Source organism: Fodinicola feengrottensis (assembly GCF_010993775.1).
Classification (GTDB): Bacteria; Actinomycetota; Actinomycetes; order Mycobacteriales; family HKI-0501; genus Fodinicola; species Fodinicola feengrottensis.
The window spans coordinates 111,696-167,977 of sequence record NZ_WOTO01000007.1 but is presented as its reverse complement, the minus strand read 5'-3'; the positions used below and the strand labels follow the sequence as shown (position 1 = coordinate 167,977).

Sequence of the window (56,282 nt, the reverse complement as noted above, 5' to 3'; positions counted from 1 at the left end):
GCACGATCGCATTGCCGATCGGGAAAACACCGATCAGAGCCGCCGCGAACAGGCCGCGTACGAGCGTGCCGTGGGTCAGCGGCAACAGCGCGAACCGGCGCGGGTCCAGGGTCTCGTCCACGCCGAAAGCGAGCAGCGGACTCACTGCCCACCCCAGCAGTTGGAAGATCTGCAGGATGCTGAGGACATCGGTGGCCACCGCGGGCGAGCCGGCGAATCGGGCCGCGAACAGCACCAACACGATCATCGCGGCCAGGAAGGCGACCGTGATCGAACTCCCGATCAGCTGTCCGATCGCCGCCGGTCCTTGACGGAACCTGTTACGCAGCAACGAAAGTTTCAGTCGGACGAAGAGCGCAACCACGCCAGCTCCCCCTCGTCCGCGGCCGGCGCGCCGACCAGGTGCAGGAACGCGTCTTCCAGGTGGGCGTGCTCGCCGCGTACGTCCGCGACCGCCCCAGCCGCCGCGATCCGGCCGCCGGCCATCACGGCCACGGTGTCGCAGAGCTGCTCCACCAGCGCCATCACGTGACTGGACAGCACGACCGTGCCGCCGCCCGCCGTGTATCGGCGCAGCACGTCGGAAATCACCCGGGCAGACACCGGGTCAACGGCTTCCATGGGCTCGTCCAGCAGCAACACCCGCGGGCTGTGCAGCATCGCCGCCGCGAGGGTGATCTTCTTCCGCATGCCGGTCGAGTAGTCGGCGACCAGCTTGCCGGCCGCGCCAGCGAGGTCCAGCACCTTCAGCAGCTCGGTGGCCCGGGTGTCCACCTCGGCACCGGGCAGCCCCCGCAACCGTCCGGTGTAAGAGAGCATCTCCGCGCCGGTCAGCCGCTCGAACAGCCGCAGGCCTTCGGGAAGTACGCCGATCCGCCGCTTGGCCGCCACCGGGTCGGCCCACATGTCGGCACCGCCGATCCGTACGGTGCCGGCATCGGGCACCAGCAACCCGGTCGCCATCGACAGGGTGGTGGTCTTGCCGGCACCGTTGGGACCGACCAGGCCGAAGAAGCTGCCGGCCGGCACGTCCAGGTCGATGCCGGCGACCGCGTACGTCGACCCGAAACGCTTGGTCAGGCCGCGAATCTCGATCGCTAGTTCGCTTGTCACGTACGAGATCATGGCAGCAGGACACCGCTGCCCGCGCTTCGCCGGAACGGTCAGGTCTCCTCCGCAGGGAGGAGGCGTGCTCAGCCCAGCTCCGCGGCCGCCACCCAGACCGCCGCCATCGCGTCCCGCGCGTCCAGCATCGGTGGCCGGTCCCGGCCCAGCCCGGCCGCGAAGGCGTCCATGTCCGCGACTCGCGCTTTCCAGCCGTGACTGGCAAACCAGCCGACCGGGTCGTCTATCCGAGACAGCCAGCTGGCACCCACCCGGGTCAGCGCGGCGACCTCGGCGCGACCGCCGATCATCGCGTCGATGCCGGTCGTCATCTCTCGTCTGTGACCATCCGGCTGCCGGCGCGGCTGAGCCCGCCGACACGGGCCATCAGCAGGTCGATATCCGCCAGGCGCAAATACGGCAGCAGGCCTTCGACCAGCCACAACGTACGCTCCGCCGGCTCAAACCCAGCCGACAGCAAGGCCGGCCCGAAGTCCTCCCGCAGGTCCACTCCGATCACCGAGTGCGGGCCATTGGGCCGTACACCGGCGGCCTCGACCACCGGCGCCTTGAACGCCATCAGGTCAGGCGTGTCGAGCTCGAAAACGCTGACGTCCGGCGGCAAGTCCAGCCGGTATGCCCGGCCGTCCAGGCCGGCCGCGAGGATCACGATCTGACGGAGGTCCGCTCGTACGGCATCCCGTAGTTGATCATCGAAATACCTGGTTCTCAGCGGCACGAATCCGCACATCTCCGGCACCAGGTCTCCCACCCCCCCCCAGGTCGCCGCCAAGACCGGGCACACCGGAGTCGTCGCCCGTACCGGCCGCGGCGAGGACGAACGCCTCGGCCAGCGGATCCTCGAACAGCCGATCCGCCCGGCGGCTTTCGATCCGGCGTTCCTGGGCCATGGCAAGCGCGGTCAGACCAACTCCGACCGGGGCACTGCGAGTCATCAAAGCCTCCCAAGTTTTGGTTCAAAAGCACGGTATCAGACTTTCCGACCAGTGGTCGTTAAATCTTTGGCTACAGTGCTGGGATGGATCCAGTCGGACGCCCCCAGCCGCGGCCGCCCGCCGCGCCTTAGCCGCGAGCGGATCGTGGCGGCCGCACTGGAGTTCGACCTGGAGTCACTGACCATGCGCGGGCTGGCCGAACGGCTCGGAGTGACTCACTCGACGCTTTATGGCTGGGTGTCGAGCCGCGAGGAGCTGCTGGACCTGATCAGCGCCGTGACCGTCGACAAGACGCTGCCCGAGGGGGATCCCGTCGACGGCGACTGGCGCGGCTGGCTCACCACCGTCGCCGTACGCATGCATGCCGAGCTGATGAGCGCCCCCCGCCACGCCAGCCGACTGGCCGTCACCCAAGCCCACCGCGACGCCGCCCACGACCGCCTGCACAGCCGCGCCATCACCGCCCTCGCGGCGCGCCGGCCTGACCCCCGAGCAGGCCCACCAAACCTGGTATATCTTCGGCGTCACCGTCCTGGGCTGGATAGCTGCAGAACAAGGCCAGGCGCGATACGTACAACCAGCCAGCGCGACCCGACTGCCCGCCTTTGAGCTGCTCCTGGACGTACTTTTACGAGGCCTTCCACCGCAGCCCCCTGATTTTGTCCATGACACCGGGAACCCCACCGACGCTCATCTTTTGTGACATTTCCGTGGCCCGCTGCGCGGGTGGGTGCGGCGCGAAATTGTCGTAGGTGTCTGTTTTTCTTTCCCCCTCCCTTTGAACGGGCGGGGGGTGGGTCGAGAGGTAGACCTTAATTTTTAGTTGAACATTGGTCCTCGAACCCGCCCCCCACCCGTCACTGGGTGGGGGTGATTTTTGGGGGGGGTACGACAGTTTCGCGCCGCACCCTATGTAGAGCTGCACAATCGGATTCCGATTGTGCAGCTGGGCGTGCGATGGGGTGGTGTGGTGCCCTTCGGGCGGAGCCTCAAGGAAGAACGGGATCGACGGGTGGGGTACGGGGTGGCGAGGTTCGTTCTCCCCGTCAGCGGGGAGGACGAACCAGCGTCACGTTCGTGGGGGGGTGTCAAGGCCTGTGTGGGTGCGGCTTTTGACTGTGGGTGACCCGGTACTGGGTGGGGGTATGTCCGATTGGAACGCTGTTGCCGATTTTGGGGCTCTGGATGGGCAACATCGTTACAATCGGACATAGGTGGCGGCGGTATTTGCAGAATCCGGTTACTGGTGGTGAAAGTTGATCCCACCAGTCCCAATAAGAACAGCGGGATGTGCTGACCGGACTAATTCCCACATGTCGGGATTAGAGTCTCACACTCCGGGCTCAACCGTTGCCCCTGCGACTCGAGTAACTCCTGACCACTCGAGCATCGGCGAAGGTAAAGATACGGGACAAACCTCGCCGCACGTCTAGGAAGCGGACTTGACGACCGTGGCGATGCGTTCGGCGAGGGTTCTGGCTTGGCCGGCGGTGGCGGCTTCGACCATGACGCGGATGAGGCGTTCGGTGCCGGAGGGGCGTAGGAGGACGCGGCCGCGGCCGGAGAGTTCGTCTTCGGCGGCTTGTTGTACGGCGGCGGCTACGTCGGTGGACGCGGCGGCGGCGGCTTTGTCCTTGACAGCGACGTTGATGAGTTCCTGCGGCAGCCGGGTCATCACCTTCGCCAGCTCGCCGAGCGGGGTGCCGGTGGCGGCCACTCGGGCCATCAGCATGACGCCGGTGAGGAGGCCGTCGCCGGTGGTCGCGTACGCCGGCATGACGACGTGACCGCTCTGCTCGCCGCCCAGGGACAGGCCCTTGTCGCGGAGCGCCTCCAGCACGTACCGGTCGCCGACGGCTGTGGTGAGTACGTCGATGCCGTGCTCGCGCATCGCCAGGTGCAGGCCCAGGTTGCTCATCACCGTGACGACCAGGGTGTCGGCGGCGAGGGTGCCGGCTTCCTTCATGCCGAGCGCGAGGACCGCCATAATCGCGTCGCCGTCCACCGGGCTGCCGTCGGCGGCCACCGCGAGGCAGCGGTCGGCGTCGCCGTCGTGGGCGATGCCCAGGTCGGCGCCGTGCTCGACGACCGCGGCACACAGCGGCCCGAGGTGGGTCGCGCCCACCCCGTCGTTGATGTTCTCGCCGTCCGGGTCGTTGCCGATCGCGATGACCTCGGCGCCGGCTTTGGCGTAGAACTGCGGCGCGATGCCGGCCGCGGCGCCGTGCGCGCAGTCCACCACGACGCGCAGTCCGTCCAAGCGGTTCGGTACCGCCGCCCTCAACGCCGCCAGGTAACGGTCGCGGCCGTCCGGCAGGTCACGGATCCGGCCAATGGCACGGCCAACTGGCCGGGTCCATTCGCGAGAGGCGTTCTCGACGAGCGCCGACTCGATCTCGTCCTCGATGTCGTCCGGGAGCTTCGCGCCGCCACGGGCGAACACCTTGATGCCGTTGTCGGGCATCGGGTTGTGGCTCGCTGACACCACGATGCCGAAATCCGCACCGGTGTCGGCCACCAGGTGCGCGATCGCCGGGGTCGGCAGCACGCCGACCCGCACCACGTCCGTACCCGCCGCGCTGATCCCGCGCAGACCGCGGCTTCCAGCATCTCGCTGGAGGCCCGCGGATCGCGGCCCACCACCGCGACCGGCCGCGGGCCGGCGGCGCCGCCGGCCAGTACGTGTGCGGTCGCCACCGAAACAGCTGTCGCCAACTCGGGCGTCAGGTCACCGTTCGCCAGCCCACGCAAGCCGTCGGTGCCAAATAGTCGCGCCATCAGATCTCCCGCCTCGCCCAGCATCGTTGCAGGTCGTCTGGGGAGAGTGGACCGCTGTTGGCGGACGTCTACCGGATCCGGCGATGCCAGATCGGCCTGACGGCACCAGGCGGTGGGCCTAAAGCCCTACCTCCTGGTGCCTGAGCCGACCGCAAATGCCGGCTCCGTACCGCCACGGCCCACTTTCCTACCGCTTGGAGTACTGCGGCGCCTTACGTGCCTTCTTCAGACCGTACTTCTTCCGCTCCTTGACCCGCGGGTCACGAGTGAGGAAGCCGGCCTTCTTCAGCGCCGGGCGGTCGTCCGGGTCCAGCTCGATGAGCGCGCGGGCGATGCCCAGGCGCAGCGCGCCGGCCTGGCCGGAGACGCCGCCGCCGTGCAGCCTGGCGATCACGTCGAACTGCTCGACTCGCTCAAGGGTGACGAACGGCTCACTGATGAGCTGCTGGTGGACCTTGTTCGGGAAGTACTGCTCAAGCGTCTTGCCATTGAGCGTGAACTTTCCGGTGCCGGGCAACAGGCGGACGCGAACGATCGCTTCCTTGCGCCGGCCGACGGTCTGTACGGGCGCGCCGGAGGCGACGGCCGGTGTAACGGTGGGGCTAACAGATGGAGCAGTCACGCTGCCACTTTCCTTCTCGACGCTGGTGGACAGGTCTACTGCGCGACCTGGGTGAGCTGGAACTCGGTGGGCTGCTGTGCCTGGTGCGGGTGGTCGGGACCGCCGTAGACCTTGAGCTTGCGCAGCATCTGCCGGCCGAGGGTGTTCTTGGGCAGCATGCCCTTGACCGCCAGCTCGACGGCCCGCTCCGGGCGCTGCGCCAGCAGGTCGCTGTAGGCCACCTTGCGCAGGCCACCCGGGTAGCCGGAGTGCCGGTACGCGACCTTCTGCTCCCGCTTCTGGCCGGTCAGCGCGATCTTGCTGGCGTTCACCACGACGACGAAATCACCGCCGTCGACGTGCGGCGCGAACGTCGCCTTGTGCTTGCCGCGCAGCAACCGGGCAACCTGGGTGGCGAGCCGACCCAGAACCACGTCGTTGGCGTCGATTACGAGCCACTGACGCTGAACGTCACCCGGCTTCGGGCTGTACGTACGCACAGGCCTACCTTGCTCTCGTCTCGTGACAGGGAATCCGCCGGCGGCTGCCAGAGGAGTCTTTCTGCTAGTGGTCATCTTCCGCGCGATCGACCGGTGGCCCATCGGCTGCTGCCAGCCCGGGCACGCTAAAGCGGCTCATCACGCAACGACCATTAACAATACCTGGCCGTCTCCGCGAGGGTCAAAACAGGTAGGCCTAGAGCCGTCGGAGCCTGATTCTACGCACCGTGTGGTCGACGCCTTTCGTCAGCACCAGGCGGGCCCGGGAACGGGTCGGCGCGATGTTCTCCCGCAGGTTCGGCCCGTTGATCTGCTCCCACAACGACTCCGCGGTGGCCATCGCCTGATCGTGGCTGAGCTCGGCGTAGCGGCGGAAGTACGACGTCGGATCACGGAAAGCGGTCTCCCGCAGTTTCAGGAACCGGTGCATGTACCAGGACTTCACGTCCGCTTCGAGTGCGTCCACGTAGACCGAGAAATCGAAGAAATCGCTCAAAAAGACCTTGGGAAGCCGGCCCGTACCATCGGTGCCGTGCTGCAGCACGTTCAGGCCTTCCAGGATCAGGATGTCCGGCTGCCGGACGGTCTGCACCTGGCCCGGCACGATGTCGTACACCAGATGTGAGTAGACCGGCGCGTGCACCTCGGCCCGGCCGGCCTTCACCTCGGCCAGGAAGCGGACCAGGGCACGCCGGTCGTACGTACGCGCCTCCGGGAAGCCCTTCCGGTGCAGCAGGTTGCGCGCGATCAGGGTGGAGTTGGGGTGCAGGAAGCCGTCGGTGGTGACCAACTCCACTCGCGGATGGTCCGGCCAGCGGGACAGCAGCGCCTGCAGCAGCCGGGCGGTGGTCGACTTGCCGACCGCCACCGAGCCGGCCACCGCGATCACGAACGGCACCTTGGGCTCGGCCGAGCCCAAGAAGCGCCGCTGCGCGTCCCAGAGCCGCTGGGTGTTCGCCACGTACATGCTGAGCAACCTGGACAGCGGCAGGTAGACCGTGCCGACCTCGTCCAGGTCAAGATGGTCGCCGAGGCCGCGCAGCCGCTCGATCTCGGTCAGCGTGAGCGGCAGCGGCTCCGCCTCGGCCAGGGCCCGCCATTCGTCCCGGTCGTGCTCGACATAGAGCGAGGTGAACTCCCGGGTAACCGCAGCGGGCGGCACGGAAAGACCCATGACAACCATTGACTCACGCCAGCCGCCCCAGCACACCCGCTGCGCAGGTGGACATGGTCACAACCCGGACGGCCAGCGGACCTGGTACGCGGCCCGCAGGGTGCGGAATGGGGCGTTCCCGAGCTGCTAACGCACTTTCTTGATCATCGGTTCGGTTGGCGAAGGTTGCAGCGATGCGCTCGATGGAGACGACCGGATGAGCAGGAGGATGTTCTGCGTCAGGAGGGTGATGCCGAGCCAGAACAGCAGGCTGTTGCCGGTGATGATCGAGGTGGCGCCCAGCACACTGCCCGCCGCCGCCAGGACAATGCGCAGCACAATCGACAGCACCCACAGGACCACGGTTAGCGGCCCGTAGCGATACCAGGTCGTGTCCTGGTGGCGATAGAGCACGACGGTGTATCCGCGGATGCCGCCCAGAACGATCGACAGCAACACGTCACCGGCGATGACGGCGTAGTCGATTGTCTGCAGGTGCGAGTTCAGAGCTGGCGGGATGGTCGCGGCCAAGCCCAGAGCCATCAGTACGAGCGGCAGGATCAGCATCCGCTCCGGTCGCAGCTGTCGGCCGCGGATCCGCGTCACCACGACCAACACGAGGATGGCCAGCGTCAACGCTGCCGAAATCAGGGACGGGCTGGTGGCGTGTGTCGCCGCGGCGACCTCGTACGTGTTCATCGCGGCAAACTATATCGGAAAGTGTAATAGTCGCGGTCACCAGAGCAGCGGCACGAGCCGTTTGCGGGACGCGGCATAGTCGCGGTAGCGGTCGCCGAGCGCCGCCAGCATCGCGTTTTCTTCGACACGGGCGCACCACACGACGAAGGTGAGCGACAGCAGCACCTGCGTGACGATTGCGACCCAGTTGGCGGTGAGGGCACCGACGCCGGCGCAGGCCAGCAGCATGCCGGCGTGTCCGGGATGGCGCAGCAGCCGGTATGGGCCGGTCGACACGATCGGTTGATCGGCGGTGACCTTGACGGCAAAGCTGCAATACCGGCCACCCAATGCGCGGAACGCCCGTTCCCGCAGCGCGGTCCCGGCCAGGATCAGCGCGGCTCCGGCGACCTGTACGGGCATGCCGGGGCGGATCGCGGCGACCTGGATGGCGACCGGCGCCAGATTGATCACCGCCGTTCCAGCCAGTACGCAGGCGGACAACGCACACCAGTACGTGCTTCGGTTCGGACGCGGACCTTCGCGCCAATGCCGCGACCGCCGGCCGCGTCGGAACTCGGCGGCCTCGGTCACCAGCCACCCGACCTGGATGAGCAGCACGAGCAGTCCACCTGGATGGGCGCCCACGTACGTCCCGATCGGCCCCGCCGGAGCGAGCCAGGCCAGTAGCAGCGCGAGTCCGCCGCCGATCACCAACACCGCGCACAGCCGCAGAAGGACCGCTCGATCGGCGATGACCTGCCACCACGCCGCGGCCGCGGCAACGACGAGGTCCAGCCCGGCGCGTACCGGCGTCAGCTCGCCCGCCTCGATGAGATCGGTGACCAGCCAACCGACTTCGCGTCCGTACCGGTCCCGCCACCTGGGCGGATAGCACCGCAGCAGCCGCTCGATCACGACGCGCCGGCCGCCGCGATGCGCGCCAGCCCGACCTCGGCGATCCGCGCCGCCTCGGTCAGCCGCTCACGCAACTGCTCCTGACCGGCCGCCGTGATCCGGTATGGCCGCCGCCGGTCGCCGGCCGGCAACGACTCCACCAGCCCCGCTGCCTCCAGCTTCGCCAACGCGCCATACAGCGTCCCCGGCCCCAACCGGACGCCGGCGAAGTCCTCGATGTCCTTGATCAGCGCGTAACCATGCTTGGGTGCCTGCATCAAGCTGGTCAAGATGAGAATGCCGCGATCGGACGACCCGCGAATGGAATCCCTCGTCACCCGTACCCTCCTCGACCGGCCAGCTACTACGCAAAGTGTAAGAGCGCGCGGTCAGGATCCGGGAAATCGGGCCCCGATTCCCAGCAGGTGGACAGGCGCTGGATCCAGTCGCCGGTACGAACAACTACGTTCGCACCGCGCGATCACCGCACGCCAGCCGCCGCAGCACACCCGCTGCGCAGGTGGACATGGTCACACCCGCCCCGCCGCCGGACCTGCTACCTGGTTCTCGTCGCACGCTGACGCGGCCAGCCACCCCGCGCCACCGCAGCCACTGCGCCCAACACCTGAGCAGCCAACAACTGGGCCGCCCACCCACCCCGCCACCCCCCCGCGCGCCGGCCGAAGGCCGGCCCGGTTCACGGCGGTGGGGTGCCCGCCCTTTGGGCGCCCGGCGACGTGAACCGGATGCGCCGCCGCAGGCACTGCGGCCAACAGCTCAGCGGCCAACAGCTCAGCGGCCATAGACTCACCGGGCCCGGTCGACGCGGCCTTCGTCCCACACTGGGTCGTCGGACTCATAAACCCGGCCATCCGAGCCGAAAACCAGGTATCGGTCGAAAGTACGGGCGAACCAGCGGTCGTGGGTGACCGCTAAAACGGTGCCCTCAAACGATTCCAGGCCGTCCTGCAGGGCTTGCTTGCGCGGAATGCAGGTCGAGGTTGTCGGTCGGCTCGTCCAGCAACAACATGGTGGCACCTGCCAGCTCCAGCAACAAAATCTGGAAACGTGCCTGCTGGCCACCTGACAACGTACCGAAAAGCTGGTCGCCCTGATGGTCCAGCTCATAGCGGGACAGCGACCGCATCGCGCCATGCCGGTCCATTCCGTTGCGGTGGTCGTCGCCGCGCCACAGGATGTCCACCAACGTACGGTCGACGAGCTCCGGATGATCGTGTGTCTGCGCGAAAAGTCCGGGGAGTACGCGGGCGCCGAGCCGGGCCAGGCCGGTGTGTGGGACGGCCGCGATCTCCTCCAGCGCCCCCTCCCGGTGAGTGCCACCGCCGGCCAACAGCCGCAGGAAATGGGACTTGCCGGAGCCGTTCGAGCCGAGCACGGCGACCCGTTCGCCGAAGAAAACCTCCAGGTTGAACGGTTTCATCAACCCGGTCAGCTCGAGCTGCTCGCAGACCAACGCGCGTTTGCCGTACGCCCACCGCGCAGCCGCATCTGGACGTTCTGCGCACGCGGCTTGGCTTCTGGCGGGCCGGCCTCCTCGAACTTGTCCAGCCGGGTCTTGGCGGACTGCAGCCGGGACGCCATGTCGGAGTTGTATTTGGCTTTCTGCCGGTACATCAGCACCAACGCCTTCAGCTTGGCGTGGTCCTCGTCCCAGCGCCGGCGCTGCTCGTCCAGCGAGTCGTGCCGGGCCTGCCGGGCGTCGTGGTACGTGCCGAAACCACCCGGATGCGTCCACCCGGTGCCGCCCTCGACGGTGATCACCCGAGTGGCCGTACGGGCCAGCAACTCCCGGTCGTGGCTCACATAAAGAACGGTCTTGGGCGAGGCCACCAACTGCTCTTCGAGCCACCTTTTCCCTGGTACGTCCAGATAGTTGTCCGGCTCGTCCAGCAACAGCACCTCGTCCGGGCCGCGCAACAGCGCCTCGGCGGCCAGCCGCTTCTGCTCGCCGCCGGACAGCGTCGCCATCCTGCGATACCGGCACCGGTCGTACGGGATCCCCAGCGCGGCCACCGTGACGGTGTCCCACAGCACCTCCGCGTCGTACCCACCTGCGTCGCCCCACGCGGCCAAGGCGTTCGCGTACGCCACTTGAGACGGCTCGTCGTCCTGGGTGACCATCCGCACCTCGGCCGCCTCGACTCGTTCGGCGGCGCCCCGGATGCCCGGCGGGGCCAGTGAGGCGAGCAACTCGCCGACGGTCAGCTCGTCCCGGATCGACCCGATGAACTGCCGCATCACGCCCAGGCCGCCGCTGCTCACCACCGCGCCGCGGCGGCGGCCGGCAGGTCGCCGGCGATGATCCGCAGCAGCGTTGTCTTGCCCGTTCCGTTCGCGCCGACCAGCGCCACCTTCGCGCCGTCACCGACCCGGAACGAGACGCCGTCGAACAGCACCCGGCCGTCCGGCAGCGTCAGTCCAAGTCCGGAAACCTCAATATGTCCCACAGGATAGGGAGTGTGACCGACTTCGGCCGTTTGCACAGCTGAGTTTTCGCGGCCAGCTTCTGGGAGCGTCGTTCGCGGTCTGTGGACACAACCATCTGGTCACGATCTCGTGCACCGGGGCGCTACCCTCACTTGCGACGCGATGTCGCACGTGTCTCGGACCGAGGAGCACCAGAATGACGTATGACCCGAATGCCAGCGGGCAGGGTCAGCCGTACGGGAGCGATCCGTACAACAAGGACCCGTACGGTGGACAGCAGCCAACGCCGCCCACCACGAGCTGGAATTCCGGCCAACCCCAACCTGGCCAGGATCCGACGTCGGGCGCTCCCGGTTACGGCACCCCGGCCGCGGACCCTTATGGGCAGCCGCAGCAGCCGCCGCAGGCCGATCCGTACGGGCAGCCACAGCAGCCGCCGCAGTCCGATCCGTACGGGCAGTCGCAGCCACCGCAGGACCAGTACGGCCAGCAGCCGGCGGCGGAACCGTACGGGCAGCCGACCACCTACGGCCAGCAGGATCCCTATGGTCAGCAGTCTGCCCCTCCGTACGGGCAGCAGGATCCTTATGGGCAGCCGGCGGCGTCCGCATACGGACAGCCCTCCGGGGTGCCCTACGGACAGGCCTCGTCGCCTCCGTACGGGCAGGCATCCGCGCCTCCGTACGGGCAGCCCGGGTATGGCGCCCCGCCGCCACCGCCCAAGAGCCGCGGCGGCCTGATCATCACCCTCAGCGTCGTCGGCGTGGTCCTCTTGCTGCTGCTTTGCGGCGGCGGCGGATTCCTGATCTACAAGTCGACCACCGCGAGCCCGAAGCCGAACCCGACCGCCAGCGGCGGGCCTGGCCCGAGCCAGGGCAGCAGCCCGAGCCCGTCGGCGGCCGCCACCCACGGCATCTCCACCCGGGCCGAGGACCCACGGCCGGTGACGGTCAGCGAGCTCTTCGGCATGGACACTGTCGTCCAGGAAGGCCGCAGCTACACCAAGCTCGGCGCCGAAGCGTCTCCCACCTGCACCTTCGCGACCAGCGGCACCGCGACGATCGCCATGGCGAAGAGCAACTGCAGCCAGGTCCTGCGGGCCACCTACACCGACAGCACGCGCAAATACGTGGCGACCGTCGGCATCGCCAACATGCTCGACGAAGCCAGCGCCTCCTCGGTCGGCCAGGCGATTTTCGCCGACCCGAACAAGGGCTTCTGGACCCCGCTGAAGGTCGCCGGTGGCCCCGCCGCCAACTTCAACAACACCGCGGCCAGCGTGGTCATCTGTTCCAACCGCAACCGCGGTCACTACATCGGGTGGAGCATCGTCGCCCGCGCTGACGGCGCGACGACCAACACCACCGACCCGACCGCGAGCGCGATGGGACAGGCGCTGTTGGCCAACATCACGCTGATTTTGAACCTGCGGCAGTAGTTCGCGGTCAGACCTGAAAGGCCCTCGCGAGATTTCGCGGGGGGGCTTTTTTGGTACGAGGCAAGGATGTTCCGTTGGGCGGGGGGTCATTTGGTCTGGCCTGACTGAACAACGGCCACAGCGGTTGGGCTTGTCGACGGACAAAGACCTACCCAGTGATGGCGCGGTGCAGCAGGGCGTTGCCGACCAGCGACCGCAGATCGGCGGTGGCCTGGCGAAGGTCGGGGTCCGAGACGGTGGCGGGTTGGCCGCCGGCCAGCGCGGCGACCGAGAAGACCAGGTAGTGGCCCTGGGCCTGCCAACCGACGACGGTCGGGCTGTGGCCGTCGAAGCCGGCGGCCGACGTTCCGGCCACTGGGTACGGCAGGAAGGACCCTTTGGCGGGGTCGCGCAGGACCGCGATCACCTGCTGGGCGGCCGCGGTGGTCGGCAGGTTCGCGAGTCCGACGGTGATGACGTACCGGCCGGCGGAGTCCGCCCACGTGCCGCGTACGACCTGATTGCAGCCCAGCTGGCCCAGCATGGTCGCGGCGGTGCCGGCGGCCGCCTGCCGGCAGTCCTGGACGGGTTGGCTGGCCAGCAGGCGGTAGCCGCGGCCGCTGACCGTCTCGGTGGCGTTCGGGAACAGCTCAGCGGTGCTGAACGGCCGCGGATCACCGGCCCGGGTGGCGATGTCGATCCGGCCGGCCGGGCTCGCCGACGGCTTGGCCGACGCGGCTGTCGGGGGGCGCGGTGGGAGTCGGCCCGGGGCCCGTACGCGATCGAGCGAAGACGACCGCGCCGGTGGCACCGCCGATCAGCACGACGGCGACCGCGAGCCCGACCAGCCCTCGGACCACCGCGGGGCTCGGACCGGTCCGCGGCTTCTTCGGCGGCTTCGGCGCCGGCCGACGGTCCCATGGCGGCGGGGCCTGCTGAGCCGGCTGCGCTGGTGGCGGGGCCGGCCGTGGCGGCAGCTGGGCCGGCGGCTGCCACGGCGAACCGGCCGGCCGCAGCCATTCGGCGCCTGGCTCGGACGGCGGCCCGTACGCCGACGGCTGCGTTTGCTGGTGCGGTTGCTGAGCCGGCACCGGAGGCGGCAGCGCCCACGCCTTCGACCAGTCCACCGACCTGGTGACGTCCTCGCCGGACGGCTCCGCCGCACCGGGCTCCGGCGGCCGGGACTCGTCCGAGGAGGTCACCGATGCAGCGTAACCGGCTTCCCCCTGACATCAGGTCACGTTTGCGGGGCTTCCCGTACGCGCCGAGTGAGGATCGCGCGAGCGGCGAGTTCGGCGTCATCCGGGTAGTCGACGCACAGCAACGTCAGCCCGGCCGCCGGCGCCACCACGACCGCGCCAGCACGCTCCCGCCGGGTCAGCAGGCTGCCCGGCCAGGGCGCCTCGTGCCGGCCGTCACCGACCGCCAACAGGGCACCGACGAGGCTGCGCACCATCGAATGGCAGAAGGCGTCCGCGGACGCGGCGATCTCGATGGTCCCGTCTTGCGTTGTTCGTACGACCTCCAGTCGCTGCAGCTCGCGGACCGTGGTGGCACCTTCCCGGCGCCGGCAGTACGCGGCGAAGTCGTGCAATCCAAGCAGCCCGGCCGCTGCCTCGGCGGCCATCAACGGGACGTCCAACGCCCGCGGCCAGCGGGCGATCCCATGCCGGTGCAACGGGTCGGCGCCCCAGTCCGCATCCGTGATCCGGTAGCGATAGTGCCGGCGCAGCGCCGAAAACCGGGCATCGAAGTCCGCCGGCGCCACTCGCACGGCACGCACCCGTACGTCGGGCGGCAATACGCCCGCAAAGCGCCGGACCAGCTTCTGCGCCCGCGCCTCGTACGCGGGCACCGGCACGTCGACATGCGCCACCTGGCCGCTCGCGTGCACGCCGGCGTCCGTACGGCCAGCCACCACTGGCCGCTCAGCGCCGGGCAGCAGCTTGCCCAGCGCCTCGATCAGCTCACCGGCGACCGTCCGAAGGCCAGGCTGGACCGCCCAGCCGGAGAAGCCGGTGCCGTCGTACGAGATGTCCAGACGTAAACGGACGAGCCCGCCCTCCCCAACGGGGAGAACGGGGCTCGTCGCTGATGTTTCTCAGTCCTTCTCCGCCGCGGTGGCCTCGAAGCCAGCGGCTTCGGCGGCCTCAGCGGAGGCGAAGTAGACCTCGGCGACCGTACGGTCGTAATACGGGCTGTCCTCGGTGTGGAACTTCATCGAGTCCTTGTTGCCCTTGACCGGGAAGCCTTCCGGCGCGGAGCCGTCAGCCTTCGGCTCGGCCGAGCCGTCGCCGTACGGGCCGGCCGCGCGCGGGTCCTCGCTGACCTCGAGGTCGGACGCGGTGGCGTCAACCGCCGGCTGTTCCTCGGTGGTCTCGACGGCCTCGTCGGTGTCGCCGGCGAGCGCCTCGACCGCGTCGGCCTTGCCACGCCGGGCGAACCGGGTGCCACGGGCCCGCTCGGCCTCGCCGACCGCCGTCTGGGCGATGGTCTGGCCCTCGACCAGCTCGATGACCGCCATCGGGGCGTTGTCGCCCTTGCGGTTACCGACCTTGACGATGCGGGTGTAGCCGCCCGGGCGCTCAGCGAACTGCGGGCCGATGTCGGCGAACAGCTTGTGCACCACATCGCGGTCGCGTACCACCGTCAGCACCCGGCGCCGGGCGTGCAGGTCGCCGCGCTTGGCGAAGGTGATCAGCCGTTCCGCCAACGGCCGCAGCCGCTTGGCCTTGGCCTCGGTGGTGGTGATCCGCCCGTGGTCGAACAGCGAGGTGGCCAGGTTGGCCAGGATCAGCCGCTCGTGCGCCGGGCTGCCGCCGAAGCGGGGTCCCTTGGTGGGGGTGGGCATTTCTTGCTCCTCGTCAGAAACCCGGGCGGCACGCCCGGGCAGCTACAGCCTTACAGCTGCTCGGTTTCGGCATAGTCGGCGCCGTCGTCGTACCCCGCGTCGGAGAACGTGTCGACGACGTTGGCCGGGTCGAACCCGGGTGGCGAGTCCTTCAGCGCCAGGCCGAGGCCGGAGAGCTTGACCTTGACCTCGTCGATGGACTTGGCGCCGAAATTCCTTATATCCAGCAAATCGGCCTCGCTGCGAGTGACCAGCTCACCGACCGTGTGGATGCCTTCGCGCTTGAGGCAGTTGTACGAGCGGACCGTCAGGTCCAGCTCCTCGATCGGCAGCGCCAGGTCCGCGGCCAGTGCCGCGTCCGTCGGCGACGGGCCGATGTCGATGCCCTCAGCGGTCTCGTCCAGCTCGCGGGCGAGGCCGAACAGCTCCACCAGGGTGGAGCCGGCGGAGGCCAGCGCGGTCCGCGGGGTGATCGACTTCTTCGTCTCGACGTCGACGATCAGCTTGTCGAAGTCGGTCCGCTGCTCGACTCGGGTGGCCTCGACCTTGTACGTGACCTTGAGCACCGGCGAGTAGATCGAGTCGATCGGGATCCGGCCGATCTCCTGGCCGGGCTGCTTGTTCTGCACGGCCGAGACATACCCGCGGCCACGCTCGACGGTCAGCTCGATTTCGAGCCGGCCCTTGGCGTTGATGCTCGCGATGTGCAGCTCGGGGTTGTGCACGGTGACACCGGCCGGCGGCGCGATGTCCGCGGCGGTCACGTCACCGGGGCCCTGCTTGCGCAGATACATGGTGACCGGCTCGTCGACCTCGGAGCTGACGACCAGACCCTTCAGGTTCAGGATCAGCTCGGTCACGTCTTCCTTGACGCCCGGCACGGTGGTGAACTCGTGCAGCACGCCGTCGATCTTGATGCTGGTGACCGACGCACCCGGGATCGACGACAGCAGCGTACGCCGCATCGAGTTGCCCAGGGTGTAGCCGAAGCCCGGCTCCAGCGGCTCGATGATGAACCGGGAGCGGAACTCGTCGACCGATTCCTCGGTCAGGGTGGGGCGCTGAGTGATCAGCACTGTTTCCTCCTACGGTCTCGGGCGTCCGCCATATGACGCCTCGAGGGGTGCGGGGGCGAGTCTCGGTTCTCGCCCCCGGCGGGCCCAGTCTCGTACGACCGGGCGAAGTCGTGGGTCAGACCCGGCGGCGCTTGGGCGGCCGGCAGCCGTTGTGCGGCATCGGGGTGACGTCCTGGATGGTGCCCACCTCCAGGCCGGTGGCCTGCAGCGAACGGATCGCGGTCTCGCGGCCCGAACCCGGGCCCTTCACGAACACGTCGACCTTGCGCATGCCGTGCTCCTGCGCCTTGCGGGCGGCGGACTCGGCGGCCAGCTGGGCGGCGAACGGGGTCGACTTACGCGAACCCTTGAAGCCGACGTGGCCGGCGGAGGCCCACGCGATCACCGCACCGGTCGGGTCGGTGATCGACACGATCGTGTTGTTGAACGTGCTGCGGATGTGCGCGTGACCGTGCGCGATGTTCTTCTTCTCTTTGCGGCGAACCTTTTTGGCGCCGGCGGTACGTGCCTTCGGGGGCATTTGCTTGTAACTCCAAGAATCGAGGGAATCGGAAGAGCAGGGTTACTTCTTGCCGGTCTTCTTCTTGCCGGCCACGGTCTTCTTCGGTCCCTTGCGGGTGCGCGCGTTGGTGTGCGTGCGCTGCCCGTGGACCGGGAGTCCGCGGCGGTGCCGGATGCCCTGGTAGCAACCGATCTCGATCTTGCGGCGAATGTCCGCCGCCACCTCGCGGCGGAGGTCACCCTCGACCTTGAAGTTGCCCTCGATGTGGTCGCGGAGCCGGACCAGCTCGTCGTCGGAGAGGTCCCTTACGCGGGCGTCGGGGTTGGTCCCGGTCGCCTTGATGGTCTGCAGGGACCGGGTGCGACCCACTCCGAAGATGTAGGTCAGCGCCACCTCGAGCCGCTTCTCGCGGGGGGGAGGTCAACGCCGGAGATACGAGCCATGCTCGGACTTGCTCCTAACAGCTGCACGGAGGTCTGTCACGTCACTGTCCCCGGGAGTCCCGCGGGGCTTCGGCCTCCGACCGAAGGTGTCCCGATCGGCTTGATCGGGAGTGACGCGAATATCTGGACGTACTGATGAGCTGGGATCAGCCCTGCCGCTGCTTGTGCCGCAGGTTGCTGCAGATCACCATCACGCGACCGTGCCGGCGGATCACCTTGCACTTGTCGCAGATCTTCTTCACGCTCGGCTGAACCTTCACGGCCGCGTTTCTCCTCTTGCGCCCAGCCAGCCGCGTGACCAGCGGGAACCTAATGAAGTGGGGTTGTTACTTGTAGCGGTAGACGATGCGCCCACGCGTGAGGTCGTAAGGAGAGAGCTCCACGACGACCCTGTCCTCAGGCAGGATACGAATGTAGTTCTGCCGCATCTTCCCGCTGATGTGGGCAAGGACCTTGTGACCGTTCTGCAGCTCCACGCGAAACATCGCGTTCGGCAGCGGTTCGACCACCCGACCCTCGATCTCGATGGCGCCGTCCTTCTTCGGCATGTCCTCCGCAATCGTGTCGTACCAAAACTTGTCGGGACCCGCCGGTTAGGCTGGTCCCCGGAGTGCGACACGACTCCATAACGGACGTCGAGCGCCAACCAAGAAGTGTACGCCGCACTCAGTGGTGTTATCCAATCGCCCCCGCTGGACACCCTTGACATGACAAAGCGGTCGGCGTTATATGCCGTTTTGTCGGTGAAGCGTCAATCGACAGCGTTTAGTCGACAGTGTCAGCCTCGCGGAGAACCTCAAGTATACGTCGCCCCGCCGGCGGGCATCGATCCGCGTCCACCGAGGTCAGCCAGTCGAGTTCGGCGATCTCGGCACCCGGGGCGAGCTCGCCGGCGAAGTCGGCTGTGTACGACACCTGGTGGACCAGGTGGCCGGCGGCGAACCCGTCCGCCTGCACGTCCAGGACCGCGAAGAAGCTGAAGGTCAGCGGGTCCAGCTCGACGCCGAGTTCTTCGCGTACTTCTCTGCACAACGCCACGACGTCACTCTCGCCAGGCTCGCGCTTGCCGCCAGGCAAGTAGAACTTCTCCTTGCCCTTCGTACGCACCGACAGCAGTCGGCGGTCGCGTACGAGCACCCAACCGAGCGCGTCGATGCGGCCAGTCGCGGGTCGAGTGGTGGGCAAAGCGAATGGCCCTGCATCGACGTTTGCGGTCAACCGCAGCAACCTCCGCCGCAACATCCGCCCCCTGCTGCCGGCGCCGACGCTCCACCGCCGGCCCGGCCGGTCAGCGCGACAGTGGTCAACAGCTTCACCGTGTCGGCGTGGCCGTCCGGGCACGGCGTCGCGGACGAGGACTCACTCATCGGCCGGGCGGGCGCGCTCGAACTCGGTCGCACACTCCCGACATCGGTACGCGTACGTGGGCATGCCCCCATTCTGACCGCTCCCCTCCCACCCGCCAAGCCCGGCTGGTCCCGCTCGGGCAAGACCCTGCTCAGACCGGGCCCTGGGCCGCGCTCGGGGTGAAGACCTGCCCTCCGGGCCCGCCGACGGGGAGAACGAACAGACCAACCGCCTCGTACGCACCGGTCGACCCGACCTCGTTCTTCCTTGAGGCCCCGCCCGGAGGGCGGTCTTGACCTTCAGCCGCTCAACGCAAGAAAGAGCCTCATGGGGCCAAAATCGGCCGTACGAAGGAAGAATCAGCGGGCGCGCGAAGAAACGGCCGAGCCGAGTGCGGCCGCGCCGCCGTCCAAAGCGGTCAGCACCCAGGGCCCATCCTCGGTAAGCGCGATCGAGTGCTCGGTGTGAGCGGACACCGACGCGTCGAGCGTCACCACGGTCCAGCCATCGTCCAGCTCGTCCACGTCAGGTGACCCGAAAGTGATCATCGGCTCGATCGCCAGCGCCATCCCGGCGACGAGTTTGGGGCCCTTGCCGGCCTTTCCGTAGTTCAGGATGTGCGGGTCCTGATGCATCTCGGTGCCGATGCCGTGGCCGCCGTAACCGGTGACGATCCCGTACGAGCCCTCGGCCTCGACGACGGTCTGTACGGCGTGGCTGATGTCCGAGAGGCGGCCGCCGACCCGGGCGGCGGCAATGCCGGCCCACATGGCGCGATCGCAGACCTCGGCCATCCGCAGGTATTCCGGCTTGACCGTACCGACGCCGACGGTGACCGCGGAGTCGCCGTGCCAGCCGGCCAGGATCGCGCCGCAGTCGATCGAGATCAGGTCACCGTCAGCGAGCACCTGGGAGGCGCTGGGGATGCCGTGTACGACCTGCTGGTTGACCGACGCGCAGATGGACGCCGGGAAGCCGTGGTAGCCCTTGAAGGACGGTACGGCGCCGTCGTCTCGGATCGACTTCTCCGCGATCGCGTCCAGTTCCGCCGTACTGATGCCGACCTCGACAGCGGCGGTCGCGGCCGCGAGCGCACGCCGTACGACCAGGCCGGCGGCGCGCATCAAGTCGATCTGCGCGGTGCTCTTGACCTGGATGCTGGGGCGTCGGAAGGCGCTCACTTGTTAAAGGGTTCGAGGGCGTCGATCGCCCGGGTCGTGATGTCCTCGACCGGACCCGTCGCGTCGATGCCGACCAGCTTGCCCTGGGCGCCGTAGTAGTCGACCAGCGGCGCGGTCTGCTCGGCGTAGACCCGGAGCCGTTCGGTGACCGTCTCGGGTTTGTCGTCGTCGCGCTGGTAAAGCTCGCCGCCACAGCGGTCGCAGACGCCGTCGACCTTGGTCGGGTCGAACTCGACGTGCCAGATTCGGCCGCAGCCGCGGCAGGTCCGCCGGCCGGACAGCCGCCGGACCACCTCGTCGTCGTCCACCACCAGCTCCAGCACCACGTCCAGCGGAGTGCCGGCCTTGTCGAGCAGCTCGTCCAGGTTCTCCGCCTGCGCGATGGTCCGCGGGAAACCGTCCAGCAGGAACCCGTCCGTCGAGTCCGGCTCGTCCAGCCGGCTCCGGACCATCTTGATGGTCACCTCGTCGGGCACCAGCTTGCCGGCGTCCATGTACGACCTGGCCTCGATCCCCAGCGGGGTCTTCTGGCCGACGTTCGCACGGAAGATGTCGCCGGTGGAGATCTTGGGCACGGAGAGGTGAGCGGCGATGAATTCGGCCTGTGTCCCCTTGCCCGCGCCCGGGGGACCGACGAGTACCAGCCGCACTACCGGAGGAAGCCTTCGTAGTTCCGCTGCATCAGCTGGCTGTCGATCTGTTTCACGGTCCAGACCCACGCCGACCATGATCAGTACGGCGGTGCCACCGAACGGGAAGTTCTGGGTGTTGTTGACGCTGGTCCCGAGCAACGTGATGAACAGGTTCGGCAGGATCGCGATGATGCCCAGGTAGAGCGAGCCGGGCAGGGTGATCCGGGACAGGATGAAGTCCAGGTATTCGGCGGTCGGCTTGCCGGGCCTGATGCCGGGCACGAACCCGCCGTACTTGCGCATGTTGTCCGCGACATCGGTCGGGTTGAACGTGATCGCCACGTAGAAGTACGTGAAGAAGATGATCAGCGCGAAGTAGATGACCACGTACGTCCACTGGCTCGGGTCGGCGACCCACTTGTTGATGAAGTTCACCACCGGGCCGGGGTTGTTCTTGTCGCTCACCAGCTGGACGATCAGCTGCGGCAGGTAGAGCAGCGAGGACGCGAAGATCACCGGGATAACACCGGCCTGGTTGACCTTCAGCGGAATGTACGTCGAGGTGCCGCCGTACATTCGGCGACCGATCATCCGCTTCGCGTACTGCACCGGCACCCGGCGCTGGGCCTGCTCGATGAAGACGACCGCGGTGATGATGACCACGCCGATCGCGCAGACGATCACGAACGGCAGAATGCCCTTGGCGTAGATGCTCTGGCCCTCGGACGGGATCCGGGCCGCGATGTTGGTGAAGATCAGCACCGACATGCCGTTGCCGACGCCGCGGTCGGTGATCAGCTCGCCCAGCCACATGATGACCGCGGTGCCCGCCACCATGGTGGCGACCAGGGTGCCCAGGGTCATCCAGTACGGCATGTGCGGGCTGACCGGGATGATCGGGTTCGCGTTCACGTCGCAGCCGGTGAACAGCTGACCCGAACGCGCCAGCGCGATATAGCCGGTGGTCTGCAGGATCGCGAGGCCGATGGTCAGATACCGGGTGTACTGGGTGATCTTGGTCTGGCCGGACTGGCCTTCCTTTTTCAGCTGCTCAAGCCGCGGAATGACCACGACGACGAGCAGCTGCAGGATGATGCTCGCCGTGATGTACGGCATGATGCCCAGCGCGAACACCGAGAGGTGCAGCAACGCACCACCGGAGAAGAGGTTCAGGAGCGTGAAGACGTCCTGGTTCTGACCGGTGCTGGCGGTGTCGATGCATTTCTGGACGTTCGTATACGACACGCCGGGCGAGGGCAGGGTGGCCCCGAGGCGGTAGATCGCCAGAATGAAAAGCGTGAAGAGGATCTTCTTGCGCAGGTCGGGCGTACGGAAAGCCCTCCCAAAGGCGGCGAGCACATGTCCTCCTGCGCGCGGATCGGCCGGCGATCCGCATCTAGTGTTCTCCGGTTCCGGGTCTGCTGCCCGGCCAACCGACTGATGGTATGTCAGGCTGCTTCACGTCCCGACACGACCAGTGCCAGGCTACGAAGCTTCGCTGTCGGACTTTAACAGCCAGCTGTGAGCGGGGGCACGATCCCACCGGAATCCGTACGGATTCGGTGGGAAAAACTACCCCGCCCGCTCGCGACTACAGCTGTTCGGCGGTGCCACCGGCGGCGGCGATTTTCTCCTTGGCCGAAGCCGAGAATGCGTTCGCCTTGACGGTCAGCTTGACGCCGGCGAGGTCGCCGTTGCCCAGGACCTTGACCAGCTGGCCCTTGCGGACCGCGCCGGCCTCGACCAGCTCCTGGGGGCCGACTTCGCCACCGGCCGGGAAGAGCTCGGCCAGCCGGTCCAGGTTGACGACCTGGTATTCGACCCGGAACCGGTTCTTGAAGCCCTTGAGCTTGGGCAGCCGCATGTGCAGCGGCATCTGCCCGCCCTCGAAGCCAGCTTTCACCTGGTAACGGGCCTTGGTGCCCTTGGTGCCGCGGCCGGCCGTCTTGCCCTTGGAACCTTCACCGCGACCCACACGGGTCTTCGCGGTGTGAGAGCCAGGCGCCGGCCGCAGGTGGTGGACCTTGAGTGCCATCGTTACTCGACCTCCTCGACCCGGACCAGGTGGGTCACGGTGCGTACCATGCCGCGGATCTCGGGCCGGTCTTCCTTGACAACCACGTCGTGGACCCGCTTAAGGCCCAGCGAGCGCAGGGTGTCGCGCTGGTTCTGCTTGTTCCCGATCCCGGAACGGATCTGGGTCACCTTGAGGCGTGCCATGTCATCCCCCCGCGGCGGCCCGCGCCCCGCAGCATGGCGGCCGGGGCCACGTCCTCCAGCGGCAGACCACGGCGAGCCGCGATCTCCTCCGGACGCTTCAGCTCCCGCAACGCCTGCACGGTCGCGTGCACGATGTTGATCGGATTGGACGAACCGAGGCTCTTGCTCAGTACGTCGTGGATGCCCGCGCACTCCAGTACGGCGCGCACCGGACCACCGGCGATCACACCGGTACCGGGGCTGGCCGGCTTGAGCAGTACGACACCGGCCGCCGCCTCACCCTGCACCGGGTGCGGGATGGTGGCGCCGATCCGCGGCACCTTGAAGAAGTTCTTCTTGGCCTCCTCGACACCCTTGGCGATCGCCGAGGGCACCTCCTTGGCCTTGCCGTAACCGACGCCGACGTTGCCGTCACCGTCGCCGACGACCATCAGTGCGGTGAAGCTGAACCGACGACCGCCCTGCACGACCTTCGCGACGCGGTTGACCTTGATCAGCCGTTCGATGTGCGGAGACTTCTCCGGGGCCGACCCGCCCCGCCCGCCGCCACGGCCGTCACGGCGCTCGCCGCCTCCGCCGCCGCCTCGGCGCTGCTGCTGACCAGGCATCAGGCGTCCCTTCCTGTCTCGCTACCAGTTTTGCTGCTCATCATCAGAACTTCAGGCCGCCTTCCCGGGCTGCGTCGGCCAGCGCGGCAATCCGGCCGTGGTACGTGTTGCCGGCCCGGTCGAACACCACGGCCTCGATGCCAGCCGCGGTAGCCCGCTCGGCGATCAACGCACCGACCTTGGTGGCCAGCGCCGTCTTGTCGCCCTCGGCGCCACGGATGGTGGCGTCCATCGTCGACGCGCTGACCAGCGTACGGCCGGAGCGGTCGTCGATGACCTGAACGTGCATGTGCCGCGAGGAGCGCTTGACCACCAGGCGCGGACGCTCCTGGGTGCCGTGCACCTTCTTGCGGATCCGGAAGTGCCGGCGTGCCTTGCCGATCCGGCGGGTCTGCGCGAGGAGCCGGCCGAAGCCGACCGCCGCAGCAGAGTCGCAGCCATTACTTGCCAGCCTTTCCGGCCTTGCGGCGGACGTTCTCGCCCTGGTACCGCACGCCCTTGCCCTTGTACGGCTCCGGCGGGCGGATCTTGCGGATCTTCGCCGCGGTCTCGCCCACCAGCTGCTTGTCGATGCCTTCGATCGAGAAGATCGTTGGCCGCTCGACCTTGAAGGTGATGCCCTGCGGCGCCTTCACCACCACCGGGTGGCTGAAGCCGAGAGCGAATTCCAGGTCAGAGCCCTTGGCGGTGACCCGGTAACCGGTGCCGACGATCTCCAGGGTCTTCGCGTACCCCTGGGTGACCCCGGTGATCAGGTTCGCGACCAGCGTCCGTGACAGGCCGTGCAGGGCCCGGTTCGACGGTTCGTCGTCCGGACGCTTCACCAGCACTGTGCCGTCGTCGCCGCGCTCGACCGTGAGCGGGTGCACCACGGTGTGGCTCAGCTCGCCCTTAGGTCCCTTGACGTTGACCGTCTGTCCTTCGATGGCCACATCCACCCCGCTTGGTACCGGGATGGGCAGCCGTCCGATGCGTGACATTTTCTCTGCTCCTTCCCTTACCAGACGAAGGCGAGGACTTCCCCGCCCACGCCACGCTTGTTTGCCTGCCGGTCTGTGAGCAGACCGGACGAGGTGGAGATGATCGCGACGCCGAGGCCGCCCAGCACCTTGGGGAGGCTGGTCGACTTCGCGTAGACCCGCAGGCCTGGCTTGGAGATCCGGCGGACACCGGCAATGCTGCGCTCGCGGTTCGGGCCGTACTTCAGCTCGATGGTCAGCTTCTTGCCGACCTCACCCTCAGTCGGCTCGGCGGCACGACCCAGCCGGTGATGTAGCCCTCCTGCTGGAGGATCTCGGCGATGTGCGACTTGAGCTTCGAGAACGGCATGTCAACGCTGTCGTGGTACGCCGAGTTGGCGTTGCGCAGCCGGGTCAACATGTCCGCGATGGGGTCTGTCATGGTCATGGGCTTGTTGCCTTTCTCGCCCTGGTTCCCGCGATGGGCCTGTGGCGAAGGGAAATGTGGAAACTACTCACCACGAGGACTTGGTCACGCCGGGAAGCTCGCCACGGTGGGCCATCTCGCGTACGCAGATGCGGCACAGCCCGAACACGCGGAACACCGCGCGCGAGCGGCCACAGCGCTGGCAGCGGGTGTAGCCGCGCACCTTGAACTTCGGTTTGCGCGCGGCCTTCTCGACAAGCGCCTTCTTCGCCATGCTCAGTTCTCCTTGAAGGGGAAGCCGAGGCGCTTGAGCAGCGCGCGGCCTTCCTCGTCGTTCGTCGCCGTCGTCACCAAGGTGATGTCCATACCGCGCGGACGGTCGATCGAGTCGATGTCGATCTCGTGGAACATCGACTGCTCGTTGAGCCCGAACGTGTAGTTGCCGGTGCCGTCGAACTGCTTGTCCGACAGGCCACGGAAGTCACGGATACGCGGCAGCGCGATCGACGACAGCAGCCGGTCCGCGAACTCCCACATCCGGTCGCCGCGCAGCGTCACCTTCACGCCGATCGGCTGGCCCTCGCGCAGCTTGAACTGGGCGATGGACTTGGTGGCCCGGCGAACCTGCGGCTTCTGGCCGGTGATCAGCGACATGTCGCGGATCGCGCCGTCGATCAGCTTGGCGTCCCGGGCGGCGTCACCGACACCGCTGTTCACCACGATCTTGACCAGCCGCGGGATCTGCATGACGTTGCCGTACGAGAACTGCTCGCGCAGTCCCGGTGCGATCTCGTCCGCATACCGCTGCTTGAGGCGCGGCCTGGTCCTGGTTTCAGTTGCGACAGTCACTAGATGTCCTTACCGGAGCGCCGCGAAATCCGTACGGTGCGGCCTTCTTCGTCCTTGCGACGGCCGACCCGGGTGGGCTTGCCGTCGGAGTCGACCACCATCACGTTGCTGGCGCTGATCGGCGCCTCCTGGGTGACGATGCCGCCGGTCTTCGCGCCCCGCTGGGTGGTGGACACCCGGGTGTGCTTCTTGATCCGGTTCACGCCCTCGACCAGAACCTTGCCGGTCTCCGGGTAGGCCACCATCACCTTGCCCTTGGTGCCCTTGTCCTTACCGGCGATGACCAGCACCGTGTCGCCCTTTTTTACCTTCAACGACGGCATGGTTACAGCACCTCCGGTGCCAGCGAGATGATCTTCATGAACTTCTTGTCCCGCAGTTCCCGGCCAACCGGGCCGAAGATGCGGGTGCCGCGCGGGTCCCCGCCGTCGCGGATGAGCACCGCGGCGTTCTCGTCGTCGAAGCGAATGTAGGAGCCGTCCGGGCGGCGCCTCTCTTTCAAGGTGCGGACCACGACGACGGCCTTGACCACGTCACCGCGTTTGACACCGGCGCCGGGAATGGCGTCCTTCACGGTGCCCACGATGATGTCGCCGATGCCGGCGTAGCGGCGACCGGAGCCGCCGAGCACCCGGATGCAAAGAATTTCCTTCGCACCGGTGTTGTCGGCGACGCGCAGTCGCGACTCCTGCTGGATCACGTCAACTCCTGTATGTCGAGCCGGTTCTCGGTGACCCGAGCCTGGCCGAACGAATAATTACTTGGCTTTTTCAAGAATCTCCACGACACGCCACCGCTTGGTCGCGGAGAGCGGACGGGTTTCCATCAGCAGTACGCGGTCACCGACACCAGCGGCGTTGCCCTCGTCGTGCGCCTTGAGCTTGCTGGTCCGGCGCAGCACCTTGCCGTACAGCCGGTGCTTGACCCGGTCTTCGACGGCGACCACAACGGTCTTGTCCATCTTGTCGCTGACCACCAGGCCCTGCCGGGTCTTGCGGTGCTGCTCCCGGGTCTGGGACTCGGTCTGCGCGTCCTGCTGCTCGCTCACTGTCTCGCTCTCGCTCATGCCGACACCTCATTCGCCGCGTCAGCGGGCGCATCGGGGGCGCGGCCGAGGCCGAGCTCCCGCTCCCGCATCACGGTGTAGATGCGGGCGATCTCGCGGCGCACCGTGCGCAGTCGCCGGTTGTTGTCCAGCTGACCGGTGGCGTTCTGGAAGCGCAGGTTGAACAGCTCTTCCTTGGCCTCGGTCAACTTGCCGGCCAGCTCGTCGTCGAGCAGCTCGCGCAGCTCGTTGGGGACAGTGCCCGCGGCCATCAGCTTTCACCCACTTCACGTTTAACGACCCGGCACTTCATCGGGAGCTTGTGGATCGCACGACGCATGGCTTCCTGCGCGATCTGCTCGTTCGGGTACGCCAGCTCGAACAGCACCCGGCCCGGCTTGACGTTGGCGATCCACCACTCCGGCGAACCCTTACCGGAACCCATCCGGGTCTCGGCCGGCTTCTTCGTCGTCAGCGGACGGTCCGGGTAGATGTTGATCCACACCTTGCCGCCTCGGCGAATGTGCCGAGTGATGGCGATACGAGCGGCCTCGATCTGCCGGTTCGTCACGTACGCCGGCTCCAGCGCCTGGATGCCGTACTCGCCGAAGACCACCCGGGTGCCGCCCTTGGCGGCGCCGTGACGGTTCGGGTGATGCTGCTTTCGGTGTTTGACCCTGCGAGGGATCAGCATTTCCTAGCCCTCCTTGGGTGCTTCGGTGCTGGCGGGCGGTGGGGGACGGCCTCGTTGGAAGGCGCGGTCACGGCGGCGGTCGGCTCGGCAGCCACACTCGCCGGCACGGTGCTCGCGACGGCTTCGGTCGCGTCGGCCTTCGGGGCGTCGGTCTTGGCAGCGTCAGCCTTGGCGGCGTCGCCCTTCGGCGCGCCACCGCGGCCACCACGAGCGCCGCGGCCACCACCGTCGCGACCGCCAGTGCCCTCGCCGGCCCGCGGCCGGCGGGCCGGACGGTCCCGGCGCGCGCTGGCGCAGGGCTGCCTCGGCGGCCTCGCGCTCGGCGCGGGACTGCACCACGTCACCCTTGTAGATCCAGACCTTCACGCCAATCCGGCCGAAGGTCGTACGCGCCTCGTACAGGCCGTAGTCGATGTTCGCGCGCAGCGTGTGCAGCGGCACCCGGCCCTCGCGGTAGAACTCCGACCGGCTCATCTCGGCGCCGCCCAGGCGTCCGGAGCACTGCACCCGGATGCCCTTGACGCCCTGGCTCTTCATCGCGGCCTGGATCGCCTTGCGCATCGCGCGGCGGAACGCCACCCGGCTGGACAGCTGCTCGGCCACGCCCTGCGCGACCAGCTGCGCGTCCGCCTCGGGGTTCTTGACCTCCAGGACGTTCAGCTGCACCTGCTTACCGGTGAGCTTCTCCAGCTCGCCGCGAATACGGTCGGCCTCGGCGCCACGACGGCCAATCACGATGCCCGGACGAGCGGTGTGAATGTCCACCCGGACCCGGTCACGGGTACGCTCGATCTCCACTTTGGAGATGCCGGCGCGCTCCATGCCCTTACCCATCAGCTTGCGGATCTTCACGTCCTCCGCGACATACTCCGCGTAGGCCTTGTCCGCGTACCACCGGGACTTCCAGTCGGTGGTGATCCCGAGCCGGAAGCCGTGCGGGTTTACTTTCTGCCCCATTACTCGGTGCTCTCCTTCGCGGACGAACTCGTCGACTCTTGGGCGGCAGCCGCCTTGGTCGTCTTAGCGCTGGTGCTCTTGGTCGGACGCTTGGCCTGCGCGGCGTCGGTGGCCTTGCGGGCCCGCCGGGCGGACCGGCTCGGCCGCTCGGTCACGATGCTCTCCACCACCACGGTGATGTGGCTGGAGCGCTTGCGGATCCGGTACGCCCGGCCGTGCGCCCGCGGCCGGAACCGCTTCAGCGTCGGGCCCTCGTCGACGAATACCTTGGTGACCCGCAGGTTCTCCGGATCCAGCCGCTCGTTGTTCTCGGCGTTCGCCACCGCACTGGCCAGCACGGTGTACACCGGCTCGCTGGCGGCCTGCGGGGCGAACCGCAGCAGGGTGAGCGCCTCGCTGGCCGGCAGGCCACGGATCAGGTCAATAACCCGACGTACCTTCATCGGGCTGACCCGCACGTAACGTGCCTCAGCGAACGCACCGGGCGCCTCACCGAGGAGACGCTCCCTGCGCAGGTTCACGCGGTTGCCTTCTACCACTGCCATCTCTAAGTCAATCCCGTCTGCTGTTCGTCAACTCAGACCGCTGTTAGCGGCGGCGAGCCTTCCGGTCGTCCTTTTCGTGACCCTTGAACGTCCGGGTCGGCGCGAACTCGCCGAGCTTGTGCCCGACCATCGACTCGGTGACGAACACCGGGACGTGCTTGCGTCCGTCGTGCACGGCGATCGTGTGCCCGACGAAGTCGGGGATGATCGTGGAACGACGAGACCAGGTTTTAATGACGTTCTTGGTGCCCTTGTCGTTCTGTACGTCCACCTTCTCTTGAGCAGGTGGTCGTCGACGAACGGGCCCTTCTTCAGGCTGCGTGGCATTGATCAGACTCCTCAGCGCTTCTTGCCGGTGCGCCGGCGACGGACGATCAGTGCATCGCTGGCCTTCTTCTTCCGAGTGCGGCCTTCCGGCTTGCCCTTCGGGTTCACCGGGTGGCGACCACCCGAGGTCTTGCCCTCGCCACCGCCGTGCGGGTGGTCGATCGGGTTCATGGCCACACCACGGACGGACGGGCGCTTGCCCTTCCACCGCATCCGGCCGGCCTTGCCCCAGTTGATGTTGGACTGCTCGGCATTGCCGACCTCGCCCACGCTCGCGCGCGGCGCGCGTACGTCCACGTTGCGGATCTCACCGGACGGCATCCGCAGCTGGGCGTACGGACCGTCCTTGGCGACCAGCTGTACGGACGAGCCGGCCGACCGGGCGATTTTCGCGCCGCCGCCGGGCCGCAGCTCGATGGCGTGCACCACGGTGCCGACCGGGATGTTGCGCAGCGGCAGGTTGTTGCCCGGCTTGATGTCGGCCGACGGGCCGGTCTCGACCCGGTCGCCCTGCTTGAGCTTGGTCGGTGCCACGATGTAGCGCTTCTCGCCGTCCGCGAAGTGCAGCAGCGCGATCCGCGCGGTGCGGTTCGGGTCGTACTCGATCTCTGCGACCTTGGCCGGCACGCCGTCCTTGTCCGAGCGCCGGAAGTCGATCAGCCGGTACGCCCGCTTGTGGCCGCCGCCCTGGTGGCGGGTGGTCACGCGACCGTGCACGTTCCGGCCGCCGGTCTTGGACAGCGGGCGGATCAGCGACTTCTCCGGCGTCGAGCGAGTGATCTCGACGAAGTCGGCCACGCTCGACCCACGCCGGCCCGGCGTCGTCGGCTTGTATTTGCGGATGCCCATTTTTCTACAAATCCCTCATCAATCAGCCGGCTAGGAGACCGGACCGCCGAAGATCTCGATGCGATCGCCCTGCGCGAGGGTCACCACAGCCCGCTTGCTGGACTTGCGGGTGCCGAACACGGTGGTGGTGTGACCGTTGCGGCCGAACACCATCCGCTTGCGCTTGCCGGGCCTGTTCAGCGTGTTGACGCTGATCACCTTGACGTTGAAGACCTGCTGAACGGCGATCTTGATCTCGGTCTTGTTGGCGTGGGGCGCCACCTCGAAGGTGTATTTGCCCTCGTCCAGAAGCCCGTAGCTCTTCTCCGAGATCACCGGCTTGAGCAGGATGTCCCGCGGGTTGGCGCTCACTTGTCGTCCTCCTGCGCGTCAGCCTTGGCGGCCTTCTTCTTCGGCGCCTTGGCCGGCTTCTCGTCCGCGTCCGCCTTGGCGTCGGTCGTGGCGTCGGCCTTCTTGGTGGACGGCTTGGCCGGAGCCAGCTCCAGGTCACCGCCGACGTACGCGGTCAGCGCCGCCGCGGTGAACACCACGTCCTCGTTGACCAGCACGTCGTACGTGTTCAGCTGGTCGACGAACAGCAGGTGCACGGTCGGCACGTTGCGCAGGCTCTTGAGCGTGAGCTCGTCGCCACGCTCCAGCACCACCAGCGAGTGCTTCGCCGAGGTCACCGAGGTCAGGATCTTCAGCGCGGCCTTGGTAGAAGGAACCTCACCGGAGACCAGCGACTCGACCACATGTACGCGACCATCGCGGGCCCGGTCCGAAAGCGCGCCACGCAGCGCGGCGGCGGCTTCATCTTCTTCGGGGGGTCCGCTGGGCGTACGAGCGGGGCTGCGGGCCGTGCACCACGCCACCGCCGACGAACTGCGGCGCACGGGTGGAGCCCTGCCGGGCCCGGCCGTGCCCCTTCTGCCGGTACGGCTTGGCGCCGCCACCGGAAACCTGGGCCCGCGTCTTGGTCGCGTGCGTACCCTGCCGGGCGGCGGCCAGCTGGGCCACCACGACCTGGTGCATCAGCGGCAGGTTGGCCTGCACGTCGAACAGCTCGGCGGGCAGCTCGACGCTGCCACTGGCCTCACCGTCGGCGGTCAGCACGTTCACGTTCACGGTCAACTCGCTCATTTGGCGACACCGCCCTTCGCAGCGGTCTTGACCAGGACCAGACCGCCGGTCGGACCGGGGATCGCGCCCTTGATCAGCAGCAGACCCTTCTCGGCGTCCACCGCGTGCACGGTCAGGTTGGGAGTGGTGACCCGGGCGTGGCCCATCCGGCCAGCCATCCGCATGCCCTTGAAGACACGGCCCGGGGTGGCGCAGCCACCGATCGAGCCGGGTGAGCGGTGCTTGCGCTGCACGCCGTGACCGGCGCCGAGGCCGTGGAAGCCGTGGCGCTTCATGACACCGACACCGGCGGTGCCCTTGCCCTTGGTGGTGCCGACCACGTCGACCTTCACGCCGGCCTCGAACAGCTCGGCGGTGACTTCCTGGCCGAGCTCGTACTCACTGGCGTCGGTGGTCCGCAGCTCGACGACGTGCCGCCGCGGCGCGCTACCCCGGCCTTGCCGAAGTGTCCGGCCAGCGGCTTGTTCACCTTGCGCGGGTCGATGGCGCCGAAAGCCAGCTGGACGGCGTTGTAGCCGTCCTTGTCCGGAGTCCGGACCTGGGTGACGACGTTCGGACCGGCTTGTACGACGGTCACCGGAACCATCCGGTTGTTCTCGTCGAAAACCTGGGTCATGCCAAGCTTGCGCGCCCAGGATGCCCTTGACTTGGGTTTCCATAGTGGTTCGGCCCCTACAGCTTGATCTCGATGTCGACGCCGGCCGGGAGGTCCAGCCGCATCAGCGAGTCGACCGTCTTCGGAGTCGGGTCGAGAATGTCGATGAGCCGCTTGTGCGTACGCATCTCGAAGTGCTCGCGCGAATCCTTGTCCTTGTGCGGGGAGCGGATCACGCAATACACGTTCTTCTCAGTTGGCAGCGGCACCGGGCCCGCGACCGACGCACCAGTGCGGGTCACCGTGTCGACGATCTTGCGCGCCGAGGAGTCGATGACCTCGTGGTCGTAGGCCTTAAGCCGGATGCGGATCTTCTGTCCCGCCATGGCGTCGTTAAGTTCCTTCTACTCGTACCGCTGCGGTCGATCAGCTGCAGCGAACCAGCTGGTCAAACCCTGCAATCCTGCGTCTTGTCCGACCCCCGCGGTCGGGTGTGTCGGACTTGGAACCACACCGCGGCCCATACACCATCGTCCCGCAGGGGGTCTGCGGAAAATCTCCGCGAGCCACCCACAGTCGAGTTGATGGGCCAGGGTCTGGATCCCGCACGGGCCGATGACCTGCTCAGCGAACCTGAGCGCTCATCCACTGCCCGCACTGTTTCTCAACATCTCTGTGCTTCTGCTCGCTCAAGCGCGGCCGGATCCTTCGGCGCAACCGCCGGGCACTCCCGACCGCACTCAATGAGCAACCTTCGCAGTATGCCTGATCGGCTCAGACACACACCAACCGGGGGGGCTGCAGGTGTCTGCCGTCACCCCGGTTGGGAGGAACTACTTGAGGATCTTCGTAACCTGACCGGCGCCGACGGTACGGCCACCCTCACGGATGGCGAACCGGAGGCCCTCCTCCATGGCGATCGGCTGGATCAGCGAGACCGACATGTTGGTGTCGTCGCCCGGCATGACCATCTCGGTGCCCTCGGGGAGGGTCACCACGCCGGTCACGTCGGTGGTGCGGAAGTAGAACTGCGGGCGGTAGTTGTTGAAGAACGGCGTGTGCCGCCCGCCCTCTTCCTTGGACAGGATGTAGACCCGGCCCTCGAACTCGGTGTGCGGGGTGGTCGTACCCGGCTTGATGACGACCTGGCCGCGCTCCACGTCCTCGCGCTTGATGCCACGCAGCAGCAGCGCCACGTTCTCACCCGCGCGAGCCTCGTCGAGGATCTTGCGGAACATCTCGACGCTGGTGACCGTGGTGGTCTGCTTCTGCTCGCGGATACCGACGATATCGACGGTCTCGTTGACCTTCAGCACGCCGCGGTCGACACGACCGGTGACCACGGTGCCGCGGCCGGTGATCGTGAAGACGTCCTCGATCGGCATCAGGAACGCTTGTCGACATCGCGGTCCGGCTCCGGAACCGACTCGTCGACGGCGTCCATCAGCTCCAGGAGCTTGGCGCTCCAGTCCGCGTCACCCTCGAGCGCCTTCAGCGCCGACACCCGGATCACCGGTACGTCGTCGCCGGGGAACTCCTGGTTCGACAGCAGCTCGCGAACCTCCAGCTCGACGAGCTCCAGGATCTCCTCGTCGTCCACCATGTCGGCCTTGTTCAGGGCCACCACGATGTACGGCACGTTGACCTGGCGGGCCAGGATGACGTGCTCACGGGTCTGCGGCATCGGACCGTCGGTCGCCGAGACGACCAGGATCGCGCCGTCCATCTGGGCGGCACCGGTGATCATGTTCTTGATGTAGTCGGCGTGACCGGGGCAGTCGACGTGCGCGTAGTGCCGCTTCTCGGTCTGGTACTCGACGTGCGCGATCGAGATCGTGATGCCCCGCTGCCGCTCCTCCCGGCGCCTTGTCGATCTGGTCGAAAGGCGTGAAGGGGTTGATGTCCGGGTATTTGTCGTGCAGGACCTTGGTGATGGCCGCGGTCAGCGTGGTCTTGCCATGGTCAATGTGACCGATGGTGCCGATGTTGACGTGCGGCTTGGTCCGCTCGAACTTGGCCTTCGCCACTGTGGTCCTCCTGTGGACTCTTTCTCTGTGCTCCGCCGTTGGTCTCGGCCGACGAGCGTACTGGGTGTGTTTTGAGCGGAATTACTCGCCCATCGCTTTGGAGAGTTATGCCATCGTCCTGGCCGGAGTCCGACGCCCCGCTTCCGGGGCGCCGAACGCCTTATTCGCCGTTGACCTTGGCGATAATTTCCTTCGCGACGTTAGCCGGAACCTCGCCGTACGAATCGAACTGCATCGAGTAGCTGGCCCGACCCTGGGTCTTGGACCGCAGGTCGCCCACATACCCGAACATCTCGCTCAGCGGCACCTGGGCCTTCACGACCCGAGCACCACCACGCTCTTCCATGGCCTGGATCACGCCACGGCGGAGTTCAGGTCGCCGATCACGTCGCCCATGTTCTCCTCGGGCGTGGTGACCTCGACCGCCATCAACGGTTCGAGCAGCGCCGGGCTGGCCTTGCGGGCAGCCTCCTTCAACGCCATCGAACCGGCGATCTTGAACGCCATCTCGGACGAGTCGACCTCGTGGTACGCACCGTCCAGCAGCGTCAGCTTGATCCCCACCAGCGGGTAGCCGGCCATGATGCCGTACTGCATGGCGTCCTGGGCACCGGCGTCCACCGACGGGATGTACTCCTTCGGGATCCGGCCACCGGTGACCTTGTTCTCGAACTCGTACGTGGTGCCGTCCGTGGTGTCGATGGGCTCGATGGAGATGAGCACCTTCGCGAACTGGCCGGAACCACCGGTCTGCTTCTTGTGGACGTAGTCGACCTTCTCGACCTTCTTGCGAATGGTCTCCCGGTACGCCACCTGCGGCTTGCCGACGTTCGCCTCGACCTTGAACTCGCGGCGCATCCGGTCGACCAGCACCTCCAGGTGCAGCTCGCCCATGCCCTCGATGATCGTCTGGCCGGTGTCGTCGTCCTGGTGGACCTTGAAGGTCGGGTCCTCCTCGGCGAGCTTCTGAATCGCGATGGAGAGCTTCTCCTGGTCGCTCTTCGTCTTGGGCTCGATGGCCACCGAGATGACCGGGTCCGGGAAGGTCATCGACTCCAGGATCACCGGGTTCGACGAGTCGGACAACGTGTCGCCGGTAGTGGTCTGCTTGAGACCCGCCACGGCGATGATCTCGCCAGCGCCCGCGAAACCGCGCTCCTCGCGCTTGTTCGCATGCATCTGGTAGATCTTGCCGATCCGTTCCTTGCGGTCCTTGGTCGAGTTCACCACCTGGTTGCCAACCTCCACGCGGCCCGAGTAGATCCGGACGTACGTGAGCTTGCCCAGGTGCGGGTCGGTCTGGATCTTGAAGGCCAGCGACGAGAACGGCTCGCTCTCGCTCGGAGCGCGCTCCACCGGGGTCTCTCGCGTCGTGCAGGACACCGTGCACGTTACCCACGTCCAGCGGGCTGGGCAGGTAGTCGATGACGGCGTCGAGCAGCGGCTGGACACCCTTGTTCTTGAACGCCGAACCACAGACGACCGGGTTCGCCAGGCTCGCGAGGGTGGCCCGTCGGATGCCGGCCTTGAGTTCGGCCACCGACAGCTCTTTGCCCTCGAGATAGGCCTCCATGGTCGTGTCATCGACCTCGGCGAGCGTCTCGATCAGCTTCTCGCGGTACTCCGCGGCCTGCTCGACCAGCTCGGCCGGAATCGCCTCGATCGCGTAGTCCTCGCCGACCTTCGTCTCGCCACGCCAGGTGAGCGCGCGCTCCTCCAGCAGGTCGACGACCCCGATGTGGTCGCCTTCCAGGCCGATCGGAATCTGCAGCACCAGCGGAGTGGAGTTGAGCCGGTCCCGCATCATCTGGACGCAACGGAAGAAGTCCGCGCCCGTACGGTCCAGCTTGTTGACGAAGCACATCCGGGGCACGTGGTACTTGTCGGCCTGCCGCCAGACGTTCTCGGTCTGCGGCTCTACCCCGGCAACACCGTCGTACACCGCGATCGCGCCATCGAGAACCCGCAGGTTGCGCTCCACCTCAACGGTGAAGTCGACGTGCCCGGGGGTGTCGATGATCTGGATCGAGTGGTCTTTCCAGATGCACTTGGTCGCCGCGGACGTGATCGTGATGCCGCGCTCTTGCTCCTGCTCCATCCAGTCCATGGTGGCCGCGCCATCGTGGACTTCACCGATCTTGTAGTTGATACCGGTGTAAAAGAGGATGCGCTCGGTCGTCGTGGTCTTGCCCGCGTCGATATGCGCCATGATCCCGATGTTGCGGGTCGTGACGAGTTCGGCGTCCTTGGCCACTGCTCTCTTCTCTCAAAATCGTGATCGACGTGCGGTGGGGTCAGCTCGGCTGGGGCTGCCCGCCGCGGTGCGCTACCAGCGGTAGTGCGCGAAGGCCTTGTTGGAGTCGGCCATCTTGTGGGTGTCCTCGCGTCGCTTCACGCTCGCACCCAGACCGTTGCTGGCGTCCAGCAACTCGTTCATCAGACGCTCGGTCATCGTCTTCTCCCGGCGCGCCCGGCTGTACGTGATCAGCCAGCGCATCGCGAGAGTGGTGGACCGGCTCGGCCGGACCTCGATCGGCACCTGATAGGTCGCGCCACCGACCCGGCGGCTCTTGACCTCCAGGGTCGGCTTCACGTTGTCCAGCGCACGCTTGAGCGTGATCACCGGGTCGGCGCCGGTCTTCTCACGGGCGCCTTCCAGCGCGCCGTAGACGATCTTCTCGGCGACCGAACGCTTACCGGACAGCAGGACCTTGTTGATCAGGCTGGTGACCAACGGGGAGCCGTACACCGGGTCGATGACGACCGGGTGCTTCGGGGCGGGACCCTTGCGGGGCATTAGCTCTTCTCCTTCTTCGCGCCGTACCGGCTGCGCGCCTGCTTGCGGCCGCGGACACCCTGGGTGTCCAGCGAGCCACGGACGATCTTGTATCGAACACCGGGAAGGTCCTTCACCCGGCCGCCACGCACGAGCACCATCGAGTGCTCCTGCAGGTTGTGGCCGACACCGGGGATGTACGCGGTGACCTCGATCTGACTGGTCAGCCGGACGCGGGCGACCTTGCGCAGCGCCGAGTTCGGCTTCTTCGGCGTGGTGGTGTACACCCGCGTGCACACCCCGCGACGCTGCGGACCGCCCTTGAGCGCCGGCGTCTTGCTCTTCTCGACCTTGTCCTGGCGGCCCTTGCGGACCAGCTGCTGGATCGTGGGCACCGAGCCTGGCCTTCCTTCGTTGTCTGTCTTGCCTTGGTGAAGCTGTGGTCTTCGGTCGTGCTCTCGCGTCACGCGGCCAACCGCTGGCTCGCTCTCGGCGAGCCGGGCCCGTACGCACACGTGATCGTGTCATTCTGTTTTGTTCATGACCTGGTCGGGGCCCGATTTCCCGACCCCCGCGGTCGGGCGTGTCGCCCAACCCACGCACCTACGCGAACTGTTACGTCCATCGGGAGTGCGCCACCGCTCACCACAACAGGTACGCGCCCGTGTCTATTCCGTCACAGGCCCGCCTGACGGCGCGCGAGCACGCCCGGGTCACCCCAGGCACGAACAACAAGCGTACCCACCCCCGTCGCGCAGGTCAAAACGGGGGTGCGTGATCCGCGTTATCTCGGGCTGAGCTGGCTCAGGAAGCCGAAGGCCAGCAACAAAATCACCGCGCAGATCGCCAGTACGATGCCAACCGCGCCACAGATGAGGCCGCTCAGCGCCATCCCGTCGCCGCCGAGCTGCCCATTGGACTTGCTGATGTTGCTCCGCGAAATGAAGCCCATGATCAGTGCCGCGGCGCCCAGCGGATAGCTGAACGCCCCGTAACAACAGATCGCCAGCGGGATCGCCAGAATTCCGCAGATCATCGCCCCGATAGCGAGACCGTCCGTACGCGGGCCGGCCGGATAGCCACTGCCCGGCGGCGGAACCCGGCTGGCCGTAGCCCGCCGCCGGTGGCTGGCCGTAGCCCCCGCCGGTGGCCGGATAGCCAGCACCCGAGGCCGGATAGCCGGCGCCAGACGCCGGGTAGCCAGCACCCGAGGCTGGGTAACCAACGCCGGACGCCGGGTAGCCGGCACCGGAGGACGGGCCGTAGCCGGTGCCGGAGGCCGGCGCGGTGCCGTAACCCGGGTCGGCCTGCTGCGGGTAGCCGGTCGCTGGGTCGTACCCGCTCGGCGGCTGGGCCGCCTGGTCATACCCGCCAGCCGGTGCGGCACCACCCGGGTCGGCCCACGGCTGGGCCGGCTCGTCCTTCTTCAAGGACGGCGGCTCATAGCCGGCCTGGCCATCGTACGAAGTCGGGTCGTACGCCGGGGTGTCGTAACTGGGGGTCGAATACTGCGGCGTCGGGTGGGGCTCACCACTGCCCGCCGGCCGGTTCTCACCGGGTTGCTCGGTCATGCCAATCTTCCTTCCCCGTAAGGCGAAAACCGCCCTGCGCTGCGCTATTAGTCAACGTTACTTGGGTAGTGGGCGTCCTGCGCTGGAACACCCAACCCGACCAGCCAACTGACAGCCAGCGCGGTGCCGACCACCACGGCGATCGAGATGGCCACCAGGCTGAGCACCCGCGCCGCCTTGATCATCCCGGCGCCGGTCAACCACCCGTCGGACACCGCCACCTCGGCGGCCGCCATCCTCGCCAACGCCAGCGCGATCAGCCCCGGCACGACACCGCCCAGGCAGGGCGCGAGCGCGACCGCGACGATCCCGGTCACCAGCGCCCAAACGGCCGCGCTCGCCGCCGCCGCGGCCGCGGCGCGCCGCGGTTGGAACGGCACGTATGGACCGGGCTGCCAGCCAGGACCGCCGTACGGACCGGGCCGCCGGGCCGGATCCCAGACCGGCAGCGCCGAGTAGTTCGGAATCGGCTGCGTTCCGTACGTTTGTGTTCCGTAGGGCTGAGCTCCGTACGGCTGAGCTCCGTGTCTGGGCTCCGTAGGTCGGGGGCCCGTACGGCTGCACCCTGAAGGGCTGTAGCGCGCCGGGCGACGGCACCGGGGGCGGTGTTGACCCGTACGCCATCACGCCACCCTCCGACTTGACCTCAACTCCCGCAGTCTAGGACCTCCCCGATGCCTCTTGAGCCAAGACCGCATGGAGCGCTGCGGTTCGGTGCGAGGTCGGCTCCTCGGCGCCCGAGTCACGGGGTTTCAAGGTCAAAGTCAAGGGCCGAAGGTCAAGGGCGAAGGTCAAGGTCTGCCCTGCGGGCGGCGCCTCTAGGAAGAACGGAGTTTGGGTGCGGGTGGTGCGTTGGGTGGGTGGTTGGGCACTCGCGAAAAAGCACATCCCCTCACCCCACTTACTCCACGCCACCACCGTGCCAGATTCGGCTACTCTCCGCGACATCCTTTGTTGATCTTGGTTAGTTGGCCTACCCAAGCCAGACATTTCACGCCGATGTCCGTTTTGGGTAGACCAACTAACTAACCAAGATCAACAACTCACGGCCCAAAGAGTGGGACGAGCGGTCGCAGGAGTCACAGGGACCCCATCAGTCCCAGCTGTCACAGGTCGGGGGTCGAGTGCGGTACAAAAGCCCGCACTCGACGTCGAGCGGTGCACAAAGTCCCGCACTCGACGAGCGACACCCGGAAAACCGCTCGGGAAACGCGACAAACAGGGCACAGAACCAACCAACGTCATCACACAACAGCGCGAGGTGTCCGTAACCCCGTACGAAACCCCAACCCACCCGGTCAACCCCGGAAGAACCGGGATCTTCCCTCTCCTCGGAGGCAACCGCCGCTTTTGACCTTGACCTTCGCCCCTGACCTTCGCCCCTGACCTTCGCCCCTGACCTTCGATCTCGACCCTTGACCTTCGACCTGGACCGAAGAACCCCGACCTCGATCCGGAGACCTTCCCGTGCGAAACGCTCCAGTAACTCAGGGAGTCTGGATGGCGAGCGGCGGGGCGGCGCCGGCGGCGGCGGCCAGTTCGGCCGGCAACGAGCGGATCCATGAGGCCGGATCGGCGGGCGCGTACCGGCCCGAGTCGACGACGAGAGCTGGACAAAGCCCGGTCCGGTCACGGTCCGGTATGTCACCCCGTGCCCGCGCAGCACCTGCACCTGCCCGGCGGCGGTCGCGTCAGCTGGCCGGACCCGGAGCACCAGGGAGGCTCCGTACGTACGGGTCATGGCCGCGGCGGACTGTTCGGCCCGCAGTTCCGCGGCCGAGCGCTGCCCACTGTTGACGTACGGCTGCGCCTTCGCGGTCCCACGCGATGCGAGCAATGCGTCGAAAAGAAGGTGCGCGCTGCCGTCGGAGAAAGCCCGGAAGTTCGGATCCACCGCGAAAACCGTGACCTGGCCGGAACCAGCTGGCTCGCTGATTTCCGCGGCCGTACCGGCCAGCTCCTCTTCGCCTTGCTGATAACCCGAGACATACCAGTCCGGTGAGGTGAGCGCCGGGTAGCTGGCCACCACATTGGCCGGGTTGCTGGCCGTCATGACCGGATCGCTGTTGTACATCACCCAGTTGGTCCCCGCGTTTGGCGTGTTCACTCGGAAAAGTGTGCCGGGCGCGGTGCCTTTCGGATCCCGCAACACCGCGGTCGACAGGCCCAGGCCGGCCGCCAGCTGGGCGCCGCCCTCCCAACCGACGTAGTGACCACCGCCGTTCGTCCAGTCGGCCAGCGCCTTCTTTCCCGTCGCACCAAGCAATGTCGTGACGGTTTTGGCGTCCGTGTCCGGCACCAGCAGGGTGTCCAGATGGGACAGCACCGACGGTGTCACCTGGCTCGGGCTCAGCACGGTGGACGGGATTCGCCAGTCATGGTCCAGCCGCCACCGCAGCCAGCCGGCACTCTCGGACGGCTGGAATGGGCTCGAAGTGTACGAAAGAATGCCTACCCTCGGTAGCCCGGACGGCAGTTTGACCGCTGGCACCCGTACCGGCGGCAGCACGGTTGACAGCGGCTTCAGCGAAAGCCCAGTGTAGCCACCGTCCAGATTGGACAGCAGCGCCATGCTCCAGCCGGATACGTCATAGAAATACGGGAAAGGCACATACGTGTTTTCGTTGAGCATCGCCTGGATCCAGTGCTTCTCGGCCTGCGCCATCGGAATCCAGTACGTGCCGGCCGGCATCGTCGCGGCCGCTCTGGCCCGCCCGTACGCGGCGAAATCCTTGACGTACAACGGTTTCGCCAGCCGATAAACGACGACGCCAGCCTGCTGCAGCCGCTTGACGACCACCGCGGTGTCCCGCGCCTTGGCCGGGTTGTCGGTACGCAGGAAGTAGCCGCAGACCTTCATGTCCGGCACCGGCAGCTGCACGGTATGACCCGGGTTGTAGACCTTGTTCGGCTGCAACGAGCACTGCTGACCCTGTTTTTCGGCCTGAACGTACGCGTTGTGCCATCCGCTCACGATCTGTGCGCGCCGTCCCGCGCCGGCGAACAGCGAAGCCATTCCGGACGTGTAGTGCTTTTTTCCGTCTGCACCGGATAGGAGGCGCCCTGCCCGACTTCGAAGGTCATACCGGCGGCACCGAACTCGGTGGTCGGGACACTGTCCCCGTACCCCTGAAAGAACAGGTCATAGCCGGATTGGTAGGTATCGTACGAAAATTGCTTCGCGTCGAAAGCAGCGCCATTCGCCACGCCGTACACGTTGTTGATCCAGTCGACCGACGAGTCCGAGGTCTCGTGGTAGGTCGGGTCGGAGTTCGGCGGGAAGAAATAGCTGTCGCCGCCCATGCCGTGCTCGTCGATGTAGAGCTGCGGCGGGTATTTCGCCAGCAGATCGAGTTTCCCGGAAGTTTCGGGCTGGGTACGGGCAAACCAGTCCCGGTTCATGTCGAATGCGTTCGCGTTCTGCCGGGTGTTCAACGCCCGACCATCCGGGTTCTGCGATGGAATCAACCCCACCACCGCGTTGTCCAGGATCCGGCTCGCCACACAGTCGGTCCGGTCCGCCAGCTCGTACGCGATCCGGTCCACCGCGTCCCCACCAGCAGGCTCGTTGCCGTGCACATTGGCCGTCAGCCACAAAATCGCCGGCATCCGCGCCTCAATCACCTTCGCCACCGCCGCCGGTAAATCCGGCCGCCGCAGTAACGCCGCATCCGTCGACAACCGAGCCAGCGCCGCCGGCGTCAGGTTCTTCTTCCGTGACACCAGCGCGTACGACAGCTTCCGCCCGGTCGTCGTGGTGGCGAACGTCCCCGACACCACCTTGTCACTGGCTCGGTCCACCGCGCTCAGGTATTTGTTGAGCTGGTCGCCGGTCGCTTCCCGACTCCCAAGATCGAAGCCCAACACCTGCTTGGCCGTCGGCACCTTGCCCGCGTACGTCGGCGTGGTGCTGACGGTGTCACACGATGCCGCCGCCTGCGCGGGCGCCACGGACATCGCTCCCCCGGCGACCAACGCCGCCACCACCGTCACCGCGGTCACCCAGCTGATCTTCCGCACGCCGAACTCCCCTCACACGCCCAAGAGAGCACCAACGTACGGGCAAATCGCCGATCCGCTCCACGAACCGACCCACACCGGTCACTAACCTTTCAGGTCGTGACGTATTTTGCCGGCCTGCGCAACATCCCCGCCAAGCGGAAACACACCCTGGCGGAATACCGCCCGTGGCAGCTGCACGTCGGCTGGGGGCTCATGCTGGTCAGCTGGCTGGGCATGCTCGGCGCGAGCGTGGTGGGGATGATCACCTCTCCGAAGACCAGCGGCACGGACGTCTTCTGGGTGACGTTCTGGGGTCTCGCCGTGAGCGCGCTTCTCGTCCGCGGCTGGTGGGGCGGCCCGTCGGCGTGGACGTACCTGAAGCTTCTCGCGCAGGTGCTCGGGGTGCTCACCCTGGTCGGTTTGGTCGCCATCACCGCCGTCGAGCTCCCGTACGCGCACTTGGAGGTGAGCCTGCTGATCTACTACGTGCCGGGTCTGCTCGGCGGCCTGGCCCTGCTGACCGCAGGCCTCCTCAACACCCGCCACGTACGCCTGTGGTACGCCGGCACCTGATGCCGCACGTCCGCTCACCTTTCGCGAACTCGACGTTGTCATTGCCCATATCGGGCGTGCTGACAACGAAACGTCAAGTTCGCGGGCTTAGCGGCGATAGCTGTAGTGGATGAACCCCTGGTGGTATTTGCCCACCCTTTCGTACAGCGCGCGAGCTGGGGCGTCTTCCAGTGTATTCCAGTAGAGGCTGGGAAAACCGTGGTCCTCAGCGTCCCGCGCCACCCACTCGATCACTGCCGTCGCAACACCTCGCCGCCGGACTTCGGGGTCCACGAACAAGTCCACCAGATAGCACTTTCCGGCGTACCAGACACTGGCGTGGAACAGGTAGTGCGCGATGCCGACCACCTTGCCGTCCAGCCGGGCGGCGATCCCGCGTATCCGCTCGTCCTTCAGCAGCCGTCGCCAGGTCCGTTCGTAATCGTCGTCGTCGCGTACGACCTCGAAATACGTGTCCTTACCGCGGGCGAGCACTTCCCAGCGGGCCCGGTCGGATTCGGTCAGGAAGCTCATCTCCACCACGCTGCCCATGCTGCCGTACGGTCAGGTCAGCGGTGGGCGCGCATCAGGCCCCGCACAACAAAGCCGGCCGCCCCGCGTACGGGACGGCCGGCTTTGTGTCGTACTGGCTACGCGATCAGCGGTTGTAGCCGCCGTAGTCGTAGTCGTCCAGCGGAACTGCCTGGCCGCTGCCCTGGCCGAACACCGAGTAGTCGCCGTTGTCGGTGTACGGGGACATCGAGTAGACCGATGCCCGGGCTTCCTCGGTCGGCTCGACCCGGATGTTGCGGTAGCGGGAGATGCCCGTACCGGCCGGGATGAGCTTTCCGATGATCACGTTCTCCTTCAGGCCCAACAGGGAGTCGCTCCGGGCCGCGATGGCGGCGTCGGTGAGCACCCGGGTGGTCTCCTGGAAGGAGGCCGCGGACAGCCACGAGTCGGTGGCCAGCGACGCCTTGGTGATGCCCATCAGGGACGGACGACCCGAAGCCGGCTCGCCACCCTCGGCCACCACGCGGCGGTTCTCCGCTTCGAACTGGGCCCGCTCGATCGGCGCGCCCGGCAGGAAGTCGGTCGCACCCGAGTCGATGATGATGACCCGCTTCAGCATCTGCCGGACGATGACCTCGATGTGCTTGTCGTGGATCTGCACACCCTGCGAGCGGTAGACCTCCTGCACCTCCTGGACCAGGTGCAGCTGCACCTGACGCGGCCCAAGAATGCGCAGCACCTCATGCGGGTTGACCGCACCTTCGAGCAGCTTCTCGCCAACCTCGATGTGGTCACCGTCGCCGAAGCGCAGCCGCGACCGGCGGCTGATCTTCTCGTACGCGATCTCGTCGCTGCCGTCGTCCGGCACCACGATGATCTTGCGCGACTTCTCGGTGTCCTCGATCCGGATCCGGCCGGCGGCCTCGGAGATCGGGGCCATGCCCTTGGGGACACGGGCCTCGAACAGCTCCTGGACACGCGGCAGACCGGTGGTGATGTCGTCACCGGCGATGCCGCCGGTGTGGAACGTACGCATGGTCAGCTGCGTACCAGGCTCACCGATCGACTGGGCGGCGATGATGCCGACCGCCTCGCCGACCTCCACCGGGATGCCGGTGGCCAGCGACCGTCCGTAGCAGACCGCGCAGCAACCCAGGCGTGCCTCACAGGTCAGCACGCTGCGGATCTTGATGTTGGTGACGCGGGCTTCGACCAACCGCTGGATGCCCACGTCGCCGAGGTCACTGCCGGCGGCCAGTACGACCTTGCCCTCCGGGTCGGTCGCGTCCTCGGCCAGCGTCCGGGCGTACACGCTGGTTTCCACGTGCGCGTCCTTGACCAGGACACCGTCCACCTCGGCGGCGATCGGCAGCGGGAGACCGCGGCTGGTGCCGCAGTCGTCCTCGCGGATGATGACCTCCTGGCTCACGTCCACCAGACGACGCGTCAGGTAGCCGGAGTCCGCGGTACGCAGAGCGGTGTCGGCCAGACCCTTACGGGCACCGTGGGTGGAGATGAAAAACTCCGCCACGGTCAAGCCTTCCCGGAAGCTGTGCTTCACCGGGCGCGGGATGATCTCGCCCTTCGGGTTGGCCACCAGGCCCTTCATGCCGGCGATCTGCCGGACCTGCATCATGTTGCCGCGCGCGCCGGAGTGGATCATCTTCCACATCGGGTTGGTGATGGGGAAGTTGCGCTCCATCTCCTTGGCCACCTCGTTGGTCGCCCGGGTCCAGATCTGGATGAGCTCCCCACGCCGCTCTTCAGCGGTGATGACGCCGCGCTGGTACTGCTTCTCGATCTTCTCCGCTTCGCTCTCGTACGACTCCAGGATCTCCGCCTTGCGGGGCGGCACCACCACGTCGTCGATCGAGATCGTCACACCGGACCGGGTGGCCCACCGGAAGCCGGCTTCCTTCAGTGCGTCCAGCGTCGCCGCCACCTGCACCTTCGGATAACGCTCGGCCAGGTCGTTCACGATCGCCGAAAGCTGCTGCTTGCGGATCTCGTAGTTCACGAACGGGTAGTCCGGCGGCAGGGTCTCGTTGAACAGCACCCGGCCAAGGGTGGTCTCCAGCACCACCGCGGTGCCGGGCTGCCAGCCCTCCGGAGCCGTCCACTTGTCGCCTTCATCGCCGTTTTCCACGCCGAGGATGTCGTCAAGCCGGATCCGGATCGCGGCACGCAGGTTCAGCTCATGGTTGTCGTACGCCATGATCGCCTCGGCCGTCGAGGAGAACACTCGACCCGCCCCCAGCGCGTCGGCCTCCGGCGAGGTGAGGTGATATAGGCCGATGACCATCTCGTGGGTCGGCGCGGTGACCGGACGGCCAGACGCCGGCGACAGGATGTTGTTGCTGGACAGCATCAGGATCCGGGCCTCGGCCTGGGCCTCGGCGGACAGCGGCAGGTGCACCGCCATCTGGTCACCGTCGAAGTCCGCGTTGAACGCGGTGCAGACGCGGGTGGATCTGGATGGCCTTGCCCTCGACCAGCAGCGGCTCGAAGGCCTGGATGCCCAGACGGTGCAGCGTCGGCGCACGGTTCAGCAACACCGGGTGCTCGGTGATGACCTCTTCCAGCACGTCCCAGACGACCGGACGCGTACGCTCCACCATCCGCTTCGCGGACTTGATGTTCTGCGCGTGGTTGAGGTCGACCAGCCGCTTCATGACGAACGGCTTGAACAGCTCGATCGCCATCATCTTCGGCAGGCCGCACTGGTGCAGCTTGAGCTGCGGGCCAACAACAATGACCGAACGGCCGGAGTAGTCGACACGCTTGCCGAGCAGGTTCTGACGGAACCGGCCCTGCTTGCCCTTCAGCATGTCGGACAACGACTTCAACGGACGGTTGCCCGGCCCGGTGACCGGACGACCACGGCGGCCGTTGTCGAACAGCGCGTCGACGGCCTCCTGCAGCATCCGCTTCTCGTTGTTGACGATGATTTCCGGCGCGCCCAGGTCAAGCAGTCGCTTGAGCCGGTTGTTCCGGTTGATCACCCGGCGGTAGAGGTCGTTCAGGTCGCTGGTGGCAAAACGTCCACCGTCCAGCTGCACCATCGGACGCAGGTCCGGCGGGATCACCGGTACGCAGTCCAGCACCATGCCCAGCGGCGAGTTCCGGGTGTTCAGGAAGTTCGCGACCACCTTCAGCCGCTTCAGCGCGCGGATCTTGCGCTGTCCCTTACCGGACCGGATGGTCTCGCGCAGCGACTCAGCCTCGGCTTCGAGGTCGAAACCCTCCAGCAGCTTCTGCAGCGCCTCGGCGCCCATGCCACCGGCGAAGTAGTCGCCGAACCGGTCCCGGAGCTCGCGGTAGAGCAGCTCATCCGGGATCAGCTGGGAAACGTCCAGCTTGCGGAAGGTGTCCAGCACCTCGTCGAGCCGGTCGATCTCACGCTGCGCGCGGTCGCGGAGCTGGCGCATCTCGCGCTCGCCGCCCTCTTTGACCTTGCGTCGTACGTCGCTCTTCGCGCCCTCGGCCTCAAGCTCGGCGAGGTCGGTCTCCAGCTTCTTCGCGCGCGTCTCGATGTCGTTGTCGCGGCGCTGCTCGAGGTGCTTGCGCTCCGCCCCGATCTCCGAGTCGATGGTCGGCAGATCGCGGTGCCTCGCCTCGGTGTCCACCGAGGTGATGAGGTACGCGGCGAAGTAGATGATCTTCTCTAGGTCCTTCGGCGCGAGGTCGAGCAGGTAACCCAGTCGACTCGGAACGCCCTTGAAATACCAGATGTGGGTGACCGGCGCGGCCAGCTCGATGTGCCCCATCCGCTCACGACGCACCTTGGCCCGAGTGACCTCGACACCGCAGCGCTCACAGATGATGCCCTTGAACCGAACTCGCTTGTACTTGCCGCAGTAGCATTCCCAGTCGCGGGTGGGGCCGAAGATCTTCTCGCAGAACAAGCCGTCCTTCTCAGGCTTGAGCGTGCGGTAGTTGATCGTCTCCGGCTTCTTCACCTCGCCATGGGACCACTGGCGGATGTCTTCGGCGGTGGCCAGGCCAATACGCAGCTCGTCAAAAAAGTTGACGTCGAGCACGTGTAACCTTCTCTTTCTTTTACAGGTCCTGACGGTGGTCGGCGGCCGGCGGGAACGTATCCGGCGAACCGGAAACGCTCCCGCCGTACACGTCAGACCTCTTCGACGCTGCTCGGCTCACGCCGAGACAGATCGATTCCCAACTCCTCCGCGGCGCGGAACACCTCGTCGTCGGAGTCGCGCATCTCGATGGACACGCCGTCCGTGGAAAGCACCTCGACATTCAGACACAGGGACTGCAGTTCCTTCAGCAGCACCTTGAACGACTCGGGCACCCCGGGTTCGGGGACGTTCTCGCCCTTGACGATGGCCTCGTAAACCTTCACGCGACCGGGCACGTCATCGGACTTGATCGTCAGCAACTCCTGCAGGGCATAAGCGGCGCCGTACGCCTGCATGGCCCAGCACTCCATCTCACCGAAGCGCTGACCACCAAACTGCGCCTTACCACCGAGGGGCTGCTGCGTGATCATTGAGTACGGACCGGTGGACCGGGCGTGGATCTTGTCGTCCACCATGTGGGCCAGCTTCAAGATGTACATGTAGCCGACCGCGACCGGTGCCGGATAAGGCTCACCCGAGCGACCGTCGAACAGCATCGCCTTGCCGGTGCCGTCGACCATCCGGTTGCCGTCCCGGTTGGGGATCGTGGACTCCATCAGCCCGACGATCTCCTCCTCCTTCGCGCCGTCGAACACCGGCGTCGCGTCGGGTCGGAGTGTTCGGGTCGGCCCAGTCGGCGCCAATGGCCTTGAGCGTCACCTTCCACGGCTGGTCATCCCCGTCGACCTTCCAGCCGCGGGAAGCGACCCAGCCCAGGTGCATCTCCAGAACCTGACCGATGTTCATCCGGCTGGGCACGCCGAGCGGGTTCAGCACGATGTCGACCGGAGTGCCGTCCTCCAGGAACGGCATGTCCTCGGGGGGCAGGATCTTGGAGATCACACCCTTGTTCCCGTGCCGGCCGGCGAGCTTGTCACCGTCGGAGATCTTGCGCTTCTGCGCCACGTACACCCGGACCAGCTCGTTCACGCCGGGCGACAGCTCGTCACCGTCGTCGCGGCTGAACGTACGAACGCCGATCACCGTGCCGGACTCGCCGTGTGGCACCTTCAGCGAGGTGTCCCGAACTTCTCGGGCCTTCTCACCGAAGATCGCGCGCAGCAGCCGCTCTTCCGGGGTCAGCTCGGTCTCACCCTTGGGGGTGACCTTGCCGACCAGGATGTCGCCCTGCCCGACCTCGGCGCCGACCCGGATGATGCCGCGCTCGTCGAGGTCCGCGAGGACCTCTTCGGAGACGTTCGGGATGTCCCGGGTGATCTCCTCGGCGCCCAGCTTGGTGTCCCGGGCGTCGACCTCGTGCTCCTCGATGTGAATCGAGGTGAGGACGTCGTCCTGGACCAGCCGCTGACTCAGGATGATCGCGTCTTCGTAGTTGTGACCCTCCCACGGCATGAACGCGACCAGCAGGTTCTTGCCCAGCGCCATCTCACCGAAGTCGGTGGACGGGCCGTCGGCAAGCACCTGGCCAGCCTCGACCCGGTCACCCTCGGCCACGATCGGGCTCTGGTTGATGCAGCTGCCCTGGTTCGAGCGGCGGAAACTTGTGCAGCAAGTACGTCCGACGGGTGCCGTCGTCGTTCATGACGGTGATGTAGTCGGCGCACACGTCCTCGGCGATGCCGGACTGCTCGGCCACCACCACGTCGCCGGCGTCGGCGGCGGAGCGGTATTCCATGCCCGTACCGACCAGCGGACGCTCGGTGCGCACCAGCGGAACCGCCTGGCGCTGCATGTTCGCACCCATCAGGGCGCGGTTCGCGTCGTCGTGCTCAAGGAACGGAATCATCGCGGTCGCGACCGAGACCATCTGGCGCGGCGAAACGTCCATGTACTCGATCTCGCCCTTGGCCACCAGCTCGACCTCGCCGCCCTTACGCCGAGCGGTGACCCGGTCCTCAGCGAACCGGCCCTCCGCAGTCAGCGGAGCGTTGGCCTGGGCCTTGACATACCGGTCTTCCTCGTCCGCGGTGAGGTAGTAGTCGATCTGGCTGGTGACGATGCCGTCGACGACCTTGCGGTAAGGAGTCTCGATGAAGCCGAACGGGTTGATCCGCGCGAACGCGGCCAGCGCACCGATCAGGCCGATGTTCGGGCCCTCCGGGGTCTCGATCGGGCACATCCGGCCGTAGTGGCTCGGGTGCACGTCGCGGACCTCCATGCCGGCCCGCTCACGGGACAGACCACCGGGGCCGAGCGCGTTCAGCCGGCGACGGTGGGTCAACCCGGCCAGCGGGTTGATCTGGTCCATGAACTGGGACAGCTGGCTGGTGCCGAAGAACTCCTTGATGGAGGCCACCACCGGGCGGATGTTGATCAGGGTCTGCGGCGTGATCGCCTCGACGTCCTGAGTCGTCGTCATCCGCTCGCGGACGACCCGCTCCATCCGGGACAGGCCAACCCGCACCTGGTTCTGGATGAGCTCGCCGACGGTACGGATCCGCCGGTTGCCGAAGTGGTCGATGTCGTCCGGCTCATACCCGTCGACGTCCGCGTGCAGCTTCACGAGGTAGTCGATGGTGGCGACCACGTCGTCCTCGGTGAGGGTGCCGGTGGTGAAGGGCACGTTCACACCGAGCTTGCGGTTCGCCTTGTACCGACCGACCTTGGCCAGGTCGTATCGCTTCGGGTTGAAGAACAGGTTGTCCAGCAGCGTCTGGGCATTCTCCCTGGTGGGCGGTTCGCCCGGGCGGAGCTTGCGATAGATGTCCAGCAGCGCCTCATCCTGACCGACGAGGTGATCCTTCTCCAGGGTGGCCATCATGATCTCCGAATCCGCGAACCGCTCGCGAATCCTTTCCGGAGTCCAGCCGAGGGCCTTCAGGAGGACCGTGACAGCCTGCCGACGCTTGCGGTCGATGGTACACCGACCGAGTCGCGCTTGTCGACGTCGAACTCCAGCCAGGCGCCCCTGCTGGGGATCACCCGTACGTTCGTGACGTCTTTGTCGGAGGTCTTGTCCGGCTCCTTCGCGTAATACACCCCAGGAGAACGAACCAGCTGCGACACGACCACGCGCTCGGTGCCGTTGATGATGAACGTGCCCTTGGCAGTCATCATCGGGAAGTCGCCCATGAACACCGTCTGGCTCTTGATCTCGCCAGTGGTGTTGTTGGTGAACTCCGCGGTCACGAAGAGCGGTGCGCAGTACGTGAGGTCCTTCTCCTTGCACTCCTCGATGGAGGCCTTGACCTCTTCGAAGCGCGGGTTGGAGAAGGACAGCGACATAGAGCCGGAGAAGTCCTCGATCGGAGAAATCTCTTCGAGGATCTCGGCCAGGCCACTGAGCGTCGACGGAGCGTCGGCGGACCGAGACTGCCAGGCCTCGTTGCCGATCAACCAGTCGAACGAGAGCTGGTCTGAAGAGCGAGCAGGTTGGGCACCTCGAGCTGCTCCTGAATCTTCCCGAAGGAGACACGGAGCGGCCCATAAGGATTACCTGCGCTGGGACGAGAGTGGAATTTGTTGCCGGGGCGGGAGACTGCCAAGATGCGTCCTCTCGAGCACCGTTGCTGTCATGACGCGCGCACCCCTAGCGACCCGCTTCGAATCTGAAGCCCAGTGACCAGCCAGAACATCGTCGACAAAGCCGTACCCGCGGCAGTCGGACAACACTCTGAACAGACCCCTGAACAACAGTTCCTTGGCAGGAAGCATGACGGAAGGCAGCGCAAACTAGCAGTCTAGCCACAACGGGCACGCCTGTCCAACGCACCCCCGGCGGGCCGGCTGCGAGGGATCCGTCAGCACCGGATCCAGAACCTCGCGCGAGTCACGATTACGCCGCACTGGAAGCGTGCACGCCGAGATAGCCCCTCGTCAAGAGGTGAAGCCCTACGTGTCGCCGAGTGGCCGATGTCAAGGGGTCTTAAAGGACATAATGTGCTGCTCTCCCTTGCGGCAACCGGACAGCCTTTTATCCTTTTTACGAGTTTTGAGCTGCGGTTATCCCTCGCTGCCCGCCCGGTTTCTCCCGTACTGACCGGTCGAGATGACTCGAACGCGTGTTCGCCATGAATTCCGTTCAAACTGTCGTACGGGACCGATCAAGGCCAGGGAATCTCCGGGGCTCGCGGTGCCTCATGACGTGCATTGTGGGCACGTCATAAGGCACCGCGGCGGCTAGGGCAGGAGAAGCGGGGTGTAGTGGATACCGTCCGCGGACGCCATCCAGGTGCTCTGGAAGTGCGCCGCGTTGGCCTGCCACCCACCGCCAAGCAGTCGGGAAATCGCGGTGGTGTACGTCAGCCCCGGAACTGTCTGGAAGGTCTGGCCACCGTCCTTGCTGGTCATGACCGGGCCACCGGTGTCTGGACTGAGCAGGTTGACCACCAGCATCCCGCCGTCCGGCAGGGCCTCGACGCCACCCGCGGCACTGAGCGGCACCTGACGTGCCGCGGACCAGCTCTTGCCGCCATCGTGGGTCGTGTACAGGTAGCCCAGGGTGCTCTTGTTGGGTCCGGCCGCCGTTGACAGGAGATAGCCGGTACGCCCGTCAAAGCTGCTCACGTTAAGGCCGTTTGTGTTCGGCGGCGGGCTCTTGGGCTCGAACGCGGACCACGTCATCCCTCGGTCGTGGCTGACGTTGACGACGTACCCGTGTGCGGGGTAGTCCCGCTGCCCGAGCAGCCACAACGACCCGTCCGTTGCTTCCGATATCCGGTAGCCGACCAATCCCAGGTGATGACTCAACGGGTGGATGACGCCAGTGGCCGGATCGATGGCGGCCAGTTGCTCTCTTCCCCCCATGATCACGGGGCTTGCGCTGTACCCAGCCGAACCCGAGTAGAGCCGCCAGCCAGCGGGGACCGTCGCGATCGGTGATCCCCACCCACTCTTGAGTACGGCCCACGTCCGCCGCCGTCCCGGGTGATCAGGTTGTCGATAATCGCTGTCTCGTCATTCAACGCATACACGGCCATCGAATTGGGCTCGTACGCATCAGGCAGCCGCCAGCCGGTCCAGCTGCGGCCACCGTCCAGCGTACGAGCGAGCCCGGCCGGCTTCAGGCCGTTGCCGAGCGGGAACACTCCGAATGCCACCTGCGGGTCGAGCTGGTCGACGTTGGTGACCTTCTTGATTCCCTCAGGTGCGACAGCTACCGCCTGGATCGGCCCGGTCACTGGTGGCGTCTTGGCGTAATCGGGCACTGAAGATGCCGGGATGGAGAATGAGGGCCGTAGCAGCGAGGGACCCGCGACGGCACCGACAGCCAGGACGAACACCGCGGCCACCGCGACTACGAGACGGGTTCTGACCGTACGGCGGCGCTGCTTGGCCCGCAGTTGCAACGGACCCCAACAGCCGGCCTTGGGCGATGATCTCGGCGCGGATGTCGCCGAACGCGTCGGCGTGGAAGTCCTCCAGGTCGGTGTCAAGCATGCTTGGCCTCCGGTACGCGCGTGCGGGGAGTCTCGTCGTCACCCAGCAGGGTGGCGAGGTGGGCACGGCCGCGGGACAACCACGCTTTTACCATGCCGGTCGGTGCCTTCAGGTTGGCGGCGACATCCTCGACGCTCATGTCGGCCAGGTAGAAGAGCGTGATCGCCTCCCGCTGGTTGGCGGGCAGTTGGCGGATCGCGGCGAGCAGCGCCGTACGATCCGGGCTCAGGCCCGGCAGTTGGTCGTCCGGGACCGGGATCCGGCGCATCAGGACCCGTAGCCGCTGCCGCCGCCGGAAGCGCTCCCGGGCGATGTTCAGCGTGACCGTGCGCAGGTACGCGACGGGGTTGTCGGCCCGTACGATCCGGCTCGGATGGGCGAAAGCGCCCAGGAATGCCTCATGTACGGCGTCCTGTGCCTCCGCCACGTTGCCGGTCAGCGCGAAGGCGGCCACCAACAGCTGGCTGGCCGAGTCAATGTAGAGCCGCTCGACGAAATCCCGCGGATCCGGCGATCCGCCTTCTCTGTCCGTAGCTACTTCCACGGGCACACCTGCCCCCATTCGGTGGAGAAATGCTGTCACTCCATCGATCGATGGACAAGGCACCCGCCGGGTTGCAGAACCGCCCGTACGGGCACCCGTTCGGGCGGTGTCCGCCGTTACAGCGGGTGGCCTGCGAATCAGCCAGTTTCCGGAGACCTTCTGCATGACCTGTGCCGCCGCCGCGTCAAACAGCTATTGGAAGTCACTCTGGCCAAGAGTGCTCACCGTCTCGTCTTCGACTCTCGCGACGACCGTGACAAGTTCGATCGACAGACCATTGTTCGAGAGCTGAATCGACAGTCAAGACGCGAAGAAACTCGCCTATGAACACATGGACTCTGCGAGCGAGCCGCTGATCTGGGTTCCAGATGTGGTCGGCTGGTGTTACGGCGCCGGCGGAGCCTGGCGAGCCCGGGTTCCCACCTGCACGCAAGAACACAATTGAGCCTGTAAACGCAAAACCCGGCTGGTGGCCGTCCGACCACGAACCGGGTTCACTTCTTCGGCCTATTGGCCTCAGCGGCTACCACCCTACACCAACCTGAGCGCCAAACGGTCAGGGAGCGCAAAGCCCGGCTGGGCCAACTCCGACGAGTCCCAGCGCCATCGGCCGCCAGGCCACCCTTCCAACCCGTTCGGGACCGCAACACCCAAACCAAAGTTGGCCAACTCCGACGAGTCCCAGCCCCGTTCGGCGCCATCGGCCGCCAGGCCGATGTTGTCGCCCCTCCGGCAGGGGCGTCGGTCCTCAGACCCTGCGGGTTTTGCAGGGTCTGAGGACCGACGCTCGTAGCCGTAGTCGACGGCGCCCGCGCCGAAGGCGCCAGAAACACAGGGCGCATCGACAGTAAGCACGGGAAACCCCACCCCGACACCGCCCTTTGGTGTCGGGGTGGGGTTTCCCGGTGGCTGGTAGACGAGACGCCGCCCCTCGCGGTCACGGCTTTTAACCAGGACGCTCGTCACCGCAGCAGACACGGCCCCCAAACAGGGCCGACCCGTACGCAATCCCCTAAAGCGGGGTCGCTTGCGAAATCAGCCACTTTCCGGAGACCTTCTGCATCACCATCCGGACGCGGTACTGGTCAAGCCGCGTCCCCTGGACGTTCTTGTTCTGCACGGCCTGATTCAAGAACACCAGTACGGTCACCTGGCCGGGCGCAGCGGTGACGACTGAAGACGCGGTCACGGTGGCCGCGACGACGGCCTTGTTGGCAGTGGCCTGCGGGCCGACGACCAGGGTGCTGGTCTTTACGTAGTCAGTGGCGAGCTGCCCGGTGATGACCTTGCGGCTGGCCGCGATGTCACGGTCCAGGTGCCGGTAGTCGTACGAGAAGAGCGTCTGCGCCTGCACCGCGGCGGCCGCGACGGCGGCTGTACGGGCAGTGGCGGCGTCCGCGTCGTACGCCTGCCAAAAGACCAGCCCGCCGCTCACCGCGCCCATGAGGACGACGAGGAGAAGCAGGACAACCAGGGTAAGGCCGGAGGCGGCCTGGAACGGCAGCCAGCGGTTGGTCGTACGACGACGCCGACGCCGGCCGGGCGGGGTGCGGCGGCTGGAGCGGGCCGACCGGGAGCGGCTGGTGTCCGCGCGCTGGTCGCTGGGACGCGGTGACGGCCGGGGCGACGGCCGGCGGGTCTCGGTGGTGTCGCGGGTGGGCTTCACCGGCTCGGGCGCGACCGGTGCGGTCGTCCGCCTCGGGGTGACCGTTTTGCCGGCGGCAGCCGGCTTGGGCCGGCTGGCGGGCTGGTTGGTACGAGTGCTGCGCAACGCGCGGGGAATGGGGCGGCGGGCCATCGGGATCCTCCTTTCCGTCCGGTCGGTCCTACAGGAAGTTCAGGTTGCCGAGAAGCCAGCGGCCACCTTGGTACGACATTTGCTCCTGCATCCGAAGATGCCGGACGGTGCCTTTGGTGTCCTGGCTGGACTTGGCGGTCACGTCGGCGGACACCAGCACGGTGGCCGAGTCCTTGTCGGACGACACCAGCCCGGCCTCCAGGATCTGCGCGGTCGAAGACCCTTTCAGCTTCACTGCCTGGCTCTTGATCTGCGCCTGCCCGGCCGTGTACTGGTCCTTGAAGTCACCGGTGGTCCGGTCGACGACCCGCTGCTGGTCCCGGTCGATGGTCGTGTAGTTGTACGACAGCAGGTTCTGCGCCGCGTCCCGGGCGGCCGCCACCACCGCCGCCTGCCGAGCAGCGGTGGTCTGGTTGCTGGTCAGCTGCCACGCCTGCCAGCCGATCAGCGCCGCGAGCGCCACCATCAGCACCACCAGAACGCAGGCCACCACGCCCCGACCGGTGGGTCCCTGCGGGTTCAGCCAGGACACCCAGTCCCGGACCGGCGGCCGGCGGCCGGACGACTTCGGGGGGCCGGTTTGGCCGTGGCTGGCTCGGACGGTACGGACACGGGACGCTCGCCGGGGTCGGGAGTGGTGGACGGCGTCACCGTACGGGACTCGGTTCGGGTGGGCACCTGCAGGAACCTTCCTTGTGGAGCTGACCAGGTCCGCCTTGAGGTGTTTCCCCGTGGAACCCTCAAGGCGCCCACTAGCCGCTCAGCGGGGTGATGAGCAGGCTCTTCCAAGCCTGGTCACCGAGCAGCGCGGCCTGGCCGCCGGTGCCACCGAGCACGTACGGCGAACCGTCCGAGGTGGTGGCGATGCCAGTGGTCGGGTCGTACCCAGCGGCGGCGGAGTCAGTGGTCGGGTCCGGCGGCTGGGCCGTCGGGTCGACGCCACCGGGCCGCGGCGCGTTCTGCCAGCCGCGCACCTCCGAGCCGTACTTCTTGTCGGTCGAGGTGCAGGTCAGCGGCGCCGACGCGGTGTAACGGCAAGGCGGCGGGTCGTCGACGTTGAGCACCAGCCCGAAGTGCACGGTGTTGTCGCCGGGCACCACCGTGGAGCCGCCGGCCAGCGCGATCGGGTACGCGATCAGGATCTGCTCGATGCCGTCCAGCCGACGGACCGCCACCTGGTTGGTGGTGAGCAGGTTGGCCAGCAGGAAGCCAAGGTTGGGCTGCAACTGGCGGACCAGGTTGGTGACCTCGGTGGC

General features: G+C 66.9%; 55 protein-coding genes and 13 pseudogenes (2 of these 68 cut by a window edge). 3 read left to right on the top strand and 65 right to left on the bottom strand.

All coding sequences use genetic code 11. The annotated features are described in order from the left end of the window. From GNX96_RS08910 to GNX96_RS08890, 5 genes are all read right to left on the bottom strand, one after another. A protein-coding gene (locus GNX96_RS08910; RefSeq protein ID WP_163567697.1) for a hypothetical protein crosses the window boundary here: on the bottom strand, window positions 1-364 show its beginning. It extends 518 nt beyond the left edge of the window; 364 of the gene's 882 nt are visible here — the first part of the coding sequence; the start codon lies at window positions 362-364; the stop codon falls past the left edge of the window. Next, window positions 340-1,113, bottom strand: coding sequence for an ABC transporter ATP-binding protein (locus GNX96_RS08905; protein WP_279579814.1), 774 nt, complete (start codon window positions 1,111-1,113; stop codon window positions 340-342). Before GNX96_RS08905 ends, GNX96_RS08910 begins: the two co-directional genes overlap by 25 nt. A gap of 80 nt (window positions 1,114-1,193) precedes the next feature. Next, window positions 1,194-1,436, bottom strand: a complete 243-nt coding sequence (locus GNX96_RS08900) for a hypothetical protein (RefSeq protein ID WP_163567695.1) — start codon at window positions 1,434-1,436, stop codon at window positions 1,194-1,196. Next, window positions 1,433-1,855 carry an SAM-dependent methyltransferase gene (locus GNX96_RS08895; RefSeq protein ID WP_279579813.1) on the bottom strand — a complete coding sequence of 141 codons (423 nt, stop codon included), beginning with the start codon at window positions 1,853-1,855 and terminating at the stop codon, window positions 1,433-1,435. The genes GNX96_RS08900 and GNX96_RS08895 overlap by 4 nt, the downstream gene beginning before the upstream one ends. Further along, window positions 1,815-2,060: a hypothetical protein gene (locus GNX96_RS08890; protein ID WP_163567693.1), complete on the bottom strand. Its 246-nt coding sequence runs from the start codon at window positions 2,058-2,060 to the stop codon at window positions 1,815-1,817. Before GNX96_RS08890 ends, GNX96_RS08895 begins: the two co-directional genes overlap by 41 nt. Before the next feature lie 66 nt (window positions 2,061-2,126). Between GNX96_RS08890 and GNX96_RS08885 the strand changes: the two genes are divergently transcribed. Further along, the gene (locus tag GNX96_RS08885; RefSeq protein ID WP_163567692.1) at window positions 2,127-2,669 is read left to right on the top strand and encodes a TetR/AcrR family transcriptional regulator; all 543 of its coding nucleotides are present in this window, start codon (window positions 2,127-2,129) and stop codon (window positions 2,667-2,669) included. Between the two features lie 820 nt (window positions 2,670-3,489). Here GNX96_RS08885 and glmM read toward each other — a convergent pair. The 9 genes and pseudogenes from glmM to GNX96_RS08840 form a co-directional block, all read right to left on the bottom strand. Further along, a pseudogene (gene glmM, locus GNX96_RS08880) lies at window positions 3,490-4,838 on the bottom strand (phosphoglucosamine mutase). 187 nt (window positions 4,839-5,025) lie between these two features. After that, window positions 5,026-5,406: pseudogene (gene rpsI / locus GNX96_RS08875) on the bottom strand (30S ribosomal protein S9); the annotation flags it as partial. A gap of 89 nt (window positions 5,407-5,495) precedes the next feature. Next, window positions 5,496-5,939 (bottom strand): 50S ribosomal protein L13, encoded by a 444-nt coding sequence (gene rplM, locus GNX96_RS08870; RefSeq protein ID WP_163567690.1) that lies wholly within the window; start codon window positions 5,937-5,939, stop codon window positions 5,496-5,498. A gap of 196 nt (window positions 5,940-6,135) precedes the next feature. Then, the gene (coaA, locus tag GNX96_RS08865; protein WP_163567689.1) at window positions 6,136-7,113 is read right to left on the bottom strand and encodes a type I pantothenate kinase; all 978 of its coding nucleotides are present in this window, start codon (window positions 7,111-7,113) and stop codon (window positions 6,136-6,138) included. A 126-nt stretch (window positions 7,114-7,239) separates the two neighbouring features. Then, a complete protein-coding gene (locus GNX96_RS08860; RefSeq protein ID WP_163567688.1) occupies window positions 7,240-7,791 on the bottom strand; it encodes a DUF1453 family protein in 552 nt (183 codons plus the stop codon). A 36-nt stretch (window positions 7,792-7,827) separates the two neighbouring features. Next, entirely contained in the window at window positions 7,828-8,688 is an 861-nt protein-coding gene (locus tag GNX96_RS08855; protein WP_163567687.1) for a methyltransferase family protein, read from the bottom strand. Next, the gene (locus GNX96_RS08850) at window positions 8,685-9,005 is read right to left on the bottom strand and encodes a PadR family transcriptional regulator (RefSeq protein ID WP_279579812.1); all 321 of its coding nucleotides are present in this window, start codon (window positions 9,003-9,005) and stop codon (window positions 8,685-8,687) included. Before GNX96_RS08850 ends, GNX96_RS08855 begins: the two co-directional genes overlap by 4 nt. Before the next feature lie 192 nt (window positions 9,006-9,197). Then, window positions 9,198-9,470 carry a hypothetical protein gene (locus GNX96_RS08845; RefSeq protein WP_279579811.1) on the bottom strand — a complete coding sequence of 91 codons (273 nt, stop codon included), beginning with the start codon at window positions 9,468-9,470 and terminating at the stop codon, window positions 9,198-9,200. A gap of 4 nt (window positions 9,471-9,474) precedes the next feature. Next, window positions 9,475-11,135: pseudogene (locus GNX96_RS08840) on the bottom strand (ABC-F family ATP-binding cassette domain-containing protein). 176 nt (window positions 11,136-11,311) lie between these two features. On the opposite strand from GNX96_RS08840, the gene GNX96_RS08835 reads away from it, so the two are divergent. Then, window positions 11,312-12,553 (top strand): hypothetical protein, encoded by a 1,242-nt coding sequence (locus GNX96_RS08835; RefSeq protein WP_163567686.1) that lies wholly within the window; start codon window positions 11,312-11,314, stop codon window positions 12,551-12,553. 148 nt (window positions 12,554-12,701) lie between these two features. On the opposite strand, the gene GNX96_RS08830 is transcribed toward GNX96_RS08835, so the two are convergent. The 42 genes and pseudogenes from GNX96_RS08830 to GNX96_RS08625 form a co-directional block, all read right to left on the bottom strand. Beyond that, the gene (locus tag GNX96_RS08830) at window positions 12,702-13,343 is read right to left on the bottom strand and encodes a hypothetical protein (protein WP_163567685.1); all 642 of its coding nucleotides are present in this window, start codon (window positions 13,341-13,343) and stop codon (window positions 12,702-12,704) included. A 426-nt stretch (window positions 13,344-13,769) separates the two neighbouring features. Beyond that, window positions 13,770-14,573: a tRNA pseudouridine(38-40) synthase TruA gene (gene truA, locus GNX96_RS08825; protein ID WP_163567733.1), complete on the bottom strand. Its 804-nt coding sequence runs from the start codon at window positions 14,571-14,573 to the stop codon at window positions 13,770-13,772. Between the two features lie 60 nt (window positions 14,574-14,633). Next, window positions 14,634-15,383, bottom strand: a complete 750-nt coding sequence (gene rplQ, locus GNX96_RS08820) for a 50S ribosomal protein L17, sunset domain variant (protein ID WP_163567684.1) — start codon at window positions 15,381-15,383, stop codon at window positions 14,634-14,636. A 50-nt stretch (window positions 15,384-15,433) separates the two neighbouring features. Next, a complete protein-coding gene (locus GNX96_RS08815; protein ID WP_163567683.1) occupies window positions 15,434-16,459 on the bottom strand; it encodes a DNA-directed RNA polymerase subunit alpha in 1,026 nt (341 codons plus the stop codon). A gap of 115 nt (window positions 16,460-16,574) precedes the next feature. After that, the gene (rpsK, locus tag GNX96_RS08810) at window positions 16,575-16,979 is read right to left on the bottom strand and encodes a 30S ribosomal protein S11 (RefSeq protein WP_163567682.1); all 405 of its coding nucleotides are present in this window, start codon (window positions 16,977-16,979) and stop codon (window positions 16,575-16,577) included. A gap of 42 nt (window positions 16,980-17,021) precedes the next feature. Continuing rightward, a pseudogene (gene rpsM / locus GNX96_RS08805) lies at window positions 17,022-17,404 on the bottom strand (30S ribosomal protein S13). A 146-nt stretch (window positions 17,405-17,550) separates the two neighbouring features. Next, on the bottom strand, window positions 17,551-17,664 hold the full coding sequence (gene rpmJ, locus GNX96_RS08800) for a 50S ribosomal protein L36 (protein WP_163508550.1): 114 nt from the start codon (window positions 17,662-17,664) through the stop codon (window positions 17,551-17,553). Between the two features lie 66 nt (window positions 17,665-17,730). Next, window positions 17,731-17,952: a translation initiation factor IF-1 gene (gene infA, locus GNX96_RS08795; protein ID WP_163508549.1), complete on the bottom strand. Its 222-nt coding sequence runs from the start codon at window positions 17,950-17,952 to the stop codon at window positions 17,731-17,733. Between the two features lie 217 nt (window positions 17,953-18,169). Next, window positions 18,170-18,622 (bottom strand): NUDIX hydrolase, encoded by a 453-nt coding sequence (locus tag GNX96_RS08790; protein ID WP_279579810.1) that lies wholly within the window; start codon window positions 18,620-18,622, stop codon window positions 18,170-18,172. Beyond that, complete coding sequence (locus GNX96_RS08785; protein ID WP_279579809.1) at window positions 18,619-18,771, bottom strand: hypothetical protein; 153 nt, start codon at window positions 18,769-18,771, stop codon at window positions 18,619-18,621. The genes GNX96_RS08790 and GNX96_RS08785 overlap by 4 nt, the downstream gene beginning before the upstream one ends. 339 nt (window positions 18,772-19,110) lie before the next feature. Then, complete coding sequence (gene map / locus GNX96_RS08780; RefSeq protein WP_279579808.1) at window positions 19,111-19,932, bottom strand: type I methionyl aminopeptidase; 822 nt, start codon at window positions 19,930-19,932, stop codon at window positions 19,111-19,113. Beyond that, window positions 19,929-20,582, bottom strand: coding sequence for an adenylate kinase (locus GNX96_RS08775; protein WP_163567680.1), 654 nt, complete (start codon window positions 20,580-20,582; stop codon window positions 19,929-19,931). The genes map and GNX96_RS08775 overlap by 4 nt, the downstream gene beginning before the upstream one ends. Then, window positions 20,582-21,923: pseudogene (gene secY, locus GNX96_RS08770) on the bottom strand (preprotein translocase subunit SecY). The gene GNX96_RS08775 and the pseudogene secY overlap by 1 nt, the downstream one beginning before the upstream one ends. Before the next feature lie 232 nt (window positions 21,924-22,155). After that, window positions 22,156-22,599, bottom strand: coding sequence for a 50S ribosomal protein L15 (rplO, locus tag GNX96_RS08765; RefSeq protein WP_163567679.1), 444 nt, complete (start codon window positions 22,597-22,599; stop codon window positions 22,156-22,158). Between the two features lie 2 nt (window positions 22,600-22,601). Beyond that, window positions 22,602-22,784: a 50S ribosomal protein L30 gene (gene rpmD, locus GNX96_RS08760; protein ID WP_163567678.1), complete on the bottom strand. Its 183-nt coding sequence runs from the start codon at window positions 22,782-22,784 to the stop codon at window positions 22,602-22,604. After that, the gene (gene rpsE / locus GNX96_RS08755; RefSeq protein WP_163567677.1) at window positions 22,766-23,392 is read right to left on the bottom strand and encodes a 30S ribosomal protein S5; all 627 of its coding nucleotides are present in this window, start codon (window positions 23,390-23,392) and stop codon (window positions 22,766-22,768) included. The genes rpmD and rpsE overlap by 19 nt, the downstream gene beginning before the upstream one ends. A gap of 43 nt (window positions 23,393-23,435) precedes the next feature. Beyond that, entirely contained in the window at window positions 23,436-23,843 is a 408-nt protein-coding gene (rplR, locus tag GNX96_RS08750) for a 50S ribosomal protein L18 (protein ID WP_163567731.1), read from the bottom strand. Beyond that, entirely contained in the window at window positions 23,833-24,372 is a 540-nt protein-coding gene (gene rplF, locus GNX96_RS08745) for a 50S ribosomal protein L6 (protein ID WP_163567676.1), read from the bottom strand. Before rplF ends, rplR begins: the two co-directional genes overlap by 11 nt. Window positions 24,373-24,389: 17 nt before the next feature. After that, window positions 24,390-24,799: pseudogene (gene rpsH, locus GNX96_RS08740) on the bottom strand (30S ribosomal protein S8). 67 nt (window positions 24,800-24,866) lie between these two features. Then, window positions 24,867-25,052 carry a type Z 30S ribosomal protein S14 gene (locus GNX96_RS08735; RefSeq protein ID WP_163567675.1) on the bottom strand — a complete coding sequence of 62 codons (186 nt, stop codon included), beginning with the start codon at window positions 25,050-25,052 and terminating at the stop codon, window positions 24,867-24,869. 2 nt (window positions 25,053-25,054) lie between these two features. Next, window positions 25,055-25,627 carry a 50S ribosomal protein L5 gene (gene rplE / locus GNX96_RS08730; RefSeq protein ID WP_163567674.1) on the bottom strand — a complete coding sequence of 191 codons (573 nt, stop codon included), beginning with the start codon at window positions 25,625-25,627 and terminating at the stop codon, window positions 25,055-25,057. Then, window positions 25,627-25,941 (bottom strand): 50S ribosomal protein L24, encoded by a 315-nt coding sequence (gene rplX / locus GNX96_RS08725; RefSeq protein ID WP_163567730.1) that lies wholly within the window; start codon window positions 25,939-25,941, stop codon window positions 25,627-25,629. The genes rplE and rplX overlap by 1 nt, the downstream gene beginning before the upstream one ends. A gap of 11 nt (window positions 25,942-25,952) precedes the next feature. Then, a complete protein-coding gene (gene rplN, locus GNX96_RS08720) occupies window positions 25,953-26,327 on the bottom strand; it encodes a 50S ribosomal protein L14 (RefSeq protein ID WP_163567673.1) in 375 nt (124 codons plus the stop codon). 57 nt (window positions 26,328-26,384) lie between these two features. Further along, window positions 26,385-26,693: a 30S ribosomal protein S17 gene (gene rpsQ, locus GNX96_RS08715; protein ID WP_279579807.1), complete on the bottom strand. Its 309-nt coding sequence runs from the start codon at window positions 26,691-26,693 to the stop codon at window positions 26,385-26,387. Next, entirely contained in the window at window positions 26,690-26,944 is a 255-nt protein-coding gene (gene rpmC, locus GNX96_RS08710) for a 50S ribosomal protein L29 (RefSeq protein ID WP_163567672.1), read from the bottom strand. The genes rpsQ and rpmC overlap by 4 nt, the downstream gene beginning before the upstream one ends. Continuing rightward, window positions 26,944-27,366, bottom strand: a complete 423-nt coding sequence (rplP, locus tag GNX96_RS08705) for a 50S ribosomal protein L16 (protein ID WP_163567671.1) — start codon at window positions 27,364-27,366, stop codon at window positions 26,944-26,946. Before rplP ends, rpmC begins: the two co-directional genes overlap by 1 nt. A 162-nt stretch (window positions 27,367-27,528) precedes the next feature. After that, a complete protein-coding gene (rpsC, locus tag GNX96_RS50230) occupies window positions 27,529-28,323 on the bottom strand; it encodes a 30S ribosomal protein S3 (protein WP_313885608.1) in 795 nt (264 codons plus the stop codon). Continuing rightward, entirely contained in the window at window positions 28,323-28,868 is a 546-nt protein-coding gene (gene rplV / locus GNX96_RS08695) for a 50S ribosomal protein L22 (RefSeq protein ID WP_163567670.1), read from the bottom strand. The genes rpsC and rplV overlap by 1 nt, the downstream gene beginning before the upstream one ends. 43 nt (window positions 28,869-28,911) lie before the next feature. Beyond that, a pseudogene (gene rpsS / locus GNX96_RS08690) lies at window positions 28,912-29,195 on the bottom strand (30S ribosomal protein S19). A 12-nt stretch (window positions 29,196-29,207) separates the two neighbouring features. Further along, entirely contained in the window at window positions 29,208-30,044 is an 837-nt protein-coding gene (gene rplB, locus GNX96_RS08685) for a 50S ribosomal protein L2 (protein WP_163567669.1), read from the bottom strand. A 30-nt stretch (window positions 30,045-30,074) separates the two neighbouring features. After that, entirely contained in the window at window positions 30,075-30,395 is a 321-nt protein-coding gene (gene rplW / locus GNX96_RS08680) for a 50S ribosomal protein L23 (RefSeq protein WP_163567668.1), read from the bottom strand. A 134-nt stretch (window positions 30,396-30,529) separates the two neighbouring features. After that, window positions 30,530-31,166, bottom strand: a pseudogene (rplD, locus tag GNX96_RS08675) (50S ribosomal protein L4); the annotation flags it as partial. Continuing rightward, window positions 31,163-31,825, bottom strand: a pseudogene (rplC, locus tag GNX96_RS08670) (50S ribosomal protein L3). The pseudogenes rplC and rplD, both read right to left, overlap by 4 nt. Window positions 31,826-31,838: 13 nt before the next feature. Further along, on the bottom strand, window positions 31,839-32,147 hold the full coding sequence (rpsJ, locus tag GNX96_RS08665; protein ID WP_163508525.1) for a 30S ribosomal protein S10: 309 nt from the start codon (window positions 32,145-32,147) through the stop codon (window positions 31,839-31,841). Between the two features lie 447 nt (window positions 32,148-32,594). Further along, window positions 32,595-33,788 (bottom strand): annotated as a pseudogene (tuf, locus tag GNX96_RS08660) (elongation factor Tu). 160 nt (window positions 33,789-33,948) lie between these two features. Continuing rightward, window positions 33,949-35,997, bottom strand: a pseudogene (fusA, locus tag GNX96_RS08655) (elongation factor G). A 117-nt stretch (window positions 35,998-36,114) separates the two neighbouring features. After that, window positions 36,115-36,585: a 30S ribosomal protein S7 gene (rpsG, locus tag GNX96_RS08650; protein ID WP_163567667.1), complete on the bottom strand. Its 471-nt coding sequence runs from the start codon at window positions 36,583-36,585 to the stop codon at window positions 36,115-36,117. Next, a complete protein-coding gene (gene rpsL / locus GNX96_RS08645; protein WP_163567666.1) occupies window positions 36,585-36,959 on the bottom strand; it encodes a 30S ribosomal protein S12 in 375 nt (124 codons plus the stop codon). The genes rpsG and rpsL overlap by 1 nt, the downstream gene beginning before the upstream one ends. A gap of 389 nt (window positions 36,960-37,348) precedes the next feature. Next, complete coding sequence (locus GNX96_RS62915) at window positions 37,349-37,600, bottom strand: DUF4190 domain-containing protein (RefSeq protein ID WP_163567728.1); 252 nt, start codon at window positions 37,598-37,600, stop codon at window positions 37,349-37,351. Window positions 37,601-38,182: 582 nt separating this feature from the next. Beyond that, window positions 38,183-38,515, bottom strand: coding sequence for a hypothetical protein (locus GNX96_RS08635; protein ID WP_163567665.1), 333 nt, complete (start codon window positions 38,513-38,515; stop codon window positions 38,183-38,185). 713 nt (window positions 38,516-39,228) lie between these two features. Then, entirely contained in the window at window positions 39,229-41,151 is a 1,923-nt protein-coding gene (locus GNX96_RS08630) for a hypothetical protein (protein ID WP_163567664.1), read from the bottom strand. Further along, window positions 41,106-42,155, bottom strand: a complete 1,050-nt coding sequence (locus GNX96_RS08625; protein WP_279579805.1) for a M14 family zinc carboxypeptidase — start codon at window positions 42,153-42,155, stop codon at window positions 41,106-41,108. Before GNX96_RS08625 ends, GNX96_RS08630 begins: the two co-directional genes overlap by 46 nt. 99 nt (window positions 42,156-42,254) lie before the next feature. Between GNX96_RS08625 and GNX96_RS08620 the strand changes: the two genes are divergently transcribed. Beyond that, on the top strand, window positions 42,255-42,710 hold the full coding sequence (locus GNX96_RS08620; protein ID WP_163567662.1) for a hypothetical protein: 456 nt from the start codon (window positions 42,255-42,257) through the stop codon (window positions 42,708-42,710). 87 nt (window positions 42,711-42,797) lie between these two features. On the opposite strand, the gene GNX96_RS08615 is transcribed toward GNX96_RS08620, so the two are convergent. The 9 genes and pseudogenes from GNX96_RS08615 to GNX96_RS08570 form a co-directional block, all read right to left on the bottom strand. Further along, a complete protein-coding gene (locus GNX96_RS08615; RefSeq protein ID WP_163567661.1) occupies window positions 42,798-43,241 on the bottom strand; it encodes a GNAT family N-acetyltransferase in 444 nt (147 codons plus the stop codon). A gap of 106 nt (window positions 43,242-43,347) precedes the next feature. Further along, window positions 43,348-47,242, bottom strand: a pseudogene (locus tag GNX96_RS08610) (DNA-directed RNA polymerase subunit beta'). Between the two features lie 92 nt (window positions 47,243-47,334). Beyond that, a pseudogene (gene rpoB / locus GNX96_RS08605) lies at window positions 47,335-50,790 on the bottom strand (DNA-directed RNA polymerase subunit beta). 634 nt (window positions 50,791-51,424) lie between these two features. Beyond that, complete coding sequence (locus GNX96_RS08600) at window positions 51,425-52,051, bottom strand: sialidase family protein (RefSeq protein ID WP_163567660.1); 627 nt, start codon at window positions 52,049-52,051, stop codon at window positions 51,425-51,427. 2 nt (window positions 52,052-52,053) lie between these two features. Beyond that, window positions 52,054-52,680: a hypothetical protein gene (locus tag GNX96_RS08595; protein WP_163567659.1), complete on the bottom strand. Its 627-nt coding sequence runs from the start codon at window positions 52,678-52,680 to the stop codon at window positions 52,054-52,056. After that, window positions 52,677-53,234, bottom strand: a complete 558-nt coding sequence (locus GNX96_RS08590) for an RNA polymerase sigma factor (RefSeq protein ID WP_279579804.1) — start codon at window positions 53,232-53,234, stop codon at window positions 52,677-52,679. Before GNX96_RS08590 ends, GNX96_RS08595 begins: the two co-directional genes overlap by 4 nt. Before the next feature lie 1,006 nt (window positions 53,235-54,240). Continuing rightward, entirely contained in the window at window positions 54,241-55,026 is a 786-nt protein-coding gene (locus GNX96_RS08585; RefSeq protein ID WP_163567658.1) for a hypothetical protein, read from the bottom strand. 28 nt (window positions 55,027-55,054) lie between these two features. Beyond that, entirely contained in the window at window positions 55,055-55,558 is a 504-nt protein-coding gene (locus tag GNX96_RS08580; protein WP_163567657.1) for a hypothetical protein, read from the bottom strand. 220 nt (window positions 55,559-55,778) lie between these two features. Next, window positions 55,779-56,282 carry the 3' end of an MCE family protein gene (locus GNX96_RS08570; RefSeq protein WP_163567655.1) on the bottom strand. 744 nt of this gene lie beyond the right edge of the window, so only the last 504 of its 1,248 coding nucleotides appear in the window; its start codon lies beyond the right edge, outside the window — the gene reads right to left on this strand; the stop codon is at window positions 55,779-55,781.

Excerpts from the sequence above, each read along its gene's own strand:
- GNX96_RS08900 (WP_163567695.1), bottom strand. The coding sequence starts at position 1,436 with ATGACGACCGGCATCGACGCGATGATCGGCGGTCGCGCCGAGGTCGCC.
- GNX96_RS08895 (WP_279579813.1), bottom strand. The coding sequence starts at position 1,855 with ATGTGCGGATTCGTGCCGCTGAGAACCAGGTATTTCGATGATCAACTA.
- GNX96_RS08890 (WP_163567693.1), bottom strand. The coding sequence starts at position 2,060 with ATGACTCGCAGTGCCCCGGTCGGAGTTGGTCTGACCGCGCTTGCCATG.
- coaA (WP_163567689.1), bottom strand. The coding sequence starts at position 7,113 with ATGGGTCTTTCCGTGCCGCCCGCTGCGGTTACCCGGGAGTTCACCTCG.
- GNX96_RS08860 (WP_163567688.1), bottom strand. The coding sequence starts at position 7,791 with ATGAACACGTACGAGGTCGCCGCGGCGACACACGCCACCAGCCCGTCC.
- GNX96_RS08845 (WP_279579811.1), bottom strand. The coding sequence starts at position 9,470 with ATGGCCGCTGAGCTGTTGGCCGCTGAGCTGTTGGCCGCAGTGCCTGCG.
- GNX96_RS08835 (WP_163567686.1), top strand. The coding sequence starts at position 11,312 with ATGACGTATGACCCGAATGCCAGCGGGCAGGGTCAGCCGTACGGGAGC.
- rplQ (WP_163567684.1), bottom strand. The coding sequence starts at position 15,383 with ATGCCCACCCCCACCAAGGGACCCCGCTTCGGCGGCAGCCCGGCGCAC.
- rpsK (WP_163567682.1), bottom strand. The coding sequence starts at position 16,979 with ATGCCCCCGAAGGCACGTACCGCCGGCGCCAAAAAGGTTCGCCGCAAA.
- infA (WP_163508549.1), bottom strand. The coding sequence starts at position 17,952 with ATGCCGAAGAAGGACGGCGCCATCGAGATCGAGGGTCGGGTGGTCGAA.
- GNX96_RS08785 (WP_279579809.1), bottom strand. The coding sequence starts at position 18,771 with ATGAGTGAGTCCTCGTCCGCGACGCCGTGCCCGGACGGCCACGCCGAC.
- rplO (WP_163567679.1), bottom strand. The coding sequence starts at position 22,599 with ATGGCACTCAAGGTCCACCACCTGCGGCCGGCGCCTGGCTCTCACACC.
- rpmD (WP_163567678.1), bottom strand. The coding sequence starts at position 22,784 with ATGGCACGCCTCAAGGTGACCCAGATCCGTTCCGGGATCGGGAACAAG.
- rpsE (WP_163567677.1), bottom strand. The coding sequence starts at position 23,392 with ATGCCTGGTCAGCAGCAGCGCCGAGGCGGCGGCGGAGGCGGCGAGCGC.
- rplF (WP_163567676.1), bottom strand. The coding sequence starts at position 24,372 with ATGTCACGCATCGGACGGCTGCCCATCCCGGTACCAAGCGGGGTGGAT.
- GNX96_RS08735 (WP_163567675.1), bottom strand. The coding sequence starts at position 25,052 with ATGGCGAAGAAGGCGCTTGTCGAGAAGGCCGCGCGCAAACCGAAGTTC.
- rpsQ (WP_279579807.1), bottom strand. The coding sequence starts at position 26,693 with ATGAGCGAGAGCGAGACAGTGAGCGAGCAGCAGGACGCGCAGACCGAG.
- rpmC (WP_163567672.1), bottom strand. The coding sequence starts at position 26,944 with ATGGCCGCGGGCACTGTCCCCAACGAGCTGCGCGAGCTGCTCGACGAC.
- rplP (WP_163567671.1), bottom strand. The coding sequence starts at position 27,366 with ATGCTGATCCCTCGCAGGGTCAAACACCGAAAGCAGCATCACCCGAAC.
- rpsC (WP_313885608.1), bottom strand. The coding sequence starts at position 28,323 with ATGGGGCAGAAAGTAAACCCGCACGGCTTCCGGCTCGGGATCACCACC.
- rplV (WP_163567670.1), bottom strand. The coding sequence starts at position 28,868 with ATGGCAGTGGTAGAAGGCAACCGCGTGAACCTGCGCAGGGAGCGTCTC.
- rplB (WP_163567669.1), bottom strand. The coding sequence starts at position 30,044 with ATGGGCATCCGCAAATACAAGCCGACGACGCCGGGCCGGCGTGGGTCG.
- rpsJ (WP_163508525.1), bottom strand. The coding sequence starts at position 32,147 with ATGGCGGGACAGAAGATCCGCATCCGGCTTAAGGCCTACGACCACGAG.
- rpsG (WP_163567667.1), bottom strand. The coding sequence starts at position 36,585 with ATGCCCCGCAAGGGTCCCGCCCCGAAGCACCCGGTCGTCATCGACCCG.
- GNX96_RS62915 (WP_163567728.1), bottom strand. The coding sequence starts at position 37,600 with ATGATCTGCGGAATTCTGGCGATCCCGCTGGCGATCTGTTGTTACGGG.
- GNX96_RS08630 (WP_163567664.1), bottom strand. The coding sequence starts at position 41,151 with ATGGCTTCGCTGTTCGCCGGCGCGGGACGGCGCGCACAGATCGTGAGC.
- GNX96_RS08615 (WP_163567661.1), bottom strand. The coding sequence starts at position 43,241 with ATGGGCAGCGTGGTGGAGATGAGCTTCCTGACCGAATCCGACCGGGCC.
- GNX96_RS08600 (WP_163567660.1), bottom strand. The coding sequence starts at position 52,051 with ATGGGGGGAAGAGAGCAACTGGCCGCCATCGATCCGGCCACTGGCGTC.
- GNX96_RS08585 (WP_163567658.1), bottom strand. The coding sequence starts at position 55,026 with ATGGCCCGCCGCCCCATTCCCCGCGCGTTGCGCAGCACTCGTACCAAC.